Origin of the sequence: Anaerovibrio slackiae (assembly GCF_009695585.1) — a bacterium.
In the GTDB taxonomy this organism is placed as follows: domain Bacteria; phylum Bacillota; class Negativicutes; order Selenomonadales; family Selenomonadaceae; genus Anaerovibrio; species Anaerovibrio slackiae.
In genome coordinates, this window is the sequence record NZ_VUNR01000018.1 from 1 (window position 1) to 52,932 (window position 52,932).

78 protein-coding genes and 1 pseudogene (1 of these 79 only partly in view) are annotated in these 52,932 nt (G+C 48.2%); 74 read left to right on the top strand and 5 right to left on the bottom strand.

Annotated features, from left to right (window positions below):
* Nucleotides 1-187: 187 nt before the first annotated feature.
* The 3 genes from FYJ84_RS09310 to FYJ84_RS09315 all read right to left on the bottom strand — a co-directional run bounded on the left by FYJ84_RS09310 (nt 188) and on the right by FYJ84_RS09315 (nt 1,509).
* Nucleotides 188-592 (bottom strand): type II toxin-antitoxin system death-on-curing family toxin, encoded by a 405-nt coding sequence (locus FYJ84_RS09310; protein ID WP_154407337.1) that lies wholly within the window; start codon nt 590-592, stop codon nt 188-190.
* Nucleotides 589-741 (bottom strand): hypothetical protein, encoded by a 153-nt coding sequence (locus tag FYJ84_RS14470; protein ID WP_205764181.1) that lies wholly within the window; start codon nt 739-741, stop codon nt 589-591. Before FYJ84_RS14470 ends, FYJ84_RS09310 begins: the two co-directional genes overlap by 4 nt.
* Nucleotides 742-807: 66 nt before the next feature.
* Entirely contained in the window at nt 808-1,509 is a 702-nt protein-coding gene (locus FYJ84_RS09315) for a helix-turn-helix domain-containing protein (protein ID WP_154407338.1), read from the bottom strand.
* A gap of 139 nt (nt 1,510-1,648) precedes the next feature.
* Here FYJ84_RS09315 and FYJ84_RS09320 point away from each other — a divergent pair, with 139 nt between their 5' ends.
* The 43 genes and pseudogenes from FYJ84_RS09320 to FYJ84_RS14830 all read left to right on the top strand — a co-directional run bounded on the left by FYJ84_RS09320 (nt 1,649) and on the right by FYJ84_RS14830 (nt 28,256).
* Entirely contained in the window at nt 1,649-1,864 is a 216-nt protein-coding gene (locus FYJ84_RS09320) for a hypothetical protein (RefSeq protein ID WP_154407339.1), read from the top strand.
* Nucleotides 1,779-2,159 carry a hypothetical protein gene (locus FYJ84_RS09325; protein WP_154407340.1) on the top strand — a complete coding sequence of 127 codons (381 nt, stop codon included), beginning with the start codon at nt 1,779-1,781 and terminating at the stop codon, nt 2,157-2,159. Before FYJ84_RS09320 ends, FYJ84_RS09325 begins: the two co-directional genes overlap by 86 nt.
* Nucleotides 2,160-2,194: 35 nt before the next feature.
* The gene (locus FYJ84_RS09330; RefSeq protein ID WP_154407341.1) at nt 2,195-3,190 is read left to right on the top strand and encodes a tyrosine-type recombinase/integrase; all 996 of its coding nucleotides are present in this window, start codon (nt 2,195-2,197) and stop codon (nt 3,188-3,190) included.
* A gap of 9 nt (nt 3,191-3,199) precedes the next feature.
* On the top strand, nt 3,200-3,847 hold the full coding sequence (locus FYJ84_RS09335; protein WP_154407342.1) for an N-6 DNA methylase: 648 nt from the start codon (nt 3,200-3,202) through the stop codon (nt 3,845-3,847).
* Nucleotide 3,848: 1 nt separating this feature from the next.
* Nucleotides 3,849-4,859, top strand: a complete 1,011-nt coding sequence (locus tag FYJ84_RS09340) for a tyrosine-type recombinase/integrase (protein WP_154407343.1) — start codon at nt 3,849-3,851, stop codon at nt 4,857-4,859.
* Nucleotides 4,860-5,308: 449 nt separating this feature from the next.
* Complete coding sequence (locus tag FYJ84_RS09345; RefSeq protein ID WP_154407344.1) at nt 5,309-5,533, top strand: hypothetical protein; 225 nt, start codon at nt 5,309-5,311, stop codon at nt 5,531-5,533.
* Between the two features lie 222 nt (nt 5,534-5,755).
* Nucleotides 5,756-5,938, top strand: a complete 183-nt coding sequence (locus tag FYJ84_RS09350) for a helix-turn-helix domain-containing protein (protein WP_154407345.1) — start codon at nt 5,756-5,758, stop codon at nt 5,936-5,938.
* Between the two features lie 30 nt (nt 5,939-5,968).
* The gene (locus FYJ84_RS09355) at nt 5,969-6,235 is read left to right on the top strand and encodes a hypothetical protein (RefSeq protein ID WP_154407346.1); all 267 of its coding nucleotides are present in this window, start codon (nt 5,969-5,971) and stop codon (nt 6,233-6,235) included.
* A gap of 338 nt (nt 6,236-6,573) precedes the next feature.
* Nucleotides 6,574-6,735: a hypothetical protein gene (locus FYJ84_RS09360; protein WP_154407347.1), complete on the top strand. Its 162-nt coding sequence runs from the start codon at nt 6,574-6,576 to the stop codon at nt 6,733-6,735.
* Between the two features lie 49 nt (nt 6,736-6,784).
* On the top strand, nt 6,785-7,006 hold the full coding sequence (locus FYJ84_RS09365) for a hypothetical protein (RefSeq protein WP_154407348.1): 222 nt from the start codon (nt 6,785-6,787) through the stop codon (nt 7,004-7,006).
* Entirely contained in the window at nt 6,996-7,214 is a 219-nt protein-coding gene (locus FYJ84_RS09370) for a hypothetical protein (RefSeq protein ID WP_154407349.1), read from the top strand. Before FYJ84_RS09365 ends, FYJ84_RS09370 begins: the two co-directional genes overlap by 11 nt.
* A 359-nt stretch (nt 7,215-7,573) precedes the next feature.
* Nucleotides 7,574-8,398 carry a rolling circle replication-associated protein gene (locus tag FYJ84_RS09375; RefSeq protein ID WP_154407350.1) on the top strand — a complete coding sequence of 275 codons (825 nt, stop codon included), beginning with the start codon at nt 7,574-7,576 and terminating at the stop codon, nt 8,396-8,398.
* A 23-nt stretch (nt 8,399-8,421) separates the two neighbouring features.
* Nucleotides 8,422-9,084: a Holliday junction resolvase RecU gene (locus FYJ84_RS09380; RefSeq protein ID WP_154407351.1), complete on the top strand. Its 663-nt coding sequence runs from the start codon at nt 8,422-8,424 to the stop codon at nt 9,082-9,084.
* A complete protein-coding gene (locus FYJ84_RS09385; protein WP_154407352.1) occupies nt 9,081-9,923 on the top strand; it encodes a ParA family protein in 843 nt (280 codons plus the stop codon). The genes FYJ84_RS09380 and FYJ84_RS09385 overlap by 4 nt, the downstream gene beginning before the upstream one ends.
* Nucleotides 9,924-9,937: 14 nt before the next feature.
* Nucleotides 9,938-10,192, top strand: a complete 255-nt coding sequence (locus FYJ84_RS09390; RefSeq protein WP_154407353.1) for a hypothetical protein — start codon at nt 9,938-9,940, stop codon at nt 10,190-10,192.
* Nucleotides 10,193-10,289: 97 nt separating this feature from the next.
* Entirely contained in the window at nt 10,290-11,801 is a 1,512-nt protein-coding gene (locus FYJ84_RS09395) for a ParB/RepB/Spo0J family partition protein (RefSeq protein WP_154407354.1), read from the top strand.
* A 1-nt stretch (nt 11,802) separates the two neighbouring features.
* Complete coding sequence (locus tag FYJ84_RS09400; protein ID WP_154407355.1) at nt 11,803-12,531, top strand: hypothetical protein; 729 nt, start codon at nt 11,803-11,805, stop codon at nt 12,529-12,531.
* Nucleotides 12,532-12,659: 128 nt separating this feature from the next.
* Nucleotides 12,660-12,791 (top strand): hypothetical protein, encoded by a 132-nt coding sequence (locus FYJ84_RS14820; protein ID WP_268878715.1) that lies wholly within the window; start codon nt 12,660-12,662, stop codon nt 12,789-12,791.
* Between the two features lie 47 nt (nt 12,792-12,838).
* A complete protein-coding gene (locus FYJ84_RS09405; protein ID WP_154407356.1) occupies nt 12,839-13,189 on the top strand; it encodes a hypothetical protein in 351 nt (116 codons plus the stop codon).
* Nucleotides 13,182-13,493, top strand: a complete 312-nt coding sequence (locus FYJ84_RS09410) for a hypothetical protein (RefSeq protein WP_154407357.1) — start codon at nt 13,182-13,184, stop codon at nt 13,491-13,493. Before FYJ84_RS09405 ends, FYJ84_RS09410 begins: the two co-directional genes overlap by 8 nt.
* 22 nt (nt 13,494-13,515) lie before the next feature.
* Nucleotides 13,516-13,668, top strand: a complete 153-nt coding sequence (locus tag FYJ84_RS09415; protein WP_154407358.1) for a hypothetical protein — start codon at nt 13,516-13,518, stop codon at nt 13,666-13,668.
* Nucleotides 13,634-13,870, top strand: a complete 237-nt coding sequence (locus FYJ84_RS09420) for a hypothetical protein (protein WP_154407359.1) — start codon at nt 13,634-13,636, stop codon at nt 13,868-13,870. The genes FYJ84_RS09415 and FYJ84_RS09420 overlap by 35 nt, the downstream gene beginning before the upstream one ends.
* A 1-nt stretch (nt 13,871) precedes the next feature.
* Entirely contained in the window at nt 13,872-14,039 is a 168-nt protein-coding gene (locus FYJ84_RS09425; protein ID WP_154407360.1) for a hypothetical protein, read from the top strand.
* A 17-nt stretch (nt 14,040-14,056) separates the two neighbouring features.
* Nucleotides 14,057-14,491: a hypothetical protein gene (locus FYJ84_RS09430; RefSeq protein WP_154407361.1), complete on the top strand. Its 435-nt coding sequence runs from the start codon at nt 14,057-14,059 to the stop codon at nt 14,489-14,491.
* Between the two features lie 383 nt (nt 14,492-14,874).
* The gene (locus tag FYJ84_RS09435; protein ID WP_154407362.1) at nt 14,875-15,066 is read left to right on the top strand and encodes a hypothetical protein; all 192 of its coding nucleotides are present in this window, start codon (nt 14,875-14,877) and stop codon (nt 15,064-15,066) included.
* 95 nt (nt 15,067-15,161) lie between these two features.
* Entirely contained in the window at nt 15,162-15,425 is a 264-nt protein-coding gene (locus FYJ84_RS09440; protein ID WP_154407363.1) for a hypothetical protein, read from the top strand.
* Nucleotides 15,426-15,663: 238 nt separating this feature from the next.
* Nucleotides 15,664-16,194 carry a hypothetical protein gene (locus FYJ84_RS09445; RefSeq protein WP_154407364.1) on the top strand — a complete coding sequence of 177 codons (531 nt, stop codon included), beginning with the start codon at nt 15,664-15,666 and terminating at the stop codon, nt 16,192-16,194.
* Nucleotides 16,195-16,273: 79 nt separating this feature from the next.
* A pseudogene (locus FYJ84_RS15060) lies at nt 16,274-17,326 on the top strand (phage terminase large subunit family protein); the annotation flags it as partial.
* A gap of 240 nt (nt 17,327-17,566) precedes the next feature.
* Nucleotides 17,567-19,399: a phage terminase large subunit family protein gene (locus FYJ84_RS14700; RefSeq protein ID WP_235901414.1), complete on the top strand. Its 1,833-nt coding sequence runs from the start codon at nt 17,567-17,569 to the stop codon at nt 19,397-19,399.
* Between the two features lie 9 nt (nt 19,400-19,408).
* Nucleotides 19,409-19,636 carry a DUF6148 family protein gene (locus tag FYJ84_RS09460; protein WP_154407365.1) on the top strand — a complete coding sequence of 76 codons (228 nt, stop codon included), beginning with the start codon at nt 19,409-19,411 and terminating at the stop codon, nt 19,634-19,636.
* Nucleotides 19,637-19,646: 10 nt separating this feature from the next.
* Nucleotides 19,647-21,320: a phage portal protein gene (locus FYJ84_RS09465; protein ID WP_154407366.1), complete on the top strand. Its 1,674-nt coding sequence runs from the start codon at nt 19,647-19,649 to the stop codon at nt 21,318-21,320.
* Complete coding sequence (locus tag FYJ84_RS09470) at nt 21,268-22,419, top strand: head maturation protease, ClpP-related (RefSeq protein ID WP_205764183.1); 1,152 nt, start codon at nt 21,268-21,270, stop codon at nt 22,417-22,419. Before FYJ84_RS09465 ends, FYJ84_RS09470 begins: the two co-directional genes overlap by 53 nt.
* The gene (locus tag FYJ84_RS09475) at nt 22,419-22,754 is read left to right on the top strand and encodes a hypothetical protein (protein ID WP_154407368.1); all 336 of its coding nucleotides are present in this window, start codon (nt 22,419-22,421) and stop codon (nt 22,752-22,754) included. The genes FYJ84_RS09470 and FYJ84_RS09475 overlap by 1 nt, the downstream gene beginning before the upstream one ends.
* Before the next feature lie 21 nt (nt 22,755-22,775).
* The gene (locus tag FYJ84_RS09480) at nt 22,776-23,834 is read left to right on the top strand and encodes a major capsid protein (protein WP_154407407.1); all 1,059 of its coding nucleotides are present in this window, start codon (nt 22,776-22,778) and stop codon (nt 23,832-23,834) included.
* 14 nt (nt 23,835-23,848) lie between these two features.
* A complete protein-coding gene (locus tag FYJ84_RS09485) occupies nt 23,849-24,097 on the top strand; it encodes a hypothetical protein (protein ID WP_154407369.1) in 249 nt (82 codons plus the stop codon).
* Entirely contained in the window at nt 24,094-24,423 is a 330-nt protein-coding gene (locus FYJ84_RS09490) for a hypothetical protein (protein ID WP_154407370.1), read from the top strand. The genes FYJ84_RS09485 and FYJ84_RS09490 overlap by 4 nt, the downstream gene beginning before the upstream one ends.
* Before the next feature lie 4 nt (nt 24,424-24,427).
* Nucleotides 24,428-24,949, top strand: a complete 522-nt coding sequence (locus FYJ84_RS09495) for a phage tail protein (protein ID WP_154407371.1) — start codon at nt 24,428-24,430, stop codon at nt 24,947-24,949.
* Nucleotides 24,950-25,456 carry a hypothetical protein gene (locus FYJ84_RS09500; protein WP_154407372.1) on the top strand — a complete coding sequence of 169 codons (507 nt, stop codon included), beginning with the start codon at nt 24,950-24,952 and terminating at the stop codon, nt 25,454-25,456.
* Between the two features lie 2 nt (nt 25,457-25,458).
* Nucleotides 25,459-25,713 carry a hypothetical protein gene (locus FYJ84_RS09505; protein ID WP_154407373.1) on the top strand — a complete coding sequence of 85 codons (255 nt, stop codon included), beginning with the start codon at nt 25,459-25,461 and terminating at the stop codon, nt 25,711-25,713.
* The gene (locus FYJ84_RS09510) at nt 25,713-27,158 is read left to right on the top strand and encodes a phage tail sheath family protein (protein ID WP_154407374.1); all 1,446 of its coding nucleotides are present in this window, start codon (nt 25,713-25,715) and stop codon (nt 27,156-27,158) included. Before FYJ84_RS09505 ends, FYJ84_RS09510 begins: the two co-directional genes overlap by 1 nt.
* Before the next feature lie 17 nt (nt 27,159-27,175).
* Nucleotides 27,176-27,706, top strand: a complete 531-nt coding sequence (locus FYJ84_RS09515) for a phage major tail tube protein (protein ID WP_154407375.1) — start codon at nt 27,176-27,178, stop codon at nt 27,704-27,706.
* 14 nt (nt 27,707-27,720) lie between these two features.
* Nucleotides 27,721-28,086, top strand: a complete 366-nt coding sequence (locus tag FYJ84_RS09520; RefSeq protein ID WP_205764184.1) for a hypothetical protein — start codon at nt 27,721-27,723, stop codon at nt 28,084-28,086.
* 38 nt (nt 28,087-28,124) lie between these two features.
* The gene (locus FYJ84_RS14830; RefSeq protein ID WP_268878718.1) at nt 28,125-28,256 is read left to right on the top strand and encodes a hypothetical protein; all 132 of its coding nucleotides are present in this window, start codon (nt 28,125-28,127) and stop codon (nt 28,254-28,256) included.
* Between the two features lie 27 nt (nt 28,257-28,283).
* Here FYJ84_RS14830 and FYJ84_RS09525 read toward each other — a convergent pair whose 3' ends face one another.
* Nucleotides 28,284-28,589, bottom strand: a complete 306-nt coding sequence (locus FYJ84_RS09525) for a hypothetical protein (RefSeq protein ID WP_154407376.1) — start codon at nt 28,587-28,589, stop codon at nt 28,284-28,286.
* 51 nt (nt 28,590-28,640) lie between these two features.
* Between FYJ84_RS09525 and FYJ84_RS09530 the strand changes: the two genes are divergently transcribed.
* The 28 genes from FYJ84_RS09530 to FYJ84_RS09665 all read left to right on the top strand — a co-directional run bounded on the left by FYJ84_RS09530 (nt 28,641) and on the right by FYJ84_RS09665 (nt 49,612).
* Complete coding sequence (locus FYJ84_RS09530) at nt 28,641-31,946, top strand: phage tail tape measure protein (protein ID WP_205764185.1); 3,306 nt, start codon at nt 28,641-28,643, stop codon at nt 31,944-31,946.
* Nucleotides 31,939-32,142: a tail protein X gene (locus tag FYJ84_RS09535; RefSeq protein WP_154407377.1), complete on the top strand. Its 204-nt coding sequence runs from the start codon at nt 31,939-31,941 to the stop codon at nt 32,140-32,142. Before FYJ84_RS09530 ends, FYJ84_RS09535 begins: the two co-directional genes overlap by 8 nt.
* Nucleotides 32,143-32,145: 3 nt before the next feature.
* Nucleotides 32,146-33,273, top strand: a complete 1,128-nt coding sequence (locus FYJ84_RS09540) for a phage late control D family protein (RefSeq protein ID WP_154407378.1) — start codon at nt 32,146-32,148, stop codon at nt 33,271-33,273.
* A complete protein-coding gene (locus FYJ84_RS09545) occupies nt 33,263-33,670 on the top strand; it encodes a phage baseplate assembly protein V (RefSeq protein WP_154407379.1) in 408 nt (135 codons plus the stop codon). The genes FYJ84_RS09540 and FYJ84_RS09545 overlap by 11 nt, the downstream gene beginning before the upstream one ends.
* A 67-nt stretch (nt 33,671-33,737) precedes the next feature.
* Nucleotides 33,738-34,028: a PAAR domain-containing protein gene (locus FYJ84_RS09550; protein WP_154407380.1), complete on the top strand. Its 291-nt coding sequence runs from the start codon at nt 33,738-33,740 to the stop codon at nt 34,026-34,028.
* Between the two features lie 4 nt (nt 34,029-34,032).
* A complete protein-coding gene (locus tag FYJ84_RS09555; RefSeq protein WP_154407381.1) occupies nt 34,033-34,530 on the top strand; it encodes a phage tail protein in 498 nt (165 codons plus the stop codon).
* Entirely contained in the window at nt 34,527-34,841 is a 315-nt protein-coding gene (locus FYJ84_RS09560) for a GPW/gp25 family protein (protein ID WP_154407382.1), read from the top strand. The genes FYJ84_RS09555 and FYJ84_RS09560 overlap by 4 nt, the downstream gene beginning before the upstream one ends.
* Entirely contained in the window at nt 34,834-35,952 is a 1,119-nt protein-coding gene (locus tag FYJ84_RS09565) for a baseplate assembly protein (RefSeq protein ID WP_154407383.1), read from the top strand. Before FYJ84_RS09560 ends, FYJ84_RS09565 begins: the two co-directional genes overlap by 8 nt.
* Nucleotides 35,949-36,851, top strand: coding sequence for a phage tail protein I (locus tag FYJ84_RS09570; protein WP_154407384.1), 903 nt, complete (start codon nt 35,949-35,951; stop codon nt 36,849-36,851). Before FYJ84_RS09565 ends, FYJ84_RS09570 begins: the two co-directional genes overlap by 4 nt.
* Nucleotides 36,851-37,804 (top strand): phage tail protein, encoded by a 954-nt coding sequence (locus tag FYJ84_RS09575; RefSeq protein WP_154407385.1) that lies wholly within the window; start codon nt 36,851-36,853, stop codon nt 37,802-37,804. The genes FYJ84_RS09570 and FYJ84_RS09575 overlap by 1 nt, the downstream gene beginning before the upstream one ends.
* A 120-nt stretch (nt 37,805-37,924) precedes the next feature.
* Nucleotides 37,925-38,527: a hypothetical protein gene (locus FYJ84_RS09580; RefSeq protein WP_154407386.1), complete on the top strand. Its 603-nt coding sequence runs from the start codon at nt 37,925-37,927 to the stop codon at nt 38,525-38,527.
* A 93-nt stretch (nt 38,528-38,620) separates the two neighbouring features.
* Nucleotides 38,621-38,899, top strand: a complete 279-nt coding sequence (locus FYJ84_RS09585; RefSeq protein WP_154407387.1) for a hypothetical protein — start codon at nt 38,621-38,623, stop codon at nt 38,897-38,899.
* 15 nt (nt 38,900-38,914) lie between these two features.
* On the top strand, nt 38,915-39,268 hold the full coding sequence (locus FYJ84_RS09590; protein ID WP_154407388.1) for a hypothetical protein: 354 nt from the start codon (nt 38,915-38,917) through the stop codon (nt 39,266-39,268).
* A gap of 23 nt (nt 39,269-39,291) precedes the next feature.
* On the top strand, nt 39,292-40,152 hold the full coding sequence (locus tag FYJ84_RS09595; protein WP_154407389.1) for a hypothetical protein: 861 nt from the start codon (nt 39,292-39,294) through the stop codon (nt 40,150-40,152).
* Between the two features lie 58 nt (nt 40,153-40,210).
* Entirely contained in the window at nt 40,211-40,738 is a 528-nt protein-coding gene (locus tag FYJ84_RS09600; protein ID WP_154407390.1) for a hypothetical protein, read from the top strand.
* A complete protein-coding gene (locus tag FYJ84_RS09605; RefSeq protein ID WP_154407069.1) occupies nt 40,735-40,872 on the top strand; it encodes a hypothetical protein in 138 nt (45 codons plus the stop codon). The genes FYJ84_RS09600 and FYJ84_RS09605 overlap by 4 nt, the downstream gene beginning before the upstream one ends.
* A gap of 135 nt (nt 40,873-41,007) precedes the next feature.
* Nucleotides 41,008-41,679: a reverse transcriptase family protein gene (locus tag FYJ84_RS09610; RefSeq protein ID WP_154407391.1), complete on the top strand. Its 672-nt coding sequence runs from the start codon at nt 41,008-41,010 to the stop codon at nt 41,677-41,679.
* Nucleotides 41,637-42,044 (top strand): RNA-dependent RNA polymerase family protein, encoded by a 408-nt coding sequence (locus tag FYJ84_RS09615; protein WP_154407392.1) that lies wholly within the window; start codon nt 41,637-41,639, stop codon nt 42,042-42,044. Before FYJ84_RS09610 ends, FYJ84_RS09615 begins: the two co-directional genes overlap by 43 nt.
* Nucleotides 42,016-42,270, top strand: coding sequence for a hypothetical protein (locus FYJ84_RS09620; protein WP_154407393.1), 255 nt, complete (start codon nt 42,016-42,018; stop codon nt 42,268-42,270). The genes FYJ84_RS09615 and FYJ84_RS09620 overlap by 29 nt, the downstream gene beginning before the upstream one ends.
* On the top strand, nt 42,267-42,473 hold the full coding sequence (locus tag FYJ84_RS09625) for a hypothetical protein (protein WP_154407394.1): 207 nt from the start codon (nt 42,267-42,269) through the stop codon (nt 42,471-42,473). The genes FYJ84_RS09620 and FYJ84_RS09625 overlap by 4 nt, the downstream gene beginning before the upstream one ends.
* Entirely contained in the window at nt 42,457-42,693 is a 237-nt protein-coding gene (locus FYJ84_RS09630) for a hypothetical protein (RefSeq protein WP_154407395.1), read from the top strand. Before FYJ84_RS09625 ends, FYJ84_RS09630 begins: the two co-directional genes overlap by 17 nt.
* A gap of 10 nt (nt 42,694-42,703) precedes the next feature.
* On the top strand, nt 42,704-43,153 hold the full coding sequence (locus tag FYJ84_RS09635; protein ID WP_205764186.1) for a phage holin family protein: 450 nt from the start codon (nt 42,704-42,706) through the stop codon (nt 43,151-43,153).
* Entirely contained in the window at nt 43,150-43,767 is a 618-nt protein-coding gene (locus FYJ84_RS09640; RefSeq protein WP_154407397.1) for an N-acetylmuramoyl-L-alanine amidase, read from the top strand. Before FYJ84_RS09635 ends, FYJ84_RS09640 begins: the two co-directional genes overlap by 4 nt.
* Nucleotides 43,768-43,793: 26 nt before the next feature.
* Nucleotides 43,794-44,087, top strand: a complete 294-nt coding sequence (gene nrdD, locus FYJ84_RS09645; RefSeq protein ID WP_154407410.1) for an anaerobic ribonucleoside-triphosphate reductase — start codon at nt 43,794-43,796, stop codon at nt 44,085-44,087.
* 221 nt (nt 44,088-44,308) lie between these two features.
* Complete coding sequence (locus FYJ84_RS09650) at nt 44,309-44,776, top strand: hypothetical protein (protein ID WP_154407398.1); 468 nt, start codon at nt 44,309-44,311, stop codon at nt 44,774-44,776.
* A 289-nt stretch (nt 44,777-45,065) separates the two neighbouring features.
* Entirely contained in the window at nt 45,066-45,647 is a 582-nt protein-coding gene (locus FYJ84_RS09655) for a hypothetical protein (RefSeq protein WP_154407399.1), read from the top strand.
* 273 nt (nt 45,648-45,920) lie between these two features.
* Nucleotides 45,921-47,069 carry a metallophosphoesterase gene (locus FYJ84_RS09660; protein WP_154407400.1) on the top strand — a complete coding sequence of 383 codons (1,149 nt, stop codon included), beginning with the start codon at nt 45,921-45,923 and terminating at the stop codon, nt 47,067-47,069.
* A gap of 302 nt (nt 47,070-47,371) precedes the next feature.
* Complete coding sequence (locus FYJ84_RS09665; RefSeq protein ID WP_154407401.1) at nt 47,372-49,612, top strand: alpha-galactosidase; 2,241 nt, start codon at nt 47,372-47,374, stop codon at nt 49,610-49,612.
* 20 nt (nt 49,613-49,632) lie between these two features.
* Here FYJ84_RS09665 and FYJ84_RS09670 read toward each other — a convergent pair whose 3' ends face one another.
* On the bottom strand, nt 49,633-50,499 hold the full coding sequence (locus FYJ84_RS09670; RefSeq protein ID WP_154407402.1) for an AraC family transcriptional regulator: 867 nt from the start codon (nt 50,497-50,499) through the stop codon (nt 49,633-49,635).
* Nucleotides 50,500-50,718: 219 nt separating this feature from the next.
* On the opposite strand from FYJ84_RS09670, the gene FYJ84_RS09675 reads away from it, so the two are divergent.
* The 3 genes from FYJ84_RS09675 to FYJ84_RS09685 form a co-directional block, all read left to right on the top strand.
* Nucleotides 50,719-51,195 (top strand): PTS sugar transporter subunit IIA, encoded by a 477-nt coding sequence (locus FYJ84_RS09675; RefSeq protein WP_205764187.1) that lies wholly within the window; start codon nt 50,719-50,721, stop codon nt 51,193-51,195.
* Nucleotides 51,196-51,259: 64 nt separating this feature from the next.
* Nucleotides 51,260-52,651, top strand: a complete 1,392-nt coding sequence (locus tag FYJ84_RS09680; RefSeq protein ID WP_205764188.1) for a glycoside-pentoside-hexuronide (GPH):cation symporter — start codon at nt 51,260-51,262, stop codon at nt 52,649-52,651.
* 98 nt (nt 52,652-52,749) lie between these two features.
* Nucleotides 52,750-52,932 carry part of the coding region annotated (locus tag FYJ84_RS09685; RefSeq protein ID WP_154407405.1) for a glycoside hydrolase family 2 TIM barrel-domain containing protein on the top strand (this coding region is incomplete at its 3' end). 2,809 nt of the annotated region lie beyond the right edge of the window, so 183 of the 2,992 annotated nt are shown.

Genomic DNA, 52,932 nt, shown 5'->3' on the forward strand with positions numbered 1-52,932 from the left:
CTATGTGATATTGATTTTTATCAGCCAACCATTTCCATTCAGGAAACAGTTGGCTTTTTTATTTGCCTCAAGCTCTATTTTTCTCGGAGCAGGTGGAGACGGATGTACCTGACATTTGAGCTTTTTCCCTGCGGGCGGCCTGCAGGAGCTGCTATTCATCATCGGATATGCCTGCTGGACAGGCAGGTTAGCTCTTGGCATCCGTGTGCTGCTGGAACCAATAGGCAAGTTCGTCACTTGTCATATTTCCGGCAGCAACATCAATGATGGCCGTTTCCAGCTCAATATCCTGATAATGCAGCTTTATAGAATTGATGGTTAGGTAAACAAGGGCTGCGTGTACTGCTGTGCGCTTGTTGCCATCCCGGAAAGGGTGATCTTTAGCAATGCCGAAGCACAGCCGGGCAGCTTTGGCATAAACATCTGGGTACAGGTCTTCACCTCCAAATGTTTGAAACGGTGCATGTACAGCTGATTCCAGAAGGCCGTGGTCATGAATACCTTTTTCCATAGCGAATACTTTTTCAAGTTCTTCGTGAAATGAAAGAATATCGGCAAGTAGTAGCTGGATGTTTTCGGCAGTGTTGCTCATTTATTCTCCAGCTCCTTGTAGAGATTATAGTTTCTTTTCAGTATTTCAGCAGATGCCTGCTTTATGCGTTCAGCTATTTCAGGGGAGTTTTGGCTTGTAAGTATACGCTTATCGGTGTTTGGTTTGGAGTTCATTGTAAATTCTTTCATAAAAATCGTCCTTTCGTTATATTGAGTGGTTGTTTCCAAAAGTGAAACAACTACTTTTTATTTGTCTCAAGCCCTATTTTCTTCGGAGTCGATAGAGCCGGATGTACCTGACGTTTGAGCTTTTTCCCTGCGGGCGGCCTGCAGGAGCTGCCATTCATCATCGGATATGCCAGCGGGCCGGGCGGAGCTGTCGGCAGGGGCATGGTAGGCGGCAGTGCTTTCTGCCACATGGTCAGAGCCTGGGAAGCTGGCTGGCCGGGCGGATGTGTCAGAGTGTGACACGCCCATTACTTCTGACGGATGTGGAAAGGGCTGAGCAGATGGGGTGGCTATGGGCTGGCCGCCGTTTTTGTGGGCAGGGCCGGGGATAAAGCCTGGGGACTGGAGCTGATGAGTTCCACGGCTTGCATGTATGGCATTTGCCACCTGCAGGACATAATCCACAACGGCATCCTTGGCATCCGCTGGCAGTTGCAGCCATTGCCTGGCAAAGATTTCCTGCTCCGGCGTCAGGCTGTATTCCTTTACCAGCTGCTGGATAACTCCGTCCTCGGTGCTGGTATACATCTCCCCTGTGCCATCCACAAGCCATTGTTCAGATACATTGAAGTTGGTGCAGATAAGCTGGATAACGCGTTGAGTAACGGTGTTGCCATCTTTTTCTATATAGCTTGCTTGAGATACCTTTATTCCTATTTTTTCACCAAATGCAGTCTGGTTTAGACCTAATTGTTTGCGTAATTCCTTAATTCTTCCATTAATAGTCATAACAAAAACCTCCTTGTATATATATTATTACGAAAATCGGAAAAAGTAAAGAGAAAAGTTATTGACATTTTCTAAAAATCGTAATAGAATATAATCGAAAGTTACGATAATAGGAATTAGCGAAAGGAGATGGAAAAACATGACCAACGAAATTTCAACTAACATTCCAGCAGGCCTCCGGAAGATTTTCAACACGGTCAGGGAACTGGATACTGACTCACAGGAGCAGATTTTCCGTAGTGCATCCATTTTTGCTTACGGCCGTGTCAGTGGCAGAAAAGCAGATTACGCCGAAGGCTACAAAGCAGGCTACGCCAAGGCCATGGCAGATGCCAAAGCTGGCCAGCCAGCATAAGCCCCGGCCGGGCGGAAAGGAGAAGTGGCAGGTAACTATGAAGCGTATTCATCACGAAGCTCTGAAAAAAATAAAATGGATTTTAACAAAGCGGGCATCCCAGGCAGTTAACGAGGCAAGTGCCAAGGCACCGCGCTTCTACCACTGGCCATCCAAAACTGCCAGCCGCTGGAACCCATGCAGATGCCTCATCTGCAATAACACTTTCGGTATGATGACGAATCACCATGCCGAGAGCCACGGCTTTGCCAGTGCGGATGCGCTGATAGCATCCGGCAAAGTCACATTTCTCTAATATAAAAATCTGTCAGATAAAGAAGGAAGAAAAATATGACGGATGTCAAAGATGAGTTCCTGAGAAATCTTAATGCTAAATTGCTTAAAAATTTTTCAGCCCCGCAAATACAGGATATCAACCAGGCATTAATGCTATGCCTGCATGGTATCACAATGACAAAGCAGTGCACGGATTTGGTCGTGCATCGGGATGATAATACAAAAATATTGAAGTATTATTTTGCAGCTAAGCAGGTGGCTGGATTAAGCAAAAGATCGCTTGAATTCTATTCATCTACTCTATCAGATTTTTTAAATGTCGTAGGAAATGTTGAATTGACAAAAGTAGATGTTATAGCCATTCAATATTTTTTAGCACAAAAGAAACAAAAAGGAATAAAAAATGTCACTATTGATAACCACAGAAGAAATTTAAGCGCATTCTTTGGCTGGTTACACAAAAATAAATTTAGAAGTGACAATCCAATGGACCTGATACCAAGAATAAAATTTCCCAAGCGCACTAGAGAAGCTGTTCCTGAGGAAGATTTAGAAAAAATTAGGCAAGCATGCGACATCCGAGAACGAGCTCTCATTGAGGTATTTCTAAGTACTGGATGCCGAGTGGGCGAAATTGTCCGCATGGAAAGGCAGCAGATAGACTTTGAGAGAAGCGAAGCTATAGTGCTTGGAAAAGGAAACAAAGAACGCAAGGTATTTTTTAACGAAACAGCTAAATTCTATTTACAACAATATTTAGCAACAAGGAATGACAATAACCCAGCTTTATTTGTCAGTGATAATAAATTACATCGCAAACTGGAAATATCAGGCATTGAGATTATTGTTAGAGAAGTAGGGCGGAGAGCAGGGGTTAAAATTTTTCCTCATAAGCTTAGGCATACGTTTGCCACAAGAGCAATAAATAGAGGTATGCCAGTAGAGGTACTCCAGCGGCTTTTGGGTCATGAAAGCCTAGATACAACGACAATTTACGCCAAAGTCAATGATGAAGAAGTTAAGTATTCTCATGGAAAATATTGTTACTGAGGTGATCACATGGAAAAAGCCTTTATCAAGGAGATAAGGAGCGTTCAGTGCTCCGATCCATATACAGCATTTTTTGACATGCTGTATATGGCGATGTCAGAAATTAATTATCGGCAGGATAAAAATACAGCCTCTTACTTGGGATTGAATACTGCCCGTTATCAAGGAAAAGACAAAGAACATTTATCCAATGCTTTTGCTTATGTGATGATGATGATGGAAGAACATGCCAATAAGCGTAACTTTTATGATGTGCTAGGCAGGCTATTCCATGTCCTTGAGCTCCACAACCAGGACCGGGGCCAGTTTTTCACTCCGCAACACTTGGCAGATTTACTTGCTTCTCTGGGGGCTGATATAGAAACGTTGAAAGAGCGCAATGTACTGACTGTTTGTGAGCCGGCCGTTGGGGCCGGAGCCAATGTATTGGGATTATGCAATTACTTAATGAAGCTTGGGTACAACCCCCAGCAGGTGTTGAGGGTTGAAGCCTGCGATGTAGATATCAGATGCGTAACAATGTGTTACTTACAGATGACTCTGTACGGCATACCTGCAAAAATCATCCATGGTGACACATTGAGAATGGTGGAGAATAAAACCTTCTATACACCGTGGTGGATGATGAATAGGGGATTTATGGAAGTGAAGTGTTAATATGTACAATGAAAAAGAATCCCTTGTTCACGAGGTCATAATTGCACTTACAGAGCATTTTGGACGAGAGGATGTTTTGCGCATCCGGAATGTACTATGTGAAAAGCTCCAGCTTTTTGATGTACACGCGGTTAGCAGAGAACTGATTGCTTACAATGACACAAACAATGATATCCTAAAAAGTTTTGTAGTGTGCAAGACCATTGAAGGATTATCTCCGAAAACCTTGAAGCAATATGGATTAAGCATAAGGGATTTCCTGAAGACGATGAAAAATAAGTGCCTGAAGGAAATTGATTCAGTAGATGTGCAGTATTTTTTAGCTGAAAAAATGAACAAGGGATTATCAAGGGCAACCTTGGACAACAATAGAAGGATATTAAGCACTTTATTCTCATGGATGGTAACAAACGGTCATATTAATACCAATCCAGTAGATAGAGTGCCATGCATAAAAATGCCAAAATCAGTAAGGAAACCATTTTCACATGCAGAGATAGAAAAGCTTCGGGCTGTTGCCCCGCTGAGGGAGAGGGCCATTATAGAAATGCTGCTTGCTACAGGCTGCAGGGTGGGCGAAATAGTTGGCATCAAGATTCAGGATATTGATTTTGTCAAAAAAAGTATTGTGGTGCTGGGTAAGGGCAACAAGGAACGAACTGTGTTCTATAACGAGTCTGCTGCTTATTGGATGAATGAATATTTAAAGAAAAATCCGCGTGAAGAATCACAATGTCTGTTTCAGAGTATGAGGCGAAAAGGCGGGGAGACCCAGCCGCTAACCATAAATGCTCTGGAATGGATACTGAGAACGCTGGGCAGGAAGGCGAAGGTGGAAAACACCTATCCGCATCGCTTTCGGCATACCTTCGCAACGATGGCTGCTGGAAAAGGAATGCAAATCGACCAAATACAACACATACTTGGGCATTCCCAAATAAAAACAACTTCTATCTATATAGGTACGGACAGCCGTGAGATAAGACATTCTTATGAGAAATACTGTCAATAGAAGATTCTCCCGCCATGCCGGGAGCCATCAGAAAGACTGAACCACCCTGGTTCTTCGGTATCACCACTTTCTACCAGGGACAGGGATAAGGATAGAATTTTGTATGGCTTGTCTATCCTGCTGATGGCTGCCAGCATGGCGGGAGAAAAAGAAAAGCCCTGTCGGATATTCAGGGCAATACTTCTGCTTATTGCTAAGCGTTCCGGTGTAGACTGCACTGCCAGTTCCGAGACTGGCAGGATAAGTACCTCAAATACTTTCGCATCGCCAGCGAGGTACTGCCGGAACGATTGCGAAAGTGGGATTAGAACTTCTCAATTCCGTAGGTATCAAACCAAAATTTTTTTCTGACTGACCATTTTTGCCTACGGTCGCGTAAGTGGCCGTAAGGCGGATTATGCCGAAGCTGGCCAGCCAGCATAAGCCCATCCGGGCGGAAAGGAGTATATATGGATAAAACATTCGAAAAGGAAGAAAAAGAACTTCTCTTAGAAATTCAAAAGTTTTATTGGGAATACTTACAAGAGTATATGGCGCGGGAAGATGCGGATATATATGCGGTGAATATGGGAATAGGGCTATTGCGGGGGCTTATCTATATCTCTACAAAGTTCCATTCAGACAGATCTGTTGGCCCGTCTATAATACCATCCAGTCTGTCCCAGGGCATGTAACCTGTCACATGTAGGTAAACATTATCAGCTGCGGCGATTGGCGAATCATATACATCAAGCACATTGCCGTTGACGGCTAGATGCCACCTGATACCATCCCAGCAGATACAGAAAGTACCAACTTTACTACGAAAAAGATACATTGTATATCACCTCTCGTGGGTGAATATATCACAAATGAAAGAATAGTGCAATATATTACACTATTCGGAGGAGTGGAAAATGCAATTTAGTAATTTTTTACAGAGAAACATTGGCGAGGTCAGCCTTTATAGTTTGGCAAAACAAACGGGCATCTCGCTAGGTCAGATAATTAATTACAGCAAAGGCAAAAGCGAACCGAGCTTAAGGAATGCAGATAAAATTTGCCGGGCATTAGGTGTGAAATTGGTGCTGGGAAAATAAAAGCCCCGGCCGGGCGGAAAGGAGAAAAACATGTACAAGCCAAAAATAAAAGAAGCAGAGAAGAATATGCTCATATTCTGGAGGAGAAAACGGCAGGCTGACTGCCGCAGGGCAGCCAGGCTCTTTTATCAGGCACGGCAGCTTGGCAAGGCCGCTGTGTTCATCTGGAATCATAGAGCAGATGCCGATCTGAATGAGATAACCAACATGCGCACAGCTGTCATGCTTCAAGCCAGCCAGCTCCGGGCAGAAGCCAGGCTACTCCTTGCAGAGAATGATGAAAAATTTTGGAGATAGGAAGCTCCATGAAAAAAACTCCCGCCATGCCGGGAGCCATCAGAAAGACTGAACCACCCTGGTTCTTCAGTATCACCACTTTCTGCCAGGGGCAGGGATAAGGATAGAATTTTGTATGGCTTGGCTATCCTGCTGATGGCTGCCAGCATGGCAGGAGAAAGAAAATTAAAAGCAGCAATTTGCTGCGATATGCAGCAACTTTGGTCAAGACTGCACCGCCGGTCTTGGGTAAATTCACCCGGCAGGGATAAGGAAGTCTCTTACCAGCCATTACCGGATCCCCGGCTTCCTGCCGAAGTTGCTGCATATCGCAGCAGAAAATGAACTAGGAGGAATATATGGAAGACAAAAGATTTCAGAATCCAAAGATAAGCTTCCTGGAACAAAATAATTGCATAGATTTCGCCATACGTCTTATGGCGAAAGAAATAGCAAAGTCTATTGTGGCAGATGAAAAAGAGCGCGAAAAAGCCCAAGAGAATAGTGTTCTCACTGGCTAATAAAATCTCATATCAAGTTAAATGGAAAACAAAAAAGGAGAGTAGAAAAATGAGACCTATATACATTGATGAAGACGGCTGTAAATATACAATCGGCTTTGGTAACAGCAAGAAAGTTTTCTATATATGTGTTGCGGAGCCAGGGCTAGTAGATACATACCGTCCTCATCCTGTACTGCCGCACATGTATGACAAGGATTTGGCGGTGGAAATGCTGGAGGCCTATGCAGCCCGCCGAGGGCTGAGGAAGGTAATGACAAGTGAAATGTGACATTACTTCCGGCAGGCATACTGACGCCACCAGGAATGCGGAGCGAGATGGCGTCAGATGCCGCATCTGCGGCAAGCCATCATTCGTAAGCTCCGTGATATGTCCGATGCACCAAGGGGCGGTGCACATGAAGCACTGCCCTGACTGCGAATATTTCGTGCCGCTTCTCTGGACATGCAGTTATTACAGAAGAAAGCAGCTTGGATAGCTGCTCCGTAGCCACCAGCACCTGACACCCATATATTCTTCCTGATGTATACAACTAGAATCCATTTTAAAACATTTCCTTTCAATAAAAGTAACAACCAATTTCGTCAGGTGCTGTTGGTTGCGTAGTGGCTGCCGCAGCATACCCTCTATATTATATAGAAGCAAGTTTCAGCAGGAGCATTTCGCTCCTGCCGGAGCTTGCGAAAAAGAAAAGCGGTGGTGGCCGCTTTGGGGGCTTGTAGTAGGGTATTAACAAGTCTGCATATCTTAATTTCATAAAAATAAATTTTAAAAAGTTCAAATTTAGGTGGTGAGAAGATGGCCAGCGTTAGAAGAATTAGGAGACATGCATCCAGCATGAACAGGAAAGCGGAGTTCATGCAGGTTATGTATCTTGATTTTGATTCCAGTTCTTCTAACGGTGATCACCTTCGCCGGGGCAGGAAAATTTATAAAGAATCCATGCCCAAGCAAAAGAAGTTAAACGAGAAAAGGGCCCGGAGATACTTCGAGGCTCTGGTAGAAGCAAATTTTAAGGGAGGGAGAGATTTAGTCCTCCATCTGACATTCCGGAAAGAGAATTATCCTGAGTCAGAGGAAGAAGCAAAGAAAAGAGCAAAAGCATTCCTTCGGAACATCAATGGCAAGAGGAAAAGGAGAGGCCTGGGCAATGCCAGATACATCATCGTCTTCGAGGTTTCCAAGACTGGACGGTTCCATTTTCACATCATCATGGATGGGGAGATGGACAGGGATACCGTGGAGGCCACCTGGACGCATGGGTACTGCAATGCAGACAGGCTGAAAGCTGACAGCAGAGATGGCCTCTCCGCCATCATCAGCTATCTTGCCAAAGGCGGGGGGAATCTCCCATCCGGGGAGGAAAACGAAAGAAGCAAGTGGCAAAAGCGGTGGATACCATCCAGAGGGCTGGTGCGCCCATGGATAAGCGAAGCTAAAAGCAGCATATCCAAGAAGCGGTTTGCCAGCATCGTGGAGCTGCCGGAGGACAGCGAGCTGTTCATCAGTGCCATAGAGAAGGACAACAAGGGATACCGAGTCCAAAGCATAGAAAAGTCCTTCAATGAGCAGACCGGGCGGTGGTATATCTTCTGCCGGATGAGAGTGAAAGAAACAAAAGATAAAGAACATATCCACAGGAAAAACACAGTCAGTGGATAAAAAAGAGGAGGGGAGCGGACTGAATGAGATTTGACACAATGCCCTGGGACAAGGATTACGATGCAGAAGCGCACCGGGCGGAGTGCCAGAGGATGTATGCCACCAACAAGCTGAAGGGGCAGATGGCAAACGATGCCGGGCATCTGATGGAAAAGCAGATTGAAACCGCAGCGGAGGAATACCTGCTGAATGGCATCGCCAAAGTTATCAAGGTGCCGGAGCCATTCAGAGTGGTAAAGAAATACCGCAACGGAAAAGCACAGATATATTTTCAGGAGCACGCAGAGCCGGATTTCATCGGGAGCATATACCCGTCCGGGCGGTGCATCGTATTCGAGGCGAAATACACTGACACCACCAGGATACGCCTCAAGGCGGTGACGGAAAATCAGCAACGTGCCCTGGACACCCATACAGCTCTGGGAGCAATCACGGCGGTGTGCTGCGGCATCCAAGGCAGATACTATTTCGTGCCATGGAAAATTTTCCGCGACATGAAGCGAATCCTGGGGCACTATTCCGCCAGCCAGCAGGAGCTGGAGCCTTTTGAAGTAAAATTCACAGGCAATGCAATCATGTTCCTGCATTACAAGCGGCCAAAGGAACACCGCCTGGAATTTATGCGCAAGTACAGCATCGCGGATGCAGACGAAGACATGAACAAGAAAAAGGAGCAGACCAAATGACAGAAAACAGAATAAAGAGAAAAATGCGGGTGCTGAGCATCTGCAACCTGAAAGGCGGCGTGGGCAAGACCACCACGGCCGTAAACCTTGCCGGTATCCTTGCCACGGATTTTGGCAAGAGGGTGCTGGTAATAGACAATGACCAGCAGGGAAATGCCAGCCAGTTCTTCCAGGTATTTCACCCGGACAACATCGGCACAGCGGAAATCCTCTGCTTGGAAAACGAGATTGATGACTGCATCAAAAAGACGTCCAATCCAAACATCGATGTTGTTCCAGCCAACATGAACCTGGCCGCTGCCAATCATGATTTAATCAGCAGAACCAGCGGTATGCCGACACAGATAAGGCTTAGAGAAGCACTCAAGCAGGTGGCGGAGGATTATGATTTTGCCATCATCGATAACGGCCCGAACCTTGAGGTCAGCTTCATCAATGCCATAGTTTCCTCTGATGATTTCATCATTCCGGTGAAGATAGACAAGTACAGCTTCTATGGCATATCCACCCTGATGGACCAGATACAGGACATGTCATACTGGAAACCCCATATCAATTTCGTTGGCTGCCTGGTGACGATGCAGCACAGCGGAAACCAGCTGGAGAACGAGGGTGTTGAATGGCTGGCAGGCGGCCATGCCAGCACAGGGAACCAGCGGTACAAAATCATGAACACGAAAATTAAATATTCTCCAAGAGTCAATGATACGACTTTTGGCTCCGAGCTCATAACGGTATTGAGCGGTCGGAGCCAGGCGGCCAGGAATTACAAGGAGCTGGCAGCCGAGTACCTCGAGTTTGTTGCTAATAACGCAGTTGATGATACTGCTCGCGTGTGAAAGGAGGTACCGCGATGGAGAGGATCAAAAAGGCAAGGTGCCGTGCAGGCAGTTATCCGGTAAGAAGCATCACAAAGCGCAATGTGCTGGTGAAGCGTGTTGCCATCCGGGCGGAGAAAAGTCAGCTCCGCCAGCAGAGGATAGATGCCGCGCTGAGTGAGTTCTGCGAGAATATCGGCATGGAAAGAAGCAGCCTGACATGGGGGAATATAGCAAAGGTAATGCTGACCACATTGTCAGCATGGCTGATGACGTGCTTGGTGGTATAGGAGACAGATATGACAATTATCCGGACATCAATTAAGACATGTTTGATTGTCCTTATAGCACTGATTTTGATGTGACAAAAGCAAAGGAGAAAGCAAAATGCCAAAGTTTAGTATAACTGCTGTTGGCAATGGCGAAAGCAAGCCGGCCAATGAAATGCGCTGGGTAAACCTCAATCAGCTCGAGGAAGACCCGATGAACGAGGAAATATATAACACGGACGGGATAGAGGAACTGGCAGCGGATATAGAGCTGAACGGCCTCATGCAATATCCGCTGGTGCGGTTCATGCCGGGCGGAATGTATCGCATCATCAGCGGCCACAGGCGGGTAAAAGCACTCCGCCTGCTGGCAAAGCAGGACAAGGAGCAATGGAAAACGATACCTGTTATTCTGGACAGCGACAAGGACGAAACCAGCATCGCTATCAAGCTGATTTCTGCCAATGCAGTAAACAGGCACATGACACGCCGGGAGCAGTTTCTCCAAGCTATCAAACTGTATGAGCTTCTGACCGAGCAGAAGGAAAAAGAGAACCTGCCGGGGCGTGTCCGGGATATGGTGGCCAAGAAGCTGAATATCTCCAGCGGAAGCGTGGGAGCGTTTCTCCAACTCGCAAACAACCTGAATGGCATATTGCTGGATTATTATCTTAACGGCAGTATGTCTAAATCGGCGGCCATTGAGGCATCTAAGCTGCCAGATGAGGAACAGGTTGCCTTGATTGAAGCTATAGAGTACGGAGACATTGAACCACCGCAATTACTGTCAGCGGACATTATTAGGGCGCATTTTGCCAAATATTTTGAAGCTGGCGAGAGTGAGCCGAAGGAAATTGAATCAGACAGCGCGGATGAAAGCGTGTCACACTCTGACACGCAGGAACAGGAGAAAATACCAAAAAAATGGAATCCATACAGTGGCTGGGTGGAGCTGCCGGAGGAAAGACGGCTGGAAATCATGCGCAATGTAGAAAAGGTTGGCGCGACCGATATAGAGCCGTGTGAGCAGTGCCATCTGGGTACCAACTGTGTCGGCTGCTGCAAAGCGTGCCTTGCCGGTTGCGGCGCGAGACAGGGGTGCCATAGAGAGCAGGGAGCTGCTTATCGTGAGCAAGAAAAAAGCGTGTCACACTCTGACACGCAGAAAAAAGAAAATGCTGTTTCTGATACTAAGGCTTCGCCTGCATATTGGACACCTAATTCCGGCTATGTAGAGGGCACATGCGCATTTCCGTCAGCCTTGGCAGAGTGTCATGAATGTCACGAGGCTACCAGGTGCCAAGGCTGTTGCGATAAATGCAATAACCATTGCGAATTATATCAGGACTGCGCCAAGAAAAAGAGAATGCAGGCTCTCAAAGACAGCTACGGCAGTAGACATCTGGAAGTGTTGAGTTTAATTAACAATATGACATATCTCGCCACACACCTAAAAAGTGGCTGCAATAAGATTATTGAAATCGCTGGCGGCTGCACACCCGATTGCCCGCTGTACGTTGATAAGGCCTGCAACCTGCCTGACCATTATCCGTACAGTGATGATTTCCTGCTGGAAGCCAGGGAAAACAACAAGCAGCTTGATTTTAACATGAAGAGGGCAGGTGTATGACATGGCGAAGTTCAGTAAAAAGATATTAATCAACCAGGTGAAACGCTATGACAGGGAGCGCATCAAGGACATGCCCGGCAGGAAGCCCTTCAGCACCAAGGAAATCCATGCAGCTATTCAGGAAGAAAAGCGGAGCAACTACATCCGGGCGGATGAGTTGCAGAAGCTGATTGATGTTGCCAGGGGCCACGCATTGTGGCTCCACATGCTGGTCCTGAAGGACGGATTTCAATTCTCATCAAGGCAGCTATTGCAGTACCGGGATGAGTTGCAGTCAGTGTATAAATACGCTATTGACGATACAAGCGGTGGCAGCTTCGACGATATTGTGAAATACACGGTGCATGGCAGTCCCAAAGAGGATGCAGGCTCATTCGGCATGACAGATTATGAGCTGGAACCATTTGATCCTGATGGGCGGGTTATGGACAGAATACAGGGAACAGCGACACAAAGCCCAGTATTCATCTACAAGAAGTTCAAGCGCACCTACTATGAGTTTCAAAAATCCGAGGTAGCCTCCATGTTGGTGCTTCATGACGTCTTCGGCTTCCGCCGCATCCGCCTCCAGCGATTTATCGAAACATTGCGTGTCAGATATGACACGGGCATAGATGACCACCAGAAGAAAATGGATTATTTGGAGAAGCTGTGCAAGACACAGTTCAAGGAGTTTAATCCAATCAGGCACGGCAGGGGTATATTTGATACGGCCTGTGCTGAAGCCTGAAAAAGGCAATAAAAAAGCCCTATTGCTTCTGCCGTAGCGATAGGGCCCCTTTTAAGGGCAGTATCAGGAGGCATGAGCCTTGAAAGCCTGATTAAGCGTGAAAAATATGCATTGCGGGAGTGGTGAATATGAAAGAGCTTAGTGATTTTTTAAGTATCAGTGAAAAGGATTTATTGATAGGCCTGTCCGCAACCTTTGGTAGCGGCTTTGTGCTGGGAATTATAGCAGCAGCGGAATTTTTCAGGGGAATAAGCGGATGAGTGAGCAAAAAATATAAAGCAAATATTTTTCTATGTGTAAAAACTAGATGGAGTTGATTTCAGGAATGAATAAATACGCAGAATACATTATGAACACATTAACAGCTCGCGAGCTCTTAGAGCAGCTTGCCGAGGAATGTAGTGAGCTGTCCAAGGCTTCCTTGAAGCTCATCAGGGCACTTGAGTTGAGCGAAAACGCCACGCCGATAGATAAGATTGAGGCGTATGATAACTTCATAGAAGAACAGAAGGATGTTATATCGGTGCTGTGGCTACTGACTAATAGTGATCGGTATGCCCACATTGACGACTACTCAAAGTATGAGAGATGGGCAAAACGCTTAGGATACGAGGAGAAAAGCAACTGCACAATCCAAGGGAGCGAGCAAAATGATTAAGTTATCAAAATACAGGGCGTATTCGCAAAAGAAGAAAACGACTTATTCAACCCGCTGTATTGGCAGGATTATTGTCTGGAAGAACGGAGAAATATCTGACAGGTACATTGGCCATCTTGCCATATACGATGATGAAAGCGTAAGATGCCGTGGCAAATACAGTGATACCGAGAAAGACATCCGCAAGGCACAGGAGGAACTTGATTGTTTTGCAGACAATCACAGCTATAAGTACCAGGGGCAAAACACGGAGTTGCCGACATACGAATACTACCGATATGGCGGCGGATATTTCCGCGTATAATTCACATGGGAGGGGTGATATTATGGACATCCTGACAATAGCTGCTTTCCTGGGCGGAGTCTTGGTGGGCGGTGCGCTTGGAGCATTGTTCATCTGCATATTCATAGGAGCAGCAAAACCAAGAAGAAGGAGATACACTGATGGAAAAATCAAAAATGTGTTATATCATCGCTAGCAAGATAAAAGAGCTGGAAAAGTGGGATGATGATCTGATTAAGCAAATCGATGAGCTTAATGAAAAGCTCCAGAAGGAAACTGACGAAGAGGTCAAGGAAACGCTCATGTACGCAATTGCTTTCAAGCAGGGGGCCAGCATGGCATTTGGGCAGATAGGCAACAGCCTAAATACATTAATCAGCGAAATAGAGAGGTATTGACATGATGCAAGAAGATACGGACATGGAAATGAGCTGCATTGATTGCAAATACTGGGACGAGGTTATGCGCAAGGGCCGCCTGAAGTACAGATGCATCAATGAGAATTCTATGTACTATATGCACGATACTGGCGCGGTCCAGCAATGTGCAGAATTTGAAAAAATATGAGAAGGGCGGGAAGCTGATTGAACAGAAATACAGGCAACAAATACACCAAAATAGTTGAATGGCATTTATTCCGGGAGAAGGAAATCCGTCAGGCCGTCATGGAGGCACGGCTGGACAGTGCCTCATCAGGAAATTCTTCCGGCAAGGTCATCAGCAACCCGACCGAAAACGCAGCCCTTCGCAATATAGCACCACTTGCCAAGGTGGTGCTATCGGACGGTTCGGAGGTATTCCGGCCAGAAGAATGGCTGATTGCCATCAAGAGGATATACGGCAGCCTTGATGGAGAGCAAAGGGTTTTGGCGGAAAGCAGGTATAGGAACAAGAGGCAATATTTCAAGGATTGCCAAAGAGGATATATATCCAAAAGCAAATATTATACAATGCTGGACCGCATCAAAAGCCATGCTGTTGCCGTGGCGGTTCAGGCAGGACTTATAAGAGTGTACTAAAAAAGCCGTGGGTACAGATAAAACATGTACTCACGGCTAAAATTTTTTATAAAAATCTTGAAAAAGCATTGACAAAAATACAAAACGTATGTTATAATATAATCAGAGTTAAGGAAAGGAGGGAAAGTCATGGACGATATAATAAGCCTTGTAACAGCGATAATCAACTTGGCAACCGCGATTATCGTGTACAAGGCCTCCAAGAAGTAATGCAAAAGCTCCCTTGCTGCGGCAGGGGAGCCGACTCCTTGGTTATATTATAATCGTCATGGCAAAGATATGCAAGAGATAACATTTGTGATTGCAACTGCTGCCTTTGTGCTTGCAGTCTACAATCTGAGAAACGCAATCAAGAAACTTTTAAAGAAAGGTGAGTGAGCAACATGACTGAAAACACATGGGGCGGGGCGAGAGCTGGTTCCGGGCGGAAGCTGACGGCACCCGAGGGAGTTCCACGCAAACAGCACCAGCTCAGGGCATCTGACAGCGAATGGGAGCTGATTCGCCAGCTGGCCGCCATCGTCAAGAAGAATCCTGAAAAAGTGAAAGAATTTTTGGCAGAAAATGCCCTCTAAGCCAGATGGCACAAGGGATAGAAAAAATTTCTTATTCCGGGAATAATTTTCCAAAATCCGTGGTATAATGGTTATACTAGCGGATAAAGAAAAAAGTGAAGCCTCACAGGTTGCTGTGGGGCTTTTCTGTTGCGCGGATGAAGGGCGGTGAGCTGGTGACAAAGGTGTATTGCAATACAAGTGACTGTGCGCACAATGAAGATGATGTGTGCCAGGCTGCTATGATATACTGTGTCAATCGCAGGTGCAGGACACGCAGGACTGTCAGCACCCGTGACCTGATGCAGGGGGCCAGCGGCTCACGCTGCCAGAAGTCAGGCGGCAGCTACAAAAACAAGGATATAAAAGTGCTGAAATAAAGGAACATGGTATATTGCTATGTTCCTTTTCTATTGCCTGTTTTGCAATTTGGGTAGGTTCTTTCAGCGAAAATAAAAGGCTGCGCTCACCTTGCGAGCCCAAAAACGCTCTAGCTATGCAAAAAAGTTATGGCTAAGTAAAAGAATTCGCATGGTGCAAAGCTGGTGATTTCTAAACAATCTACGGAAAAACAAAAAATTGTTCAGAAAATTTTAGAAAACAGGAGGTGAAGAAACCATGAAAGTGACATGCGATCCACGTAAAATAACCGTATCTCAGACGAATTTGGGCAAGGCCCTGGGGCTGACTACCGGCAGAGTAGCACAGCTAATCAAAGAGGGGGTTGTTTTCCGCGATGATAACGATAAAAGCGGCGGTGTATTCCTGGTGAAGTCGGTGCAGGCATATACCAGCTTCAAAGGCAAGTCTGAAAGTGATAATGAGCTTGATTACATGGCCGAGAAGGCCAAGCACGAAAAGGTAAAGCGCGAGCTGTCAGAGCTTCGTCTGGCCAAGGAGGAAGGCAGGGCTTATGACGCTGCCACTGTGGAGCTGGTTATGACTGAAATGGTTTCCAACCTCCGCACCCAGCTGCTGGGACTGCCCTCAAAGCTGGCTCCTATCCTGAATGGAGCTGACAGGGACAGGATTTATGATGTGCTGACCCAGGAAATAGAGGAAAAGCTGGCTGAACTATCAGAGTACAGGCCCGAGATGTTTATGTCCGAGGAGGTGGTGGAGAATGAAGAAGCTGAAACCAGCGAATGAGCTGTGGGCGTATGTGTCTGAAAAAGGCCTTAAACCGCAGCCGAAGACATCCACCAGCGTCTGGGCGGACAGCTACAGGATGTTATCTGCCGGTATATCGGCAGAGCCTGGGCGGTGGAAAACCTCCCGCGCCCCGTATCAGCAGGAAATCATGGATGCCTTCACCCAGTCGGGCGTGAACAAGGTTGTTGTAATGAGTTCCAGTCAGATTGGCAAAGCATTGAAACTGAGTACACCTATAGCAACACCTGATGGCTGGAAAACGATTGAAGCGTTAAAAATAGGTGACAAAGTTTTTGATGAAAATGGGTATCTATGCAATGTTATAGCCTGTACAGAAGTTATGAAGTCAAGACCTTGTTATGAAATCACTTTTTCCGATGGCTCACAATTAATTGCTGATGAAAATCACGATTGGTATATTCAGACAGATAAAGCTGATGGCATAAAAGCAACCAGGGATATGGTCGGCACATATAAAAACGGGAAAAGAAATGTATACGCTATTCCTGTGAACAGGCCACTTGTTACTGATAACCATACAGAGTTAATCTTAAAGCCATATACTCTTGGAGTCTGGCTCGGAGATGGTAATTCTCGATCAGCCCAAATAACTATGCCGGATTATGATTTATTCATAGCTGACAAAATGAAAAAAGATGGTTATGAGGTAGTTGTTCAGCATAAGGATAAAAACCACTCCAATGTAATGACTGTAAAATTTAATCCGTATAATCCTGATGACCCAATCTGTAAACGCGGACACAATAAGCAGATTGTTGGTTTGGATAAATATGGGCATTGCATGGAATGTAACAGGCAACTATCACTTAAGAACAAATGGAAGGGGAAAAAAGAGATATTTGTTGACCCTGTGACACATATACAAAAAACTGGCCACTATTTGCTAAAAAAACTGAATCTGATAAATAACAAACATATCCCGTTGGAATACCTTCGCGCATCGCAAGAGGCACGCTGGCAATTATTGCAAGGCATTATGGATACAGATGGATATGTGTCACCAAAAGGCATCTGCGAGCTTACATTGAAATCAAAAAGATTGATAGATGGTGTATCGGAACTTCTCTGTACATTAGGGATAAAGCACACTTTGAAGAAGAAAAAAGCCGTGTGCACTAATTCGCCTACAAGAAAATCTTACGATGTGTGGCGCATCACTTTTACAGCCTATGAAGACATGCCAGTATTTTCATTGCCAAGAAAGAAAGCAAGGCTATCGTTGAGGACGGGGAACCGTCGAAGCGAAACTGAGCGCAGAAGGATAACTGATATTAAGTTTGCAGGTTATGAAGATACGAAATGTATACAGGTTGATTCGCCAAGTCATTTGTATTTAGCTGGCAAGGCGATGATACCCACTCATAATTCAGATATCATGAACAATGTCATTGGCCGCTTTGCCCATCTGGATCCATGCCCTATCATGATGATTCAGCCCACCATAGAGATGGCAGAGGATTTTTCCAAGTCCCGTATTGCCCCTATGATTCGTGATACCAAGGTGCTGAACGGCCTGTTTTATGACATCAAGAGCAAGAATGGCAAGGGAGAAGCCAAGACAAGGGACGGCAACAACACCATCCTGTCGAAGATTTTTCCTGGTGGGCGCCTGATTATGTGCGGGGCAAATTCCCCTGCAGGTCTTGCGTCAAGGCCTGTGCGCATCCTGCTGGCGGATGAGGTGGACAGGTTCCCTGCCTCAGCTGGTGGAGAGGGTGATCCTGTAGGACTGGCAGAAAAGCGCATGACCACCTTCTGGAACCGTGTCATGGGGCTATTTTCCACACCTACCAACGAGGGAGAAAGCAGGATTGCAGATGAATACCTTGCCGGGACTCAGGAGGAATGGCAGCACCAATGCCCCAACTGCGGTGAATATCATGCACTGCATTATGTGGATATGGAGGCTGACTACAGTGAGCATGAGGACAAGAAAAAGCGCAAAATCATCGTTGTGAACGATGTGAAATGGGTTTGTCCTGACTGCGGCTTCAAGTTTAGCGAACAGGAAATCAAGACAACTCTCCAGAAGTATGTACCGCAAAATCCTGAGGCTATTCAAAATGGTATACGCTCCTTCTGGCTCAATGCTTTCACCAGTCCATGGCTGTCCTGGAAGCAAATCATGACAGAATGGCTGGAGGCTAGAGGCGATGCCAACAGGGAAAAGGTTATCGTCAATACTCGCTTTGGCGAGCCGTATTCCTTAAATGACAACACCATAGATGCACTGCCACTGATGAAAAGGCGGGAACAGTACGGTGCCGCCCTGCCGGATGGCGTACTGCTGCTGACAGCTGCTGTTGATACCCAGGATAACCGCCTGGAGTATGAAGTATGCGGCTGGGGCTTCGGGGAGGCATGCTGGGGCATCGTCAAGGGCATGATTTTGTCCAAGCCGGATGAAGCTGCCACATGGCAGGAGCTGAACGGCATCTTGGACAGGATATATACCTTTGCCGATGGCACAGGCATGAAGATCGCCAGAACCTTTATTGACTCCGGCGGCCACTATACTGAATTTGTCTACCGCTACTGCGAGAAAAATCTGGGCTCAGGTAGGTTCCCTATCAAGGGATATGCCAACCGCCCGGGCATACCGCTGGTATACAAGCTGGGCAAGGATGTAGCCTGCAAGGTGCCGCTGGTTATCCTGGGTGTTGATGATGGCAAGCAGCAGGTATTTAATAGGCTTGGCGTTGAGGAGATAGGAGACAAATATTTTCACTTCGGTCGTGATGGTGATGAAGATTTGCCGTATCGGGGCTATGATGAAGTGTACTTCAAGGGGCTGCTGTCAGAGGAAAAACGCCTGGTTAAGCGTAACGGCGTATTAAAAAACGTCTGGATTCCAAAATCAGGCGTCAGGAACGAGCCCCTTGACCTCCGTGTCTACAATCTGGCAGCCATGCAGTCCATGAAGCCGGACTGGGGACTGCTCTATGAGCAGCTGCACGGCCAAAAACCGCCCTCCGGGGAAGCTAATGATGTGTCAGACTCTGACACGCACAGCAAAACTTCCGGATTGGTGGCAAGCCGTTACGTTCCGCCTGAAAAACGTACCAAAAGCAGGTTTAGCCGCCGCGATAATGAGGAAAACGGGGAACTTGCCCCGAAAAGAGAGCATCATTCCCGGAAAAACGTTGCAAAATGTTCCTCCTACACGCCGAATTATTACTGAGGTGAGAAAATGAACACCATCCAGAAGATGAGAAATGAACGTCTCCGCCAATATTGGCAGGCGGAGCAGAAAGTTCTGTCAGGCCAGAGCTATACTATTGGCAACCGTGCCCTGACAAGGGCCAATCTGGCTGAAATCAGGGCTGCGATAGATGATTTGCTGGCTGCCGGTGCCACTCTGGACGATGGAGAAGAGGCAAAAATGCGGCGCAGCAAGCGAGTAGTTTTCATAGATTGAGGTGTTTGCAATGAGCAAGCGGAAATTCAAGGCGAAAAAGTCGGCCGTTCAGGGCAAAACACAAGTAAATATGCAGAATAGCGGCTATGACGGAGGCGGCGCATCCCGCACTTCCGGCATCCTGAAAGCCTGGAACCCCACAAAATCCAGTGCCAAGTCTGATATCAATGCCCATCTTGATATATTGCGCAGCCGGGCGGCGGACCAGGCCATCAATACCCCTGTAGGGAGCGCGGCAATTGCCACAACCACCCAGTATACAGTGGGGGCAGGCTTGAAGGTGTTCCCAAAGGTGAAATATCAGCTGCTGGATATGACCCCCGAGGAAGCTGAAAGCTGGAACAAGCAGGCAGCTATGGAATTTAACCTCTGGGCCAGCTCCAAGCTGTGCGATATCAGGAAGCGGAATAACTTTTACGATTTGCAGGAAATTTTGTATAAGGCGTATATGACTGATGGTGACAGCTTTGCCATTTTCAGGCGGGCTTACGACATCAACATGCCGTATACTCTTAGAATACAGGCCATTGAGGGCAACAGGGTTTCCAATCCGCAAGGGCGAGACTTTTACGGCATTACGGGCCCACTGGCAGTGGAAATGACTGCCCCCAATGGCCGCAATAAAATCATCAACGGTGTCGAGGTGGATGGCAACGGAGCAGTGGAAGCCTACTGGATTTCCAACAAAGTGCCTTTTGACCCTGTAGAGATAAACAGCACAACTACCTGGGCACGGGTGGAGGCTTTTGGCGACATCATGAGCCAGCCCAACGTGCTGCACATCTGCCATGATGAACGGCCTGAGCAGTATCGGGGCGTGCCATATCTGGCACCTGTGATAAAGGCCCTCAAGCAGGTATCGAGGTATTCGGATGCAGAGCTGGCGGCAGCTATCCTGCGTTCCTATTTCACCATCTTTTTCATTTCGACAGGCAATTCCAGCTTTGCCGGAGACGTCTCCAGCATTCTGGGGGCAAGCACCTATGATAAAGATGGTGGCACTGGGCCTGTGGTGGATGCCAACGAGTATAGCCTGGGGCCTGGTACCATCAATGCCCTGCCTAAAAACATCGATGTAAAATCCATCGGTGCCACAGGCGGACAGGCAACCTTTGACGGCTTCATGACGGTATACATCAAGATGATTGCCGCGGCCCTGAACATTCCTTACGAAGTGCTGATGAAGTCCTTCAACAGCTCCTACAGTGCCAGCCGTGCAGCCCTGTTGCAGGCCTGGGAGCAGTTCAGGCTCAGGCGCGCATGGTTCAGCCGTGATTTCTGCCAGCCTGTATATGAAATGTGGCTGACGGAGGCTGTGGCCACCGGGCGGATTGAGGCACCTGGTTTCTTCAGCGACCCTGCCATCCGCTTTGCCTATTGCAACGCAGAATGGTACGGCCCGTCTATGAGCATCCTGGACCCGGTCAAAGACATAAACGGCTCAACTTTGCGCATCCAGTGCGGTTTGTCTACTCACGAAAGGGAAGCTGCCGAAATGACAGGCAGTGATTTCTATGAGAACCTGGAAACCATCCGCATTGAGCAGCAGAGGGCTGAGGAGGCAGGCGTTGCGCTGGGTACCCTGCCAGCAACGAATGAGCCGCAGTCACCAGCGGAAGGAGGTGATAGTGATGGGAGAGACGAAGAAGATAACGACACTGAACGACCTGAAGCAGAAAAATAATATTTTCTGGCAGATAAGGAATGAAGCAGGGGAAGCGGAGGCGGAGCTTCTGCTGTATGGCGAAATAGCCAGCTCAAGCTGGGGAGATGACGAAGTAACCCCGAAGCAGTTCGCGGAAGACCTGAAAGCCCTGGGCGGCAAGGATTTGAAGCTGAGGATCAACAGTCCCGGCGGCGATGTATTCGCGGCACAGGCCATATATAATCAGCTGAAAACCTACACAGGCAATATCACTGCCTGCATTGACGGCATGGCAGCCAGTGCCGCCACGATTATCACCTGTGCTGCGGATAAAGTGGTGATGCCGAGGAACGGCATTTTCATGATACACAATCCCATGTGCATCGTGATTGACTACATGGACGTGCCGAAGCTGAAGAAAATGACCGACAGGCTGACTGCAGTCAAGCAGACCATTGTCAACGTGTACATGAAGAAGTGCAAGAATGTTGCTGAAGCCAAGCTGAACAAGCTGATGGATGCAGAAACGTGGATGAGTGCCGATGAGGCTCTTGCTTATGGCTTCGTTGACGAGGTGGACACTGATGAGCAGGTGGAGAATTTTCTGCAGGGCAGTGTGGCCGTGGTGAATAATGTTTCTATCGACATGACAAGATTCAAGCAGCCGGAAAAGCTGAAGGATATCTTGCAGTCAAAGCCAAAGGAGGATAAGGATATGGATGATGAAAAGACTTTGCTGGACAAGCTCCGCGACCTGCTGGGAGCTGATAACAGCCAGCAGGACAAGAAAAAACAGCCTGACCCGGTAGCTGTTGAGCGTCAGCGCATGCTTGACCTGGATGCTATGCGTGATGGCAGCGAGCTTGTGGACAAGATTGTGGATATTGCCAAGAAAAAGGGCAATACCGCAGAGGAAATCCGGGAATACGTGGACCAGGTAAAGGAGTCCGCTGCCAAGGATAAGCCTCAGCAGTCCGGCATCGAGGAGATTAAAAATCTCATCAAGGACCAGCTGGCTTCCGGAGCTGACAAGGTAGGGCTTAATCCTGCAGATGAGACCAACAAGGAAGCAGATAAGAAGGCCGCCGAGGTGAACAGCCTGGTAGCCGCCATGAAGAATATGCGAGGTGACAAATAATGGCAATCCATGAAACTATGAAAGCGGCCACATCCTACGATGAACTGATTGGCAGCACTGTAATTACCGCCGTAATGTACAATATTGCCGTCACTCCCGGCACCGCCCTCAAGAGGGGCTCTGTCCTGACAGCTGATGGCAGCCTCGCAGGCACTGGCGATACTGCCGAATATGTACTTGCCGTGCCGCTGGCCAAGGATGATGCAACAGCTACCGTCTATGTAAGCGGCATGTTCAATCGCGAGAAGCTGATTGTGGCGGAGGGAGATACTGTTGAAACCCATGAGGCACAGCTCAGGGACAAGAATATCTACCTGACGTCAATTCATTCCTAAGAGAAAGGCAAGGTGAAAAATATGTCTATTGCTGATGGTTTTCTGAAAGATACATACACTATGATGATGGCGATGGAGCGCATCAAGCAGCCTTCATCTTTTCTGGTTGATACCTTTTTTCCTGTTGTTCCGGCAACAGCCGTAACCACTAAGATTGGCGTGGAATATCGCAAGGGAGCACGCAAGCTGGCACCTTTTATTATTTCCGGCACCGGCGGTGTCAACGTGGCACGGGAGCAGTCCCAGATTGACTGGTACGAGCCGCCTATGATGGGGCCGCGGCGCGTGATTTCTTCTGATGATATTGCTAACCGCTCCTTCGGTGAAAATGTCTATTCCAGCATGACGCCGGAGCAGAGGGCAACCCAGCTGCTGGCCAAGGATCTGACTGATTTGCAGAACATGATTGTGAACCGCAAGAACAAGATGGCAGCTGATATCCTGCTGAACGGCCAGTGCGAGATTGCAGGCTATGCAGCTGATGGCAAGGTGGTCAAGACTGATACCGTCAGGTTTGACGACTGGACCCAGAAGCTGATCCCTGCTATCAAGTGGAATCAGGCAAATGCAGATATCTACGGAGATTTGGCAGAAATGTCTGCCAGCATTCAGGAAAATGCCGGTATGGTACCTACTATTGCCATCTGCGGCAAGAATATCATGGACTACATCCTGGGCAACGATGCTATCATGAAGTACATGAATATTTCCAACAATGCAAACCTCTCCCTGATGAGCTTCCAGCCGCGCATCACCGCACCGCAGGTAATGTTCATGGGCAGGATTATGAGCCTGAACCTTGAGCTGTACAGCTACATGGAGACCTATACCGATGAGGAAGGCCACATCAATAGCTTCATCGGTGATGATGATGTTATTATTGGTATTCCTGGCCGCGGCAAGCAGCTGCATGGTGCTGTTACCCTGGTGGAGGGCAGGTCCTTCAAGACCTACGTTGGCAACTACGTGCCTGCATATCGCGCTAATGAGAATGACAACACCGTTTCCCTGGCCATGTACAGCCGTTGCGTGCTGGTGCCGGAAACCGTGGATGACTGGGCTGTCATCAAGGCGAAGTAAGGAGGCGTTGCACTATGAAAATCCGCATTATCAGGCACATGCTCAGAAATGGCGGCATAACCTACAAAAAAGGCGATACAGCTGATATTCCTGAGAAACTGGCCAAGGCCCTGCTGAAGGATTATCCTGAGGAATTTGCACCGGTCATCGAGACGGTGCCGGAAGCAAAGGAAGCTGTTGCCGATGTGGCGGACGAGGCCGATAAACCTGAGGATATAGCAGCAGCCCTGGAGGCGGCTGACAAGCCGAAAGCAAAAAAATGAGCACATTCAGAGAACAGCTTGAAGATGATCTGAATGTGTTTTTTGATGCAGAGGAATTTGCAGAGGAACATGAGCTTAACGGTACTATGTGCAGCTGTATTGTGCAGTCACCTACTGCCCGAGAGGTATTCCTACAGGGGCAGGCTTATGATAGCTATGAAGGCATCAGCGGCAGGCAGATTGTTGTCCATGTGAAGAAATCCGAGCTTCCGGAGATACCGGCAGAGGGGATGACATTTACCCTTGACGGCGAGGTGATGCTTGTCTCTGCCTGTGTTGAGGATATGGGGAATATCAGTATAACCCTCCATCAGAATTTGAGGTGATAACATGGCAGTAAAAATTATGCTGGGCGGTGCTGAGGAAGCTATAAAGAATCTGGAAAAGCTATCGCCGGAAAACATCGGCAGTGCTGTAAAAGCATCCGCCAAGCGGGCAGCTCTGGCAGCCCGCACTGCCGGTACCGGGCATGTCAGGCAGATATATACTATCCGATCCGGTGACATGAAGGAGCGCACCATGATATTCAGTGAAGCTGACGGAGCTACACTGAAAGTAAAAGGTGCTACTGAATCGGTGAAAAAATATCGGGCCAATGAGCGGGAAAAGGGCATTTTTGTTGCCATCAAGCATGGCGGGGGCAGGATTGTTCCACGGTCGTTTGCTATGAATTCCGGCCAGTATGTGCAGAGGCGCGGCCCCGAGAGATTTCCACTCAAAGGCCTGCATGGTCCATCTGTGCCCCAGCTTTTTGGCAATGAAGCCGTAATGTCAGAGATGCAGGAGAGGGCAGGCGAGGTCTTTGAGACACGCCTTTATCATGAAATAGGACGTCAGCTGGGGGTGGTCTAAATGAACTCTATCCAATGTGCAGACGGAATTGCTGCATATCTGCGCAAAGCTGTCAGTGAAGATAGCATGAAGCTGCGCTTTCTACTGCATGATGAGAAGCGTGAAGAACAGGAGGAAATCAATGTGTATACGGGATTTCTTCCTTACGCGGCTACAGATGCGGAAAAAAGAAAGCTTTGTCCCGCTATCGTCATACGGCCTGAGCTGGTGGAGGACAGGCAGGATTATTCCATAGCGCATCTCCTTATCAATGTTACCACCTATGACCGCGATAAGCAGCAGGGATATTTGAGCCTTTATAGCGTGCTGGAATGGGTTCGGTTTAAGCTGCTGGCTCATACCCCGGTGGACAATAGATGGCTGTTACAGGACGGCTCATTGACAATGGGAGTGCCACCCGACCAGCCATACCCCCAATGGTGGGGATATATTGAGGCGGCTATCCACATCCCACATCCATCAAGGAATGAGTCACAGTGGTATTATTCTGGCTACAAAGGGAAATGAATATGGCGAAAAAGAGAAAGACAAGTAATCACGGCCCGCTAATCTATGTGGGGCCGGGATTCCGAAATTCACGTCTGACCACCTTTGGCATTTTTGCCGATGGGGTGCCGCGTGAATTTCAGGGCACAATTTTTGCAAAATTATTTGTGCCGGCAGTCAGACTGAATGAAGCGAGGGCAGACATAGCCCGCAAGGGCACAGCTCTGCATGAGTTCTATCAGCAGGCTATCGAGGCACACAAGAAGGAGGAAAAATAATGGCTTATTTTCATGGAGTTAGGGTGAAGGAAATTCCTACATCCATTTTGGCAACAGTGAGCACTACGGCAGGTCTGCCTGTTGTATTCGGCACGGCGCCTGTTCATCTGACCAAGGAACCGGCAAAATATGTAAGCAAGCCTGTCATTTGCTACAGCTGGAATGAAGCGGTTACAGCACTTGGTTATTCTGCCGATTGGAGCAAATACACTTTGTCGGAGGTTATGTACAGCGAGTTCAAGCTGTACGCAGTGAAGCCTATCGTTTTTGTCAATGTACTGGATCCCGCCAAGCATAAAAAGAGTATGGAGGCGGCCGCAGAGGTTGTAGAAGGTTCTGCTGTAATTGACAATGCTGTGCTGCTTGACAGTCTCCAGGTCTTGCCGGATGCTCTTTCTGATGCGCCGGCAGAAATCAACAAGGACTACACAGCCGCCTACAATGATGATGGACAGCTGGTAATCAGTATCCTGGAGGATGGCAGCCTGAAGGATGCCGCATCCATTTTCATCAAATGTGATGTGGTTGATGCATCTATGGTCAGCCGGGATGATATTATTGGCGGCGCTTCCTCTGATGGTTCCATCAAAGGCATGGAGCTGATTGACAGCATCTACACCATGCTGTCCCTGGTACCTGGCATCATTGCTGCTCCTGGTTGGTCCGAGGATCCTGTAGTGGCTGCCGTCATGAAAGCAAAGTCTGCCAATATCAGCGAATTATTCCGCTGCATCTGCCTGACAGACGTTGATACCAAGGAGGCAAAATCCTATCTTGATGTGAATGAATGGAAGAACAAAAACAATTACACCGGCACGAACCAGGTGGTATGCTGGCCATGTGTAAGGAATGGCGATGCAGTATTCCACATGTCTACTCATATTCTTGGTGTTATCGGTGTTATGGATGCGGCCAACAGTGATGTTCCATATCAGTCCCCGTCGAATCAGTCCCTGCAGGCAACAGGCCTCTGCCTGGCTGATGGCACGGAGGTAGCCCTGAGCCTGCCTCAGGCAAACCTGCTGAACAGCCAGGGTATTATGACAGGACTTAACTTTGTCGGTGGCTGGAAAAGCTGGGGGAATTATACCGGCTGCTACCCATCCAATACAGATGTCAAGGATTGCTTTATCTGTGTGCGCCGCATGTTTGACTGGCAGTATCAGACATTCATTTTGCAGTATTGGCAGAAGGTTGATCAGGCTCTCAAGCCAACGCTTATCAAGACAATTATCAACACGGAAAACATTCGCCTGAATGGTCTTGTATCCCGTGGCTATTTACTGGGAGCCAGTGTACAGTTCCTGGAGGACGAGAATCCGACTACTGATTTGCTGGCAGGAATTATCCGTGTGCATACAAAGCTTACGCCGCCTGTGCCAGCTCAGGATATTGAGGATATACTGGAGTACGATGTCAGCAGCTTTAGCAAGCTGTTTGAATAAGAAGAGGGGGTTAGAAGATGGCTACAAATAGGATTCCGGAATTAATCAATGATATGCGTGCCTACCTTGACGGGGCAGATGATATGATTTCCGTCAAGAGCCTGGAATTGCCAAAGTTTAACAATCCTACTGAGGATATTACAGGGATTGGTGTTATGGGAACCATCAGTGCACCGGTGCTGGGGCACTTTGATAGCATGGAAGCTGTGGCAAATTGGCAGGTGCCAACCAAAACCAGCACCAAGCTGGTAGCTGGCAAGGCTATATCCCTTGATGCCTATGCAGCAGTTCAGGTTTTTGACGGTGGCGAAGGAAGCTACAGCTTCGATCAGTATCACGTTATCATCAAGGGCAGGGTAAAGAGTCATGAGCCTGGCACAATAGAAGCTCAGAAGGCCATGAATTCCAAAACCACCATTGAGGTGTACTACATCAAAATAGAGTACAATGATGAAAATCTGATTGAGATTGATAAATACGGCTACAAATGCGTGATTGGTGCAGAGGATATTACTGCTGAAATCCGCAGGGCTATCGGCATGAATTAAGGAGGCGTTGATATATGGCTAAAGATGTAGAATTGAATACAGATGAGGCAGAGCCTGCAGAGGCACAGGCGTTGCCGGAGGCTGTTAACGGGGCAGATGAAAAGGCGAATTGCGTAGTAATTCATCTCGAAAAGCCATTGGCAAATGGCATCGATACATTGACTCTTGATTTTGACAGGGTGAATGGATATACTCTGACACTTATTGAAAAGGCTGCCAGAAAAGAAGACAGAGAACTTTTGACACCTGCATTATCCAATATTTACCATGCCATGGTGGCCGCCAAGGCAGCAGGTATGCACTACGATGCAATCCTAAAGTTGAGCGGCAAGGATTTTACTGCTGTCTGTCTGAAAGTGCAGCATTTTTTGCTAGGGTAATCTGCCGGGCGGAAAGCATAAGGATTTCCGCCTTGCGCATGGCCAAGTACAGCAATTCATCTATGGAATATTTCCTGAAAATGCCCATCGCGGAGTTCCAATCCTGGGTAGAAACTGTGAATGCGGAAATAGAGCGGGAGCAGGAAGCAATAAAAAAGCAGAAGCCGTGATTTGGCGGCTTCTGCAATGCTGGGATATTACGGCTCTGTCTTGCCGTATAGTATTTCATGTATTTGTTCTTCTGAAAGCGGAGGCTTGCGTGCGATAGCTAGCTGCATATCAGATAGCTCCTGCATTGTCTTTTGATATTTGTTACCATGCAATACTTCGCGTATTTCTTCATTGGTTTTTTCTGTGATTTCAGGAGCATCAGCAAAAGAGCTTTTAAGTTTTTCAACTAGTTCAAGACTTTTGTTAGTTTCAATCAAATTTTGTTTGACAATATCAATATTGTCATAATTACACCGAGAGCATTTTGAGCAATTGTCATACAAGAAAAACATACTGCATCCCTCCTTTTTTATATTATACCTTATGGGTGGTGAAATTGAAATATGGCTGGAAAAATGATGGAGCTCGCCCTGGCTATTAAGGGTAAGCTTGATTCTTCCCTGCCGGAGTCAGTCAGGAAGGCAATCGGAGAGACGGCCGGACTTCGGAACAAGCTGCAGGAACTAAACAGGGTGAAAGTGAAAGCGGACAAGCTGAAGGAATTGGCTGAAAAGACACAGGAAGCAGGCAAGAGCCTGTCTGTGGCACAAAGCCGTGTTGCAGCTGTAAGCAGTGAGTTTGAAAAGTCCAGGCTTGTTACCGAGCAGTATAAAATAAAGCTGGAGCAGGCAAAGGTTGCAGCTGAATTGATGAAGAAAACTGCCTCAGCTCAGGAATACGCCAAGGCCAGGATGGAGGTTATCCAGCTTAATGCCGCCTACAGAAACAGCAATACTGCCACCAAGGCACTAGCCAAGGAGCTGGCTGCCGCCAACAGGGAAGCCCGCAGTGCGGGTAATGCCTGCAACAAGGCTCAGAACGCCGCCCGGAAGCTGGGGGAAGACCTCCGGAAGGCTGGTTTTGATACTGATAGTTTCGCCGAAAGCCAAAACAGGCTGCAAAAGGAACTATCCAAGACAGAAACCTCCCTGGCTGCTGCCAAAAAAGTACAGGCTGATTACAATGCCTCACAAGCGCAAAAAGCAGCTGTCAGGGAAACTCACACCCAGAAGCAGAGCAATTTCTACGTTGCTGCCGGTAATCTTCAGAGCGGCGTTATGGCCATCCAATCCTTTGTAGCACCTATCATGGAATGTATTGATGCCGCCATGAAGTTTGAGTCAGTCATGGCTGATGTCAAGAAGGTGGTGGACTTCGATACGCCGCAGCAATTCAAGGAAATGAATAGCGACATCCTAAATCTGTCCAGGACTTTGCCGATGGTGGCCAACGATATAGCCAAGATTGTGGCTGCTGGCGGTCAGTCAGGTATTGCCAGGCAGGACCTGATGGCTTTCGCTGAATCTGCTACCAAGATGGGCATCGCCTTTGACATTACGGCCGATCAGGCTGGTGACATGATGGCGAAATGGCGGACGGCCTTCAAGCTGGGGCAAAGTGATGTAGTCGCGCTGGCGGATAAGATAAACTACCTGGGCAATACCACGGCGGCATCTGCACCGCTAATCTCCGATGTAGTTACCCGCATCGGCCCTCTTGGCGAGATTGGCGGTATCGCCTCCGGAGAAATAGCCGCTATGGGTGCATCCATGATTGGGGCAGGCGTGCAGTCTGATGTGGCAGCCACCGGCATCAAGAACTTCATGATGGCCTTGACGGCTGGCGGAGCTGCCACCAAGAACCAGGTTGAAACATTTAGCGACATCGGACTTGATTATATGGCGGTTGCGGAAGGGATGCAGAAAAACTCCAAGGAAACGATCCTCAATGTACTGCATACCATCAAATCCCTGGATAAGGTGAAGCAGGTATCTGTTATGGGTACTTTGTTTGGCAGGGAAAGTATAGGTGCCATTGCTCCAATGCTTTCCAATCTTGAGGCACTGGAAGACAATTTTACCAAGGTAGCAGATGCCACGCAATATGCTGGCTCCATGGAAGCTGAATATGCAGCCAGAAGCCAGACTACCGAGAATCAGCTGCAGCTGGCGAGGAATACAGTCACGGCTATGTCTATCAGCATCGGTTCAGCCCTGCTGCCCGCTATCAACTCAGTTATGTCTGCTGTGGCTCCGGTAGCAGCAGCCTTTGCTGATTTTGCTGAAAATAACCAGCAGCTGATTGTAGTTCTGGCAGGCATAGGGACTGCTATTGCTGGTGTGGTTATAGCCTGTCTGGCAGTCAATGCAGCTGTAGCTGCCTATGGCATGGTGTTATCTACATTCTCCATGTTGAGGAGTGCTATTGCAGGTGTCAGTGTGGCACAAACCATCCTGAACGCTGTTATGGCACTAAATCCGTACATATTGATTGCTATGGCTGTTATAGCTTTGGTGGGCGCACTGGTTTACCTATGGCAGACCAACGACAGCTTCCGGGAGGCGGTGCTTGGTGCTTGGCAGAGCCTGCAAAATGGTGCAATGGCGATCTTCACCGGCCTAGCTGATTTCATTGGCGGTATCTGGCAGGGAATAGTCAGCACGGCTATGGCTGTATGGTCAGCTGTTGCTCCTGCTTTCGCGGCTGCCTGGTCAGTAATCAGCACTATTGCCAAAGGGATATTCGTGGTAGTAGCACTGGTGGTATTGACTGCCATTGAGCTTATCGTGGGGATTATCCGGATAGGCATACAGGCTATCATGGCTATCTGGAGCTTGATTCAGCCTCATGTGACCTTAGTTTGGAACATCATCTGCACAGCCATCAATGTAGCATTGGCGACTATTAATGCAGCTATGGCCGCCTGCGGTGCTTTCATCAGCACGGTATGGCAGATGATTTTGGCGGCGGCTAATACGGTCTGGACAGGGATTATGAGTGTTGTCATGGCGGTCTGGGCGGCTATAAATCCTATTGTGGCTGCTGGTGCCGCTTTCATCATGGCAATCTGGAACCAGATATACGGCACGGCCTCAGCCGCCTGGAATGCCATTGTCAGCGTTGTATTGGATGTATGGGCACAGGTACAGGGGATTGTTGATTCAGGTATAGCCATGGTAGAGGAAAAATGGAATCACCTGAAGGAGATTTTCAGCTCGCCTATCCAGGCGGTTGTAAATTTTGTCAAAGGTGGCAATAGTGAGGCCCAATCGGCAGCCTCTGACAAGGCAGTGGAAGCAGGTCTGTCAGCCACGGGCGGTATCTTCAGCCAGCCATATTTAACCTGGGTAGCAGAGGCAGGGGATACAGAGGTTATCATTCCGATCAATAACACTACCAGAGCATTGCAGCTTTGGCAGACTGCTGGAAAAATGCTGGGAGCCTATCACCCGGCTGCACAGGCAGGTATGGCTGCCAATAAGGCAAAATCTGCCAGCGCGGCCACCATAAGCAATTATGCTGGAGGAGCAGTCCGGATAGCTAACCAGCAAAGCTATATGGGAGATGCCATTCAGATAGCCGGACAGCAATCCACCATCGTTGCAGATGCAAGAACGTTGATGGAGAACAGCAGGATGACGGATAAAAATACCGTTATTGCGCCAGCTACAGCCAGCAGCACCGGCAACGTCAGTGTGGAGTTTGCCCCTGTCATTAATATCACAGGTACAGGCGGAAACGGCGAGTCGGCAAATATAGCCGATATTGTGCGCCGTGCCCTAGCAGAGCAGAAAGCACAGTTCGAACGAGAGCTGCCTAGGATGCTGGCCAATGTACGAAATAACGAAAGGAGATTTTCCTATGCCTGATGTATATACGACCATACAGGGGGATATGTGGGACTTAATTGCGTACAAGGTATATGGAAAAGAGACCTGCATGGACAAGCTTATACAGGCCAATACCAAGTATATGAATATTGCAGTTTTCCCCCAGGGCATCAAGCTGAATTGCCCTGAGCTAAAAACAGAGGATAGAAGCTTTTTGCCACCGTGGAGGCGATAAAACATGGCAGTCAAGGCGTTTGAAATATTGAAAGACTGGCTGCAATCCCTTGAGCCGGGCACGAAGCTGTCTCGAAGGGCGTGGCTGGAAATAAAGTATACTGCCCCTGATGAAAAAGAGGCAAAGGATATTTCCGAAGATATATCAAAGTATTTTTTGTCTCTGGACTATAGCGACAATCTCAGCGGCAGTGTAGATAATATCGACCTGGTACTGGAGGACAGGGCACAGCTCTGGGCGGAGGAATGGTTCCCCAAGACCGAATCCATGCTGGAAATATCCTTGCACTGCTACAACTGGACAAACGTCAACGAAGGTGAAAAAGTATTCCAGATGGGCAGCTTCGAGATTGACGAAATTGAGTTACAGGGTTTCCCTACCACGGTACACCTGAAGGCTGTATCAGTGGTAGGAAACTCCACCCTGCGGGGCGTGCAGCGCAATCAAACCTGGGAAAACATCTCCATCTGGAAATGTGCTGACGATATATGCCAGCGCAATAACCTCAAGCTGTATTGGGACTGTGCTGACAATCCAAATCTTGACCATATTGAGCAGGCAGATGAATCAGACCTGCATTTTTTGATGCGCATCTGTCAGGATAATGGCAGGAGTCTGAAAGTAACGCCTGATCAGGTTATTATTTTCGATGATGACAAGATGGAACAGCAGGAGCCGATACTGGAAATAGTGAAGCCAGGCTTGAATGACCACAATCCTAAATATGCACTCGTGCACATGCTTAGCAATTACTCCTTAAAAATAAAAACACGCGACATCTACTGGAAATGCGTGGTCAGATATCAAAAAGGAAAAAAGAAAGAGGTTATCCAGGGAGAATTTGTCAATCCAGACATGGAAAAGGGCAATGTGCTCCATGCAGGGGATCAGGTGGAAAATCAGGCAGAGGCGGAAAGGCTGGCCAAGAAAAAACTTCGCGATGCCAACAAGGAGCAGTTCACAGGAACATTCAGCTCCCTGGGGGATTTTCGCATTTCTGCCGGGCTGACAGCAATCCTGACCGGCTTTGGCGTATGCGATGGCAAGTATATAATCACCAAGGCGGCACATAGGATTGGTTCTACGTATACTACGGAGTTTGATGTGAGGAAGTGCCTGAATGGATATTAACAATCTTTGCAATTTCTTTTTTGTCGGCATTGTTACGGATGTCAATCCTGCAGAAGGTACTGTTATTGTGACAAGGCCTGACAAGAATGACCGCACCACAGCAGCCCTAAAGGTTATCCAGCGGGGTACCTGCAAGACAAAGGATTATTGGATGCCTGCGGTTAATGACCAGGTACTGTGCCTGGTTCTGCCCAATGTTTCCGGTAAAGGACCTGGGGAAGGGTATGTGCTGGGAGCGTTTTATAGTGATGCTGATAAAGCTTTAGAGAGCAATGAGGCAGTCAGGAGCGTTCATCACGAAAGCGGCAGTTATTGGCGTGTAGATGAAAATGGCAACATGGAAATACATGCATCCGGCTCCATGAAGCTGACGGCACCGATGATATATATCAATTAATTTGTTCATCCAATAATTAATCGCGTGTCATAAATGACACGCAGAAAAACTAGAAGGAGGCCAAGTTATGCCAGCAGCAACGAGATTAGGAGATAGTGATACAGGGCATGATATTTGCCCGCCACGGGGATTGGCATCCGCCAGCCCTGATGTGATTATTAACGGCAGGGGAGCTGGAAGGCAGTCCGACAGCTATCCGCCCCATAGCTGTATCGACCATGCGCCTCATGGCGGTGTAATCGCCTCTGGCAGCAGCACTGTATATATTAACGGCTTACAGTCGGGCCGTGTAGGCGATCCTGTATCCTGCGGCGGCAGCGTGGCTGTTGGCAGCAGTAATGTATTCATAGGGGGCTGATGATATGTATATTGGTTATATGGGCAGTGTGGTCTTCGTTGTATCAAGAGATTACCTGCTTACTCCTTCCGATTTCCAGCGGTCTGGCGAAGCGCGCTGGGCGGAGCATGATTTAATCCTTCGCAAGCCTGTCAGCCAGTTCAAGGGGCCGGGGCTGGAAAAGCTCAGCTTTCGGATTCAGCTGCGAAGCGACCACGGAAATATTATCGTATCGCCTATGGAAAAATTAGAGACTCTGCGCCAGATGAGGGACACAGGGGCGGTGTTCCCTCTGGTTATAGGTGGAAAGCCTGTGACACAGAATTATTGGCGCATAGACAGCCTCTCAGAGGGCAATAACTATTTTAATGCCCTGGGCAAGCTTATACAGACAGATGTCACCGTCAATCTCACGGAATACGATGACAGCAATTATGTAGAAGAGCAGACGAAGACTGACAAGTACGGTGCAATCTACAATGTTGCCAATATCGCCTTAGGTGGCCTGGGAGGCGTCTTATGAATAGCTACGTTGTTGATATGACAGAAAAACTTGAGATAGATTTTGCACCTGGCAATGCAATCGAAGAAGTTTTGCAAAACTTGCGCACTATCCTGGGAACCATAAAGGGAGAAATTCCTCTGGACAGGAATTTTGGCATCAGTGGTAATGTAGTTGATATGCCTATACATGAAGCTCAGGCCAGGCTGACACAGGAAATATTCTCAGCTATAAGAAGGTATGAGCCGCGGGCTGTTATTAATTCCATCACATACACAGCTGATATAAGCGGAAGATTGCAGCCGAGGCTGGAGGTGAGTATTAATGCTTAATTTGGCAGATTTGCCTGAGATTGATTTTGTGGAAGCGGATGCCCAAAATATTGAGAAAACCATCTTTGCGCTATACACGTCTGTTACAGGCAGGAATCCCGCCGAAGGTGATCCGATAAGATTGTTTTTGCTGTTTATATGTGATGTGCTCATCAGAATGCTTGAAAAACTGAATTACACCGGCAAGCAGAATTTACTGAAATACGCCGAAGGAGATAAGCTGGAAAATCTGGGGGCATTGGTGGGCGTCACCAGAATACCTGCCAGCTCAGCCTCAGCTGCATTCCAGATACGGCTTTCAGAAGCCAGGGACAAGGAAACCATCATCCCTAAAGGAACTCGCATAGGAGCAGAAGGCGATATTTATTTTCTCACGGCCAATGATGTGGTTATAACAGCCGGAAATACGTCAGCGCAGGTTACATGCCTGTGTAATGTCAAGGGAGTGACAGGAAACGGCTATAAGCCGGGGGAGATAAGCAGAATCATCGATCCTGTTCCCTATGTAAAAACTATTGAGAATATCAGCACATCAGAGGGTGGCTCAGATGTTGAAACTGATGCCGCATTGCGCGAAAGGATTTTTGAAGCACCTGAAAGCTATTCCTGTGCAGGCCCTGAAGGACAGTATATCTTTCAGGCGAAAAGCACCAATTCGGCTATTATTGATGCGGCGGCCTATTCACCCTCTCCAGGAGTTGTTAACGTAGTTGTGCTTCTGACAGGCGGTATTATTCCTGAGAATACAATTTTTGGAGAGATAGAGGAGAAGCTATCCGGAAAGACAGTCAGGCCTATGTGCGAAAAAGTAGAGGTGGTTGCGCCAGAGCCAGTCAGCTATCAGATAGATGTGAGATACTGGCTGAAAAATGGCGCAGATCCGGCGAGCGTATCAGCTGACGTATACAAGGCTGTAGAAGAATACCGCATGTGGCAGCGCACCAGGCTGGGGAGAGACATAAACCCGGATGAGCTGATATATCGGCTCAAATCCATAGGAGGCGTCAAAAGGGTGCTGATTAATTCGCCTGAATTTGTGCAGGTAAAAGAGAATCAGGTGGCACAGGATAAGGGTGTTTCCATAGCCATGACGGGGAGTGAGGACGAATGAATAATATTGAAGATTATTTTATTCACAAAAATCTGCCCCAGTCCCTGGATAAGGAAAATGTACAGGAGGTAGCAAAGGTCGTTGACGATACATTGCTGTCTTTTGACAAAACTATTGCTGAAATACTGATTTATCCAGCCATAGATATGCTTGGTAGCGAATTGATTAATACGCTGGCCATTCAGATGCATTGTGATTTTTATGATGATACGCTTCCTCTGGCTGTCAGGAGGAATTTGGTCAAAAATTCCATCGCCTGGCATCGCATCAAGGGCACTCCAGCCGCGGTGGAGCAAATGATACAGACTGTGTATCAGACTGGAGTAGTAGAGGAATGGTTTGACTATGGCGGTGAGCCTTTTTTCTTTAAGGTTAATTTGGGAGATTCGCAAATCACTACACAAAAAATCAAAAACCTTATCAAGATGATCAATGCCTCAAAAAATGTCAGAAGCTGGCTTGAGGTGTTGAGATTTTCTAAAAGTATAGACATTACCAGGTATTTAGGCTGTTTTGCGGATGTACACAAAAAATATGAAATAATACCGGGAATAGTGCAGGGCGGTGATATTTCATCGTCTATTTTTATAGGCGGACATAACGAAATACACCACAGTGCTGATGTGAGATTGCAGCATATCAGCGGTGCTGAGGCACAAGGAAATATTTTGCTGGGCGGTAATTTATCCGGATACGGAAAGGTGGAATTACTGCCCAGATGCGTGTCAGACTCTGACACATTTGCCAAGCTGCCTGTAGGTACAGGTATATCAAGTGAAAATTACGTTTGTATTTCGCCTCGCTCCGCTATCAATCAAGATATGATTTGTTCATTTAAGACAGGAATAGGCGAAATTACATATAAAGCAATCAGTCTTCACAAGGAGGAAAATAAATAATGGCTAATTTCAAAGAGGTCAGGCTGACAAAGGCCGGCAGGATATTGCAAGCCAAGGCCGAAACAGGAACACCACTCAAACTTACCCGGTTCAAAATCGGCAGCGGTCAAATGACATGGGAAGAAGCCGATGTGGCTATCGACCTGAAGGAACCACGGGAAAGCATGGGCATTACCTCTAATACTGCCACAGTTGATGGCATCTGCAAGGTTCAATGCACTTTGACCACCAAAGGAATTCAGGAGGGCTTTTACGCCAGGGAGCTGGGGTTGTTTGCTATGGATCCCGATGTGGGCGAAATCCTCTACCTAATCGCATTGGCTACGGAGCCGGATATGATTCCGCCGGAATCAATAGGCGCTATTATCACTGTTGATTATTCGTTCAATATCGTGGTTTCAAATATTGATAATTTATCACTGAACATAGATCCGTCAGGGCTGGTAACAAGAGGTCAGCTGGAACCACTGGCAAGGTTGCTGCAGCGTAGCACCGCTTATAAGCTAGGTGATTTGCTTTATGACAGCAGGCTACGGCCTGGCTTTTTCCTGAAATGCATTCAGGCTGGTATAACTAGTGAAGAAAATTGCTACATTAACCTGCTGACATTGAATGACACTGTTGTAGATGGCGGTGTTATCTGGCAGGTCTGCAAGATGTCTGTCATGGATGGCGATGCCTTCAAGAAAGTTACCAACGGCGTTGTAGCAGGCAGTTTGGAACGGGCACAGGATTTTGCTGAGTTCTACCAGCAGAGCGATGGCAGCATTACACCTGCGCCGATTCGGTTCTCGACACCGCGGTTCATGCGGAATGCCGAGGGGGATATTATCGCCGCCAAGGTTCCTGTGCAGGCCGACGATGACAGCGATGATGATGAACCTGTGAAAGAGGTGGATGTGCCTGTGGCAACCAAGGAAGATATTAATAATATCATCAGCAAGTTTTCCTGATTATCGCTGATTAACATGGTTTATTTATCATTGAATTTAACGGCTGGATTTGAGGGTGCACACTGAAAGATGGCCGCTAAAGATATATAAATTTATTTTTTTCAAAAGGAGAGATTGTTTATGACTATCACTACTACTACCCCAGCAACCGCGCACGTTACCCTGGAACAGATTGACTCCATCACCGATGCCATCGCAGCCAAGGAAGCCACCAAGGTGGACAAGGTTGAGGGCAAGGGCCTGTCCGAGGCTGATTACACCAATACTGAGAAGAATAAGCTGGCAGGTGTGGCTGAGGGGGCTCAGGTAAACGTGCTGGAGGCCGTGAAGGTCAACGGCGAGGCACTGGAGATTACCGAGAAGGGCGTAAACATTGACCTGTCCGAATACGCCAAGTCTGCTGACTATACTACTGCGCTCCTGTACAAGGGCACTGTTGCCACCTATGCAGAGCTGCCTGCCGATGGTCAGAAGGTGGGCGACATGTACAACGTTACTGCCGCTGATCCGTCCCATGATCTGAACGCTGGCGAGAATGTGGCATGGAATGGCACCAGCTGGGATAACCTGGGCGGCGTTACCGACCTGTCCGGCAAGGTGGATAAGGAAGATGGCAAGGGCCTGTCTACCGAGGATTTCACCACCGACCTGAAAGACAAGCTGGAGGCCATTGAGGAGGCCACTACCGAGGACATCAATCAGATTGTAGCCAAGTTCGCATAAGCTGCTTCTGGTGATTTAGGGTTGCAGGGCTGGCATTTTGCCGGGAGCGTGCAGTTTGCCAGCCCTGCAATTTACTGGAGGTGACTAAAATCAATGGCACAGACTGGATATGTCAGCAAAACTGCCTTGGCACAGGTGGCAGACAGCATAAAGGATTATGTTGACAAGCACGATGCAGAGCATGTACAGCTGACAGAAGTTTCGGCAACTATCGGGCTGACTGCCGATGGCACGGGGTATGCGATTTCCTTGCCCTGGTTCAGAATAGAGGGCGGCCTGATAACTGAATGTGGAACAAAGACTTTCACGGTGCCGCAGCTGTTTAACAAATCTGCTGACGGCAGTGTGACCGTGCTAAATGCAAATTCATAAAAGGAGGAATGAAGTATGGCAACACCGTATTTTGGACCAGGCGGCCAGTCTATGACGCTGGGCAAAGATGAGGACAAGTGGAGTGATGTAGTAGCAGAAGCGGCCCACATCGACAGTTTCAAAGGAAAAGGCAGTGCTACTGTGCCGGTGTATATGGACGCAAACGGCGTGCCGCAGCCTGTCACCAGCTATGCTGGAAAGGCTGCTACAGCAGGAACGGCTGACACGGCCAAGGCCTGCACCGGCAACGCTGCAACTGCTACCGAAGCTGATACAGCCAAGGCCTGCACCGGCAACGCCAAGACTGCGGATGCAGCTGCCGGGCTGTCAATCGTAGACGGCAAGCTTTGCGCTACCTACACTGTTTGAATTTAATTTGAGGAGGAATACTAATGGCAACTTTGACAAAACCAATAATGTTGGACGAAACCGGATTGAAAATCGTAGATGCGATTAACTCCAAAGGCGTCATGGACATTATTAACAATTATGGGCTTTCCCATAACAGCATCTACCGTGGGAAGGACCTGACCAGCTATTTTGCTAGCGGGGAAATGTCCCAGGCCATCGCAAATGGTACGTTCAAGGACATCTACATCGGCGACTACATCATCAAGCCGATTACCGTGGACGGCACCACGTACAACGTAAAGTGGGTGGTAGCAGATTTCGACTATTACTACGGCGCGGGCGATACCGAGTGCGCCACCCATCACATCCTGATGATTCCGGATGTTACGGTACAGCTGAATGTAAGCATGAATGATACCAACGACACCACGGGGGCGTACCTGGGCTCAAAAATGTGGACAGTCAATATGCCACTGTACAAGACTGGCATCATCAACGCTTTCGGCGATGCACACGTGCTGAAGCACAGGGAACTTTTGACAAAGACTATGAGCCCTACAGCTACAAGTGCTGCCGGTGCTGGCTGGACTGGCTCCTGCACGGATTGGGAATGGGCTGACACCTGGGTTAATATCCCGAATGAGCCGATGGTATATGGTGGACGCGTGTTCAGTTCTTCCGGGTATGATGTTGGATGCGCCAACAAGCAGCTGGCACTGTTCCGCCATGAGCGTTTTTCCAAGAACAAGTACAGTGACGGTGCGAGAAAGTGGTTCTGGCTCCGTGCGGTTGCTTCCGGTAGTCGGTTCTGCACTGCCAGCCACGATGGCGGTGCCACCTACACCGATGCGTCCTATCGCGACTCCAACGGGGGCGTCCGCCCGTATTTCCTGCTCCGCTAACCCCAAACCACGCCCCTTTATGGGGCGTGTCAGGTTAGCGGCCTAGGAGGAATGAGAAATGTCAGTATTAGCACGCAACAGAAGCATTTCAAAGCTAAAATTTTACGTAAATGCAAAGAATATCCATGTCAAGCTGATGGATTTGTGTCAGCGGGATTTCGGCGTGAAGATGATAAGGAATATCGTAATACACAAAAACAGGATGGAGCCGGAGGACGCAGAAACCCTGGCAAATCTTGCGGAAAAGTATTACGGCACGCCAAAATTACCGGCGAAATATCCCGAGCGCATTGTTGAGAAATATTTCAATACTATATGGGATATATCCACGGCAATGCTGCATAACGTGATATGTGCCTACACCCTGTGGCCGACCTGCAAGGCAGAAGCGGAGGAACGGCGCATTTACCAGGACAGGGCCATAGCAAGCTGTGAAGTGCTTATTGTTGAGCTTGAGCTTGCATCGCGGGAACTGGATGTATCCGCCGATAAATATAAGCAGTATATCGCGATGCTGGATGAGGAAGTCGGCCTGCTGAAAGGCTGGCGGAAATCAGACAACAAAAGGTTCAAGGATTTGAAGTGATTAATTTTACAGGGTGTCAGCTGATTGCGGTTGCTTCCGGTAGTCGGTTCTGCAATGCCAACAACAATGGCAATGCCAACTACAACGATGCGTCCAATCGCAACTCCAACGGGGGCATCCGCCCGCTTCTCTGAGGCTGCCGCACCAACGGCAGGAGAAAAATGAGCAGGGAATGAGCTGGCATCCTTCCACACTTTGTGGCAAATAGGAGCTGTGACGATACCGGCCAAGGCTGTTGTATCTGCAAGCACAGCAGGAAAGGATAAAAAATGCAGGATTTTACCAGTGCCGATAATTTGCTGCGTGGCTACCAGCGCACAGTAAAATGCAGCGGCTGGAAAGAGGCTACCCAGAAATTCGGGCTGAATCTGATGAGGGAGATTTTCTCTCTGCAGGACAGCCTGAGAAACGGCACCTATGAGCAGCAGAAGGGCGCGATATTTATATTGCATGAGCAGGGCAGAAAGAGGCTGGTGAGGGCTCTGACAGTGAGGGATGCGGTTATGCAGCATTCCTTGTGCGATACAGTCCTCACGCCAGCTTTGTCCAGGTATTTGATCCACGACAATGGAGCTAGCCTAAAAGGAAAAGGTATCAGCTTCACCAGGCGGAGATTCGAGCAGCATCTGAGGTGGCATTATGCAAGATACGGCAAGGCCGGATATGTACTCAAAATAGATTTCCGCAAATATTTTGATAACATCCGCCATGATGTGCTCATGCAGGAAATATCCCGCAGGGTTGCTGACAAAACTGTACTGGACACAATCCAGAAGGTTCTGGCTGCCAATGAGCATGATGTTGAATGTGTGCCGGGCATTAACCCGGACGATGTGCTGTTCAACGCATTAGAGCATTACAATCCCGACCGGCCAAGGCCGGAAAAGACGATGCGCATATGGATGACCGCATTATCATCCACCCGGACAAAGAGTTCCTGAAAAAGCTGCTACTGGAGATAAAAGCTATTTGTAAAGACCTGGGGATTTTCGTGCATGACGGAAAAACGCAGATCATCAAACTGAGCAAAGGCTTCACGTTCCTGAAAACCAGGTACATCCTGACAGACAGCGGGAAAATCATCCGAAGGATTCCTAAAGATGTCCTGAGCAGGCAGAAGCGGAAAATGCGCAAAATGGCAGCTATGGTCAGGGACGGAGAAATTTCATACAGGGATTTCGCCAATCAATATAAAAGCTGGCGCGGTGACAAGAAGCGTTACCATGCCAGGAAGGTATTAGCAGAAATGGATAAATTATTTAAGGAGCTGAACGAACATGGAAAACGAGAAGCAGATCATCATTAACAGCAAAGAGCAGGAAATCATCAATCTCACAAATGATTTGACCAGTCCTGTGTCCGCCATCGGTGATTACAAAATCATCAAGTGCTATGAAGCCGCCCTGCTGGGTAAGAAGGATATGCCTTATGATGTGAATGGATTAGTTGAGCAGCGTCAGGAGGTGCGTGACAAAATCAATGCGCTCCAGGCAGAAGTCAAGGCTCTCAGGGCAGAGGCACAGGCTGAGTGATGAACGAGCTGGAGCTGAGAGAAACTTTAAGCAATAAGACGGTGGATGTGTTGGTGGAGACAATCGTTAGGTTGCTCCGCCTCATTTCCCAGCTGGAAATGGAGGTGCAGGTTCGTGAGGAAGATAAGAAATACGCTGGTAACAATCGTATTAACGGCATTATTGACAATATTGTCGGCACCGGTGATGGCAGCAGAGCATAATCTGGCTGACAGCGTGGGGGTTGACAGGTTTGCCCACTTCGGTATCAGCTACGTTATCAATGACCAGCTGAAAAGGAATGCGGGTTTCAATGATTTTTGGGCAGCAGCAACCACGCTGGCCATTGGTGCAGCCAAGGAAAAGTGGATAGATAAGCAGTGGGACAATGGTGATTTTGCCGCTGATTGTGCCGGGGTGCTGTTCTATCAGATTAAATTTTAGAGGTGAAGCTATGGAAAAAGCAGTTTGCTCTATAAAAGATTTTTTGCCTGGGACGGGAGGTGCCGGGGCGGTGGTAGGAGGGGTTAGTTCTGTGGCAGGCCTGATTGTAACTCACTTATTCGGCGGCTGGTCCGTGGGGCTTGAGGGGCTGGTAATTGCCATGATTATTGACTACATCACAGGCGTATCAGCATCCTTTTTCTGCCCGGCTCTTTCCCTGGACAGCCGTATCGGCTTTAGGGGCATCGTGAAAAAAGTGCTGATACTGCTCATGGTGTCCATGGGGCATATCATGGATGCGGTTATAGGCACGGAGCTGGTAATGCCGATGGTGCTCTATTTCTATCTGGCAAATGAGTGCCTATCAATAACGGAGAACATCGCAAATGCTGGTGTCCCGATACCGAATAGGCTGAAATCTACATTGAAGCAGGTCGGGGAAGGGAGATTGAAACGATGAAAAGAGAAGTAACAATTGATGAAATTGAGAATATGGCGGCATCCGCCAGAGAAACTATCTGGAACAAGGCGAAAACTGAAGGCAGAGAGCCGAAAATCTACCTGCACTGGACGGCTGGCAATCATACCACTGTATTTGAGGATTATCACATCAATATCACGGGAGATGGCAGCATCTATGTGACTACTGATGATTTGTCTGAGACTAAAAGCCACACTTGGCGGAGAAATACCGGCTCCATTGGCATCGCTCTTTGCTGCTGCTATGGCGGTGGTTCTGCCAGCCTTGGCGGGTTTCCGCCCACCGCAAAGCAGATAGAGGTCATGGCACAGGTCATTGACCGGATTGCCACTGCCTTGTGGCTGACTATCGACAAGGCTCACGTGATGAGCCACGGCGAGGCAGCGAATAACGAGGACGGCGGTGTTGGCACCCACAAGCCCTATTCCTGGTGGAATGATGGCTACGGGGATGGAGATACCCGTGGTGACTTAGAGTACCTTGGCACGGCTGAAAGCCCTGCATACAGGCCGTGGGCTACTGATGGCAGCCGCGGGGGCGATGTGCTCCGTGGGAAAGCTAACTGGTACAAGCACCAGCGGGGCGCAAGGTAACATCGATGCCGGAAAGAGGTGATAACATGCTGATTAACGGCGTTGAAGTCACAGTACGGAATATTCCTCGCATTTCAAAAGACGAAGTGCTGGCATATATTGCGTTGCTGACAAACGAGCATGGTGGCATCAGGCCACGAAACCTGATTATCGGCACAAACGATGCCGGTCAGGCCGTGCTGGACTATGAACTACAGGTAGTGCCCTTTGAGCGCATCCGGCGCATAACCGGATATTTAGTCGGCGGTATGGAACGGTGGAATAATGCAAAAAGGGCGGAGGAACATGACCGCGTGAAGCATGGACTCAGCGCGAAGTAAAAGTATAGGTAACTACAATAAAGGCACTTTCTGCGGCCTCTCAGGGGGATGTGGGAGTGCCTATTTAATTTTAAAGGGGGAATATGCAAGAGGAAATATTAGATATTGACTGTCGGAAGCGGGGCCGGGCGGCTCCGCTTTTTTTAGTGAAAAAATACAAAAAATCATTGACAATAGGCACAATGTGCCGTATAATATAACCATAGAAAGGACTTGAGGACATGAAAAAGTACAACATGAGCGAGATTATGAAAAAAGCTTGGGCAAACTTCAGAAAGGCTATGGGGACTTTTTCCAAGTGTCTCAAGGCCGCTTGGGCAGAAGCTAAGGGAGTAATTAACATGAAGGGTTCTGAGAAGCAGGTTGCATGGGCAGAGGACATCAAGGCGAATATGATCAGACGGTTCCAGGCAGATGTTGACTGGATGGTAAAGGGCGGCACCTGGTGCGGTGTTGTTGGCGAAGACAGGAAGATTTGGGTTCCTTCCAAGCCGGATTGGAGCTGCCTGAACCGCAATCATGTCAACGCAAATAACTACATGCAAATCGTAGACATTAAGGACGATGTTATCGGGTTTATTAACAGCGTTGACGATGCCAGGGTATTCATTAACAATCGTAACTATAATGCAATTGATTTCATTTATGCAAACCGCCCAGCCTTCCGCGCCTGGAAGCTTGGCGAATAATACAGAAAAAAATGGGGCTGGTACAGCAGCCAGCCCCCAAGAAAGGATTGATAATATGACAATTAAAGAGATGAGGGAGACCAGCGGGTTATCACAGATAAAGATCTGTGAGCTGACTGGCGTACCAACTAGGACATGGCGCAGCTGGGAAACAGGCGAGCGTGCCTGTCCGGAGTATGTTGTTAGACTTATAGAGCACTTTCTGAAACATGAAAATCTCTTATAAAAAATATGGAAAACATCTTAATACTATAATAGGTACGATAACAACCAAAAGGAGGAAATTAAAATGAGGAAGTATCAGGTTTTTTGTCAAGCAATTGATTCAAGGCAGTTTTTTGGGGAAATCCCGTGGGACAACATATCCGACGACTACTACGGCGATTATGTCGAAGCAGATTTTCCCCATGAGGCCATCGAGCAAGTAATGCAATGGATGGTTGAGGAGGCATCGCCGAAAAGCCATCCCGAAATCATCGATGATATGGTTGTGTATCATGATGACGAGGGGAATGTGACGAGTGCCATGGCTGATTTTTCTGCCTATACATGGTCCGGCGAAGAGGAAATCAAACAGGAATATAACATCCTGAGTTGTCATTTAGACATGGAGGATTTTGGTGGCGTTTTAGCAGAAATCGAGGTTGACGGAAAGAAAATAAGAATAGGCAGGCAACTTATCCAGGATGGCGAGGTTGTTCGTAAAGCTAATCCTATGGACGTCCAAGAAAGCGGTTGCTGGGACTTTGTCGGCGATGGTGCTATTGACGATGGCACTGCAAAAATCACAGAAATCTGTGATGACGAAGAAGAAGCCTGGGAAATTTTTGAGAGTGCAATCGATGAAGCGATTGAGATTGTGAATAAGTAAGATGGCAGAAGGGCTGGTGTAGCAGCCAGCCCCGATAGCTGAAAGTGAACAATATGATATTATTATGCCCTAGCGAAGTCGGTACTGAATTCAAATAGTTGTATCCAAATTGGCGCGGTATCAACCGCACCATAGTGTTTCTCAGGTATCCGAGCTTCAAGGCTCGGTTTTTTAGTACCTTTTTTTGTTTTTTCAGCTATTTGTGTTATAATTCCCGTGTATGTTTTCGCAAAAGTAGCGAATGTGTGGTATAGATAAATTTGAGGTGAGGCTATGGGATTTATTGTTGTTGCTGCCGGGTTTGTGGTATTTTTGAATGTTGCTATGTATATCCTGCTGCGTAGCTTTTGGGGGAAGCAGGGTAAAAAAGTGCACAGGCTGTGCCTGATATTAAATCTGTTATCGATTATAGGTATCGGTGTCGGCTTCAAGCCTGAGCAGGCCGTAGAGGTTACAGCTGTGATTATTCAATCTGTAACTATCTGGCTGATGCTGCAGATTTTTTTAATAGTCCTGCTGGCTGCAATATGGCTGGGCAAATTCTTTTTTACTTTGCTGGCAAATAGAAAGGCAACGCTGATTTTTTCCAGTACAAATATCGGCAGGTATGTGGTGGCAGTTATGGCGGCTGTTGCTCTGGGACTTAGCCTATACGGCAGTTTTGTGGAGAGGCATGAGCTGCATACCGTCGAGTATACCGTGCCGGTAGAGGGGCTGGGAGAGCGTCTGGAGGGCTATCGGATTGCCCAGCTGAGCGATGTGCATCTGGGGAGCTTTTATAGTCTGGAGGATTTTCGGGAGCTTTTGGAAAAAACTGCTGAGGAGCGGCCGGATGTTTTGGTTGTTACCGGTGATGTTTTTGATAATGCTGGAATGACCATGCAGGCGGCAAGGCTTTTGGACAGCTACAGTGACAGGTTTCCCCAGGGGATTTATTATTGCCGGGGCAACCATGAGTATATTCGGGGGATTCCCCTTCTGGAAATCGCCCTGCAGGATAAAAGGATTCATAATCTGGTGAATAGCAATGTCCTGGTGCTGGAGGACAGCCGTCCTTTGTACATAGCAGGTGTGGATTATCCGATGCAGCGTGAACAGTTTGACTATCTGGCAGAGGCATACACGAAAAAGGCTATGGAAGGTGTGCCTGATAATGCTGTAAAGATTTTGCTGGCTCACCATCCTGATTTTCTTAAAAATGCTGTAGAATATAATGCGGAGCTGGTACTGAGCGGCCATACACACGGCGGCCAGCTGGGCTTTGAGGGGATGCCGCTGGTTCCGCCGGTGTTTGAATACCTGCGGGGCTGGTACAGTCAGGGGGCTACCAGGCTGTATGTCCATCCTGGCAACGGCAGCTGGTTCCCTTTCCGCTTGGGCTGTCAGCCGGAGATTGCCATCTTTACGCTGCGCGGAAGGTAATATGGCAACAGCGTGAAAATATTGCAGTATCTGCATGGCATGTTTTATCAATATAGAGAGCAGCTTATATTCAAATAAAAAAAGCAGCAGGTGCGTTTTGTTAGAAACGTACCTGCTGCTTTTACTTTTAACATTTTTTATATCTAACATTTTTCCGTATAGAAGTAACAGCAGCGGGTGGCAGGAAACGAAAAAATGATATACAATTCTATTCAGAAAGAGGGAAAACGATAGAATTAAAAGTAGCAAAACAATATACAACAATATAATTGTGCGTGTTTTTTAGGTGAAGGAGACGTTTTATGACAATTCAGTTTGACAATTTGCACAAACAATTTCATCTTTGCAATGATAGCGTGAGTTACATTTTTAAGGTTTTGCGCAATGGCCATCTGGGACAGCTATATTTTGGCAGGCGGCTGCCCCTGGACAGGGATTATGGATATTTGCAGGATTTGGTGCATTATCGTCCTATGTCAGCTCAGGCCTATGAGGGGGAATATACCTTTTCACTGGAGCAGATTAAGCAGGAGTACCCTTCCTACGGCACTACTGATTTTCGTGAGGGTGCTGTGGAGGTGGCACAGCAGGATGGCAGCAGGCTGAGTGATTTCTGTTATGTCTCCCATGAGATTGTGGCAGGGAAGCCTGCCCTGTCCGGCCTGCCTGCTACCTATGCGGAGCAGCCTGAGGAAGCGGAAACCCTGCTGATAACCTTGCAGGATGCCCGGACCGGCATGGAGCTGGTGTTGTCCTATACGATTTTTGCAGAGGAGGCCGCTATCGCCAGAAGTGCCTGGTTCCGCAACAACGGCTCTCAGGTGGTCAGGCTGAACCGGGCCATGAGCCTCAGCCTGGATATGCCGGATGCAGATTTTGATATGGTGCAGTTCTCAGGCTGGTGGAGCAGGGAACGCCACAAGCTGGTTTCCCACCTGCGCCCTGGTATTCAGTCCATTGGCAGCTTGCGTGGCCAGTCAAGTCATACCCACAATCCTTTCCTGATTTTGAAGCGGCCTAACGCAGATGAAAATCAGGGGGAGGCAATCGGCTTTTCTTTGGTGTACAGCGGCAATTTCCTGGCACAGGTGGAGGTTGATACCTTCAATACAGCCCGCATCATGCTGGGGCTCCATCCTCAGGGCTTTAGCTGGCAGCTGAAGCCGGGGGAGGCGTTCCAGACGCCGGAGGCGGTGCTGGTTTATTCCTGCCAGGGTATGAACGGCATGAGCCAGACCTTTCACAGCCTGTACCGCAGCCGTCTGGCCAGGGGGGCATGGCGTGACAGGGTTTGCCCGATTCTGATTAACAATTGGGAAGCCACCTATTTTGATTTTGATGAGGACAAGCTGGTCAGGATTGCTTCCAAGGCAAAGGAGGCAGGCGTGGAGCTGTTTGTGCTGGATGATGGCTGGTTCTCCACCCGCAGGGACGATTACCACGGCCTGGGGGATTGGTGGCCTACGGAGGGCTTGCTGCCCAACGGCATCAAGGGACTGGCGGAGCGCATCAATGGCATGGGCATGAGGTTCGGCCTCTGGGTGGAGCTGGAAATGGTCAACAAGGATACGGAGCTGTACCGGCAGCATCCTGACTGGATTATTCATGTCGAGGGGCGCAAGAGCTCCCACGGGCGCAATCAGTATGTGCTGGATTTCTCCCGGCCGGAGGTGGTGGATTATATCCATGATGCCATCTACAAGGTTTTGAAGGATGCCAATATTGATTATATCAAGTGGGATATGAACCGCAGTATTACGGAGTGCGGTTCTGCCGGGTGGCCTGCTGAGCAGCAGGGGGAGATTTTCCATCGCTATATCCTGGGGGTATATGACCTCTATGAGCGTCTGACCAGTGAGTTTCCGCACATTCTCTTTGAGTCCTGTGCATCAGGCGGCGGACGCTTTGATCCGGGCATGTTCTACTATGCCCCGCAGGCATGGACCAGCGATGATACCGATGGCGGTGAGCGCATCTATATCCAGTACGGCACCAGCTATGGCTATCCTCTGTCCTTTATGGGCTCTCACGTTTCCATTACGCCAAATCATCAGGTATTCCGGGAAACCAGCCTGAAGCTGCGGGGGGATGTAGCTTACTTTGGCACCTTCGGCTATGAGCTGGATTTGGGCAGGCTGCCGGAGGAGGAGTTCCAGCAGGTCAAGGAGCAGATTAAGTTCATGAAGCAGTATCGGGAGCTGATTCAGTTCGGCACCTTTTACCGGCTTCTCGATCCCTTTGCCGGCAATGAGGCGGCCTGGATGGTGGTATCCCCTGACAGGAAGCAGGCTCTTGTGGGATATTACCGCCTGATGGCAAAGACCTGTACGCCATTTACCCTGACCAGGCTGCAGGGGCTTTTGCCGGAGGCTGAGTATGAGGTTCTGGTGGAGGGCAGGCAGGCCATGGGCAGCTTTGCCGGCAGTGAGCTGATGGCAGCCGGCCTTGTGACCACTGATGAGTCCTGCGGTGAGCAGAAGACAGCGGAAAAGGTGGCCTGTGGCGATTTCTATTCCCGCCTGTTTGTACTCCAAGCAAAATAATTCGGTAGGCTGACCTTGAGTTATTTGTTGTTTACCAGGTAGAGGCTGTATTTGTTTTCCCGGCACAGGCGGCGGTAGGCGGAGGGGCTCATGCCCTTCTGCCGCTGGAAGGCCCGTGTGTAGGAATCGGTCTTGGCATAGCCGCAGGAGTAGGCGATGGTTTCAATGGAAAGGGCGGATGATTCCAGCAGATGGCCGGACTTGTTGATGCGGCACTGCTGAATGTATTCATGCGGTGACATGCCGATTTTTTCCTTGAAAAGGGTGGTCATGTAGCTGCGGTTCAGCCGCAGGTAGTCTGCCAGATTCTGAACCGTAAAGGGTTCGGACAGGTGGCTGCGGATGTAGGCGAGGCCGCTGGCAACATAGTCATCCGCCCTGGCAGAGGGCAGGGTATCCTTTTGGGCTTCGGCCAGAATGGCGAGAAATTCATTCAGCTGTGCCATGCGGCGGAAGCTGTTGGCAAGCTGGACATCCTGAAATTCCAGCATCCTGTCAATGCACTGTTCCAGTGCGTGTCCCTGCTCCGGTGTGCAGGAAAATATCGGCTCCTCCTGGCTGAGTCCCAGGGCTTCAATGATGCTGCGGGCCTCACTGCCGCTGAAGGCTACCCAGATGTAGCTCCAGGGCTCGCTGGCATCGCTTTCGTAGCGGTTGACGAAGCCCGGCTCGATGAGGAAGCCCTGCCCCTGATGCAGTCTGTAGGTCCGGGAGTCCCCGTGATAGCTCTGGAAAACTCCCTTGCCTGATAGGATGTAATGGATAAGGTAATAAGGGCGCATGGCAGGGCCGTAATAATGGCCGGGATAGGTATGGGATTTGCCGAAGGTGGTGATGGATAAGCCTGCGCTGTGGGCAGTCAGCACAATGCCTTGTGCGTCTTCCATAAAAAACAGCTCCCTTCCTGGAGTTTATGATTTTTGCTAAAAGTATTGGATTTTCCTGTCAAGCTTCAGCTTGCTCTGTATATTACATAATGACTTTCTACTGACAATTGTATATCAAGATGTAACGGCTGACAATATGCTCAGTGTATTGAGCGTGTTTAAATATATATGTGTAGTTTTGCATGTTTTAATATTTTAATATTTTAAGGAGTGATGGGTATGTATATTTCTGATTTGCTGACGGCTGACTGCATTGAGCTGGCTGCCGATGTAAAGACCAAGGATGAGGTGATTGCCAGACTGGCGGAGCTGCTGGAGAAAAACGGCATTGTAACTGATAAGGCTCTTTTTAGTGAGGCTGTAATGGCCAGGGAGGCTCTGGGTTCTACCGGTATTTCCGCAGGTATTGCCATTCCTCATGCCAAGAGCGAGGCAGTGGCCAGGCCGGGTCTCAGCGTGATTACGGTACCTGATGGTGTGGATTTTCAGGCCCGTGACGGCAAGCCGAGCAAGATTTTTTTCATGATTGCCGCACCGAAGGATGCCAATGACCTGCATATCGAAATGCTGGGGCATATCTCGCTGATTCTCATTGATGCCGCCAACCGCGAGAAGCTGCTGCAGGCAGAGTCGGCAGACAGGTTCCTGTCCTATCTGGACAGGATGGAAGCCAAAAAATTCGTGGGGGTTGACTGAGGGGAGCCAGCCGCCCGGCTACAGGTGTAAGTGATTATAGTTTGTTAATATGGGGGTAAAGGTAATGGATAATGGTATTTCGTTTAAAGAAAAATTGTCATTTGGCATAGGTGCTTATGGTAAGGATCTGGTTTATGGTATTGTAGCCACCTTTGTCATGGTTTACTACACTGATGTGGTGCAGGTTTCACCTGCTTTTGTCGGTGGTTTGTTCCTGGTAGCCCGTATCTGGGATGCGATTAATGATCCGATGATGGGCTTGATTGTAGATAATACCCATACAAAATATGGTAAGTTCCGTCCGTGGATTTTGGCAGGTACGATTATCAACTCCGTTGTGCTGGCACTGCTGTTCCTGAATCCGGCTGATTTCCTGCAGGGGACGCTGGTATATGTATGGTGCGCCGTTACCTACATCCTCTGGGGCATGACCTATACCCTGATGGATGTGCCTTACTGGTCCATGATTCCTTCCTTCTCCAGTGATTCCAAGGTGCGTGACACCATGTCCGTGATTCCGCGTCTCTTTGCCATGTTCGGCAGTTCTACCATTACTACCTTCGGCCTGATGATTATCGCTTTTCTGGGGGTCAACATGGGTGGAACAGTTTCTGACGGTTATTTCCGTTTTGCCCTGCTGATTGCTGTAGTGTTTAATGTCTGCGAGGTTATCTGCTTCCTGTTCACCCGTGAGCATGTTGTTACTGAAAGCCAGGAGCGTATCAAGCCGGCTGATGCCCTGAGGATTATCAAGGAAAATGATCAGCTGCTGGTAATTATTGGACTGACTGTCATGAAGGAGTTTGGTATTTACCTGTTCCTGGGCATGAATATCTACTATTATCGCTATGTGGTGCTGGATGAAAGCTGGTTTGCCCTGTTCGGTGCGATTTCCTTTGCTTCCCAGCTGGTGGCCTTTTCCGCCTTTTCCAAGCTGGTGGAGATGATTTCCCGCAAGTCCACTTATCTTTTGTCTCTTGCCCTGCTGATTTCCGGCCTCCTTGGAATGTTCTTCTTTGCCGGTGCTCCTGGTTCCAGCACGGTGGTTTTCGGTATTTGTGCCGCCCTGTTCAGCATGGGTAATGCCCTGATCTGCGTATCCGGTACTGTTATGCTGGCTGATGCCTGCGATTATGGCGAGTTTAAGACAGGCAAGCGTACCGAGGCTATTGTGTTCTCGGCTCAGACGCTGTCCGTAAAATTCGGTTCTGCTATGTCCGGTGCCCTGGGCGGTCTGCTGCTGCAGTTTGTGGGCTATGTGCCGAATATTGCTCAGACTGAGCAGACTATCATGGGACTGAAGCTGTTGATGTTTGTCCTTTCCGCGATTATTTTTGCCACTATGATGTTTATCTATGTAAAATGCTATAAGCTGAATGGCGATTTCTACAAGGATATGCTCAGCATGCTGGAAATTACCAGGGAGCAGAAAAAGCTGGAGCAGGCGCAAGCCTAAAATAATGCAGGCTGCGCATCTTATCTGAAGCTTTGACGGATATGGTGCGCAGCTTGTGCTACAATCTGTATAGTTGCTTAGAAAAGAGGGGTATATAAATGAACAAAAACGGCTTTGATGCAGGCAGGCTGGCCAATCCGCTATATTATGAGGAAAATGTATTGGCTCCGCATAGTGATCATGAGTATTATGCCAGCATGGGGGAATTGAGCGAGGGGGTAACTTCCTTCAGGCGGACACTGAACGGCCTGTGGCACATTCATGTGGCGAGGAATGTAGCA

Excerpts from the sequence above, each read along its gene's own strand:
- FYJ84_RS09310 (WP_154407337.1), bottom strand. The coding sequence starts at position 592 with ATGAGCAACACTGCCGAAAACATCCAGCTACTACTTGCCGATATTCTT.
- FYJ84_RS14470 (WP_205764181.1), bottom strand. The coding sequence starts at position 741 with ATGAAAGAATTTACAATGAACTCCAAACCAAACACCGATAAGCGTATA.
- FYJ84_RS09315 (WP_154407338.1), bottom strand. The coding sequence starts at position 1,509 with ATGACTATTAATGGAAGAATTAAGGAATTACGCAAACAATTAGGTCTA.
- FYJ84_RS09320 (WP_154407339.1), top strand. The coding sequence starts at position 1,649 with ATGACCAACGAAATTTCAACTAACATTCCAGCAGGCCTCCGGAAGATT.
- FYJ84_RS09330 (WP_154407341.1), top strand. The coding sequence starts at position 2,195 with ATGACGGATGTCAAAGATGAGTTCCTGAGAAATCTTAATGCTAAATTG.
- FYJ84_RS09335 (WP_154407342.1), top strand. The coding sequence starts at position 3,200 with ATGGAAAAAGCCTTTATCAAGGAGATAAGGAGCGTTCAGTGCTCCGAT.
- FYJ84_RS09340 (WP_154407343.1), top strand. The coding sequence starts at position 3,849 with ATGTACAATGAAAAAGAATCCCTTGTTCACGAGGTCATAATTGCACTT.
- FYJ84_RS09345 (WP_154407344.1), top strand. The coding sequence starts at position 5,309 with ATGGATAAAACATTCGAAAAGGAAGAAAAAGAACTTCTCTTAGAAATT.
- FYJ84_RS09350 (WP_154407345.1), top strand. The coding sequence starts at position 5,756 with ATGCAATTTAGTAATTTTTTACAGAGAAACATTGGCGAGGTCAGCCTT.
- FYJ84_RS09355 (WP_154407346.1), top strand. The coding sequence starts at position 5,969 with ATGTACAAGCCAAAAATAAAAGAAGCAGAGAAGAATATGCTCATATTC.
- FYJ84_RS09360 (WP_154407347.1), top strand. The coding sequence starts at position 6,574 with ATGGAAGACAAAAGATTTCAGAATCCAAAGATAAGCTTCCTGGAACAA.
- FYJ84_RS09365 (WP_154407348.1), top strand. The coding sequence starts at position 6,785 with ATGAGACCTATATACATTGATGAAGACGGCTGTAAATATACAATCGGC.
- FYJ84_RS09375 (WP_154407350.1), top strand. The coding sequence starts at position 7,574 with ATGAACAGGAAAGCGGAGTTCATGCAGGTTATGTATCTTGATTTTGAT.
- FYJ84_RS09380 (WP_154407351.1), top strand. The coding sequence starts at position 8,422 with ATGAGATTTGACACAATGCCCTGGGACAAGGATTACGATGCAGAAGCG.
- FYJ84_RS09385 (WP_154407352.1), top strand. The coding sequence starts at position 9,081 with ATGACAGAAAACAGAATAAAGAGAAAAATGCGGGTGCTGAGCATCTGC.
- FYJ84_RS09390 (WP_154407353.1), top strand. The coding sequence starts at position 9,938 with ATGGAGAGGATCAAAAAGGCAAGGTGCCGTGCAGGCAGTTATCCGGTA.
- FYJ84_RS09395 (WP_154407354.1), top strand. The coding sequence starts at position 10,290 with ATGCCAAAGTTTAGTATAACTGCTGTTGGCAATGGCGAAAGCAAGCCG.
- FYJ84_RS09400 (WP_154407355.1), top strand. The coding sequence starts at position 11,803 with ATGGCGAAGTTCAGTAAAAAGATATTAATCAACCAGGTGAAACGCTAT.
- FYJ84_RS14820 (WP_268878715.1), top strand. The coding sequence starts at position 12,660 with ATGAAAGAGCTTAGTGATTTTTTAAGTATCAGTGAAAAGGATTTATTG.
- FYJ84_RS09405 (WP_154407356.1), top strand. The coding sequence starts at position 12,839 with ATGGAGTTGATTTCAGGAATGAATAAATACGCAGAATACATTATGAAC.
- FYJ84_RS09410 (WP_154407357.1), top strand. The coding sequence starts at position 13,182 with ATGATTAAGTTATCAAAATACAGGGCGTATTCGCAAAAGAAGAAAACG.
- FYJ84_RS09415 (WP_154407358.1), top strand. The coding sequence starts at position 13,516 with ATGGACATCCTGACAATAGCTGCTTTCCTGGGCGGAGTCTTGGTGGGC.
- FYJ84_RS09420 (WP_154407359.1), top strand. The coding sequence starts at position 13,634 with ATGGAAAAATCAAAAATGTGTTATATCATCGCTAGCAAGATAAAAGAG.
- FYJ84_RS09425 (WP_154407360.1), top strand. The coding sequence starts at position 13,872 with ATGATGCAAGAAGATACGGACATGGAAATGAGCTGCATTGATTGCAAA.
- FYJ84_RS09435 (WP_154407362.1), top strand. The coding sequence starts at position 14,875 with ATGACTGAAAACACATGGGGCGGGGCGAGAGCTGGTTCCGGGCGGAAG.
- FYJ84_RS09445 (WP_154407364.1), top strand. The coding sequence starts at position 15,664 with ATGAAAGTGACATGCGATCCACGTAAAATAACCGTATCTCAGACGAAT.
- FYJ84_RS14700 (WP_235901414.1), top strand. The coding sequence starts at position 17,567 with ATGATACCCACTCATAATTCAGATATCATGAACAATGTCATTGGCCGC.
- FYJ84_RS09460 (WP_154407365.1), top strand. The coding sequence starts at position 19,409 with ATGAACACCATCCAGAAGATGAGAAATGAACGTCTCCGCCAATATTGG.
- FYJ84_RS09465 (WP_154407366.1), top strand. The coding sequence starts at position 19,647 with ATGAGCAAGCGGAAATTCAAGGCGAAAAAGTCGGCCGTTCAGGGCAAA.
- FYJ84_RS09470 (WP_205764183.1), top strand. The coding sequence starts at position 21,268 with ATGGGAGAGACGAAGAAGATAACGACACTGAACGACCTGAAGCAGAAA.
- FYJ84_RS09475 (WP_154407368.1), top strand. The coding sequence starts at position 22,419 with ATGGCAATCCATGAAACTATGAAAGCGGCCACATCCTACGATGAACTG.
- FYJ84_RS09480 (WP_154407407.1), top strand. The coding sequence starts at position 22,776 with ATGTCTATTGCTGATGGTTTTCTGAAAGATACATACACTATGATGATG.
- FYJ84_RS09485 (WP_154407369.1), top strand. The coding sequence starts at position 23,849 with ATGAAAATCCGCATTATCAGGCACATGCTCAGAAATGGCGGCATAACC.
- FYJ84_RS09490 (WP_154407370.1), top strand. The coding sequence starts at position 24,094 with ATGAGCACATTCAGAGAACAGCTTGAAGATGATCTGAATGTGTTTTTT.
- FYJ84_RS09495 (WP_154407371.1), top strand. The coding sequence starts at position 24,428 with ATGGCAGTAAAAATTATGCTGGGCGGTGCTGAGGAAGCTATAAAGAAT.
- FYJ84_RS09500 (WP_154407372.1), top strand. The coding sequence starts at position 24,950 with ATGAACTCTATCCAATGTGCAGACGGAATTGCTGCATATCTGCGCAAA.
- FYJ84_RS09505 (WP_154407373.1), top strand. The coding sequence starts at position 25,459 with ATGGCGAAAAAGAGAAAGACAAGTAATCACGGCCCGCTAATCTATGTG.
- FYJ84_RS09510 (WP_154407374.1), top strand. The coding sequence starts at position 25,713 with ATGGCTTATTTTCATGGAGTTAGGGTGAAGGAAATTCCTACATCCATT.
- FYJ84_RS09515 (WP_154407375.1), top strand. The coding sequence starts at position 27,176 with ATGGCTACAAATAGGATTCCGGAATTAATCAATGATATGCGTGCCTAC.
- FYJ84_RS09520 (WP_205764184.1), top strand. The coding sequence starts at position 27,721 with ATGGCTAAAGATGTAGAATTGAATACAGATGAGGCAGAGCCTGCAGAG.
- FYJ84_RS14830 (WP_268878718.1), top strand. The coding sequence starts at position 28,125 with ATGGCCAAGTACAGCAATTCATCTATGGAATATTTCCTGAAAATGCCC.
- FYJ84_RS09525 (WP_154407376.1), bottom strand. The coding sequence starts at position 28,589 with ATGTTTTTCTTGTATGACAATTGCTCAAAATGCTCTCGGTGTAATTAT.
- FYJ84_RS09530 (WP_205764185.1), top strand. The coding sequence starts at position 28,641 with ATGGCTGGAAAAATGATGGAGCTCGCCCTGGCTATTAAGGGTAAGCTT.
- FYJ84_RS09535 (WP_154407377.1), top strand. The coding sequence starts at position 31,939 with ATGCCTGATGTATATACGACCATACAGGGGGATATGTGGGACTTAATT.
- FYJ84_RS09540 (WP_154407378.1), top strand. The coding sequence starts at position 32,146 with ATGGCAGTCAAGGCGTTTGAAATATTGAAAGACTGGCTGCAATCCCTT.
- FYJ84_RS09545 (WP_154407379.1), top strand. The coding sequence starts at position 33,263 with ATGGATATTAACAATCTTTGCAATTTCTTTTTTGTCGGCATTGTTACG.
- FYJ84_RS09550 (WP_154407380.1), top strand. The coding sequence starts at position 33,738 with ATGCCAGCAGCAACGAGATTAGGAGATAGTGATACAGGGCATGATATT.
- FYJ84_RS09555 (WP_154407381.1), top strand. The coding sequence starts at position 34,033 with ATGTATATTGGTTATATGGGCAGTGTGGTCTTCGTTGTATCAAGAGAT.
- FYJ84_RS09560 (WP_154407382.1), top strand. The coding sequence starts at position 34,527 with ATGAATAGCTACGTTGTTGATATGACAGAAAAACTTGAGATAGATTTT.
- FYJ84_RS09565 (WP_154407383.1), top strand. The coding sequence starts at position 34,834 with ATGCTTAATTTGGCAGATTTGCCTGAGATTGATTTTGTGGAAGCGGAT.
- FYJ84_RS09570 (WP_154407384.1), top strand. The coding sequence starts at position 35,949 with ATGAATAATATTGAAGATTATTTTATTCACAAAAATCTGCCCCAGTCC.
- FYJ84_RS09575 (WP_154407385.1), top strand. The coding sequence starts at position 36,851 with ATGGCTAATTTCAAAGAGGTCAGGCTGACAAAGGCCGGCAGGATATTG.
- FYJ84_RS09580 (WP_154407386.1), top strand. The coding sequence starts at position 37,925 with ATGACTATCACTACTACTACCCCAGCAACCGCGCACGTTACCCTGGAA.
- FYJ84_RS09585 (WP_154407387.1), top strand. The coding sequence starts at position 38,621 with ATGGCACAGACTGGATATGTCAGCAAAACTGCCTTGGCACAGGTGGCA.
- FYJ84_RS09590 (WP_154407388.1), top strand. The coding sequence starts at position 38,915 with ATGGCAACACCGTATTTTGGACCAGGCGGCCAGTCTATGACGCTGGGC.
- FYJ84_RS09595 (WP_154407389.1), top strand. The coding sequence starts at position 39,292 with ATGGCAACTTTGACAAAACCAATAATGTTGGACGAAACCGGATTGAAA.
- FYJ84_RS09600 (WP_154407390.1), top strand. The coding sequence starts at position 40,211 with ATGTCAGTATTAGCACGCAACAGAAGCATTTCAAAGCTAAAATTTTAC.
- FYJ84_RS09610 (WP_154407391.1), top strand. The coding sequence starts at position 41,008 with ATGCAGGATTTTACCAGTGCCGATAATTTGCTGCGTGGCTACCAGCGC.
- FYJ84_RS09615 (WP_154407392.1), top strand. The coding sequence starts at position 41,637 with ATGGATGACCGCATTATCATCCACCCGGACAAAGAGTTCCTGAAAAAG.
- FYJ84_RS09620 (WP_154407393.1), top strand. The coding sequence starts at position 42,016 with ATGGAAAACGAGAAGCAGATCATCATTAACAGCAAAGAGCAGGAAATC.
- FYJ84_RS09630 (WP_154407395.1), top strand. The coding sequence starts at position 42,457 with ATGGCAGCAGAGCATAATCTGGCTGACAGCGTGGGGGTTGACAGGTTT.
- FYJ84_RS09635 (WP_205764186.1), top strand. The coding sequence starts at position 42,704 with ATGGAAAAAGCAGTTTGCTCTATAAAAGATTTTTTGCCTGGGACGGGA.
- FYJ84_RS09640 (WP_154407397.1), top strand. The coding sequence starts at position 43,150 with ATGAAAAGAGAAGTAACAATTGATGAAATTGAGAATATGGCGGCATCC.
- nrdD (WP_154407410.1), top strand. The coding sequence starts at position 43,794 with ATGCTGATTAACGGCGTTGAAGTCACAGTACGGAATATTCCTCGCATT.
- FYJ84_RS09650 (WP_154407398.1), top strand. The coding sequence starts at position 44,309 with ATGAAAAAGTACAACATGAGCGAGATTATGAAAAAAGCTTGGGCAAAC.
- FYJ84_RS09655 (WP_154407399.1), top strand. The coding sequence starts at position 45,066 with ATGAGGAAGTATCAGGTTTTTTGTCAAGCAATTGATTCAAGGCAGTTT.
- FYJ84_RS09660 (WP_154407400.1), top strand. The coding sequence starts at position 45,921 with ATGGGATTTATTGTTGTTGCTGCCGGGTTTGTGGTATTTTTGAATGTT.
- FYJ84_RS09665 (WP_154407401.1), top strand. The coding sequence starts at position 47,372 with ATGACAATTCAGTTTGACAATTTGCACAAACAATTTCATCTTTGCAAT.
- FYJ84_RS09670 (WP_154407402.1), bottom strand. The coding sequence starts at position 50,499 with ATGGAAGACGCACAAGGCATTGTGCTGACTGCCCACAGCGCAGGCTTA.
- FYJ84_RS09675 (WP_205764187.1), top strand. The coding sequence starts at position 50,719 with ATGTATATTTCTGATTTGCTGACGGCTGACTGCATTGAGCTGGCTGCC.
- FYJ84_RS09680 (WP_205764188.1), top strand. The coding sequence starts at position 51,260 with ATGGATAATGGTATTTCGTTTAAAGAAAAATTGTCATTTGGCATAGGT.